Here is a 56,691-nt window from a genome sequence, read left to right on the forward strand (position 1 = left end):
AATACGCGGGCCGCCTGCGCTATGTGAAGGCCGACGTGGCGGACGCCCACCAGATGGCCCAGGCCGTCGCCGCCGCCGAGGCCTTTGGCAACTTCCGCGCGCTGGTGCATTGCGCCGGCATCGGCGGGCCGGTGCGCCTGATCGAAAAGGACGGCAGCCCCGGGTCGCTGGAGAAGTACGTCAACATCATCCGCGTCAACCAGATCGGCAGCTTCAACACGCTGCGCCTGGCGGCCGTGAGCATGGCCAAAAACGAGCCCATCGACGGCGAGCGCGGCGTGTGCGTGCTCACCGCTTCGGTGGCGGGCTACGAGGGGCAGATCGGCCAGATCCCCTACGCATCCTCCAAGGCGGGCGTGATCGGCATGACCATCGTGGCCGCGCGCGACCTGGCGTCCAAGTTCATCCGCGTGTGCACTATCGCCCCCGGCCTGTTCGACACGCCCATCCTGGCCAAGCTGCCCGAGAACGTGCGCCAGTCGCTCGGCGCCTCCGTGCCCCACCCGGCGCGCCTAGGCCACCCCAACGAGTACGCGCTGACCGCGCTGCACATCCTGGAGAACCCCATGCTCAACGGCGAGACCATCCGCCTGGACGGCGCCATCCGCATGGCGCCGAGATGACAACCCCCTGAGGCGCTACGCGCCTTCCCCCTTCTCTCTGCGCGCTTCGCGCTCCGGGAAGGGGGACGCAGCCAGCGCGGCGGGGCGGCCCTTGCGCGGCTGCCTTGGTCTGGGCAACGCCAGTTTCAGAGGTCGGGGCTACGCAATGCGGTGAACAACGCCGAGAAGAACTGAAAGGAATTTTTTAATGACATCCACGGTACTGGTCGAAGTGCGCGGCAACGTGCAGATCATGACGCTGAGCAACCCCGAGGCGCGCAATGCCGCCACGCTGGAGATGGCCGAGGCTATGGCCGCCGCGCTGGATGCGCTGGACAACAACCCGGCGCTGCAGGTGGGCATCGTCACCGGCGCGGGGAGCACCTTCTGTGCAGGCATGGACTTGAAGGGTTTTTTGCAGGGCAAGCGCCCGAGCATCGCCGGGCGAGGGTTTTGTGGCCTCACACAAAAGCCGCCGCGCAAACCACTGATCGCCGCCGTCGAGGGCTATGCGCTGGCCGGTGGCTTCGAGCTGGTGCTGGCCTGCGACCTGATCGTGGCCGCGCGCACGGCCAAGTTCGGCCTGCCCGAGGTCAAGCGGGGTTTGGCGGCTACCGCGGGTGGCCTGTTGCGCCTGCCCAAGCGCCTGCCCTACCACGTCGCCATGGAATGCATCCTCACCGGCGACATGTTCGGCGCCGAGCGTGCGCAGGCCCATGGCCTGGTCAACCGCCTGGTCGAGCCCGGCCAGGCGCTGGACGCCGCCCTGGAACTGGCCCAGACCGTAGCGGCCAATGGCCCGCTGGCGCTGATCGCCAGCAAGCGCGTGGCGCAGGAGTCGGCCGACTGGCCGCAGGCCGAGATGTTTGACCGCCAAGCCGTCATCACCACGCCGGTGTTCGCCTCGCAAGACGCACGCGAAGGGGCCACGGCTTTTGCCGAGAAGCGCCTGCCGGTCTGGCAGGGTGTTTGAGGGAAGCTTTGTTGGAAGGCTTGATGGAAAAAGAGGCACTAACGCCCGTCCATCCATCGCTTAACGCTACCAAGTCAGTAGCAAAAAAACGGCCGTCGTGCCGCCATAACCCAAGGAGGCAAACCATGCCATTTCCCCATCGCCGCCATGCGCTGCGCCTGGCGGGCGCCAGCGCCCTGCTGGGCCTGGCCACCCTGGCGACATCACTGCCCGCGCGGGCAGACGCCGCCTGGCCCACGCGCCCCATCACCTTCGTCGTGCCGGGTGCGGCCGGAGGCACCACCGACACGCCCGCGCGCTTCATGGCGCTAAAGCTCAGCGAGCGGCTGGGCCAGCCCATCGTGGTGGACAACAAGCCAGGCGCCGGTGGTTCACTGGGCAGCAGCTTCGTGGCGCGCGCCCAACCCGACGGCTACACCGTGCTGGTCGGCAACACCGGCTCCAACGCCATCAACTACACCGCCTACCAGAAGCTCCCGTACAAGGCCGACGATTTCATCGCGCTGACCGACATGATCTCGTTCGCCAACGTGCTGGTCGTGCCGGTGAAGTCGCCCATCAAGGGCCTGAAAGACCTCGTCGCCGCTGCCAAGCGCGAGCCGGGCAAGCTGGCGTTTTCGTCGGCGGGCGTGGGCCAGACCACGCACCTGATGGGTGAGCTGCTGCGCCAGAGCGCGGGCGTCGATGTGGTCCATGTGCCCTACAAGGGCTCTGCCCCGGCCACCATGGCCATCGTGGGCGGCGAAACGCAATTCATGTTCGACAACCTCACGGGATCGCTGGGCCACGTCAAGGACGGCAAGCTGCGCGCGCTGGCCGTGACCGGCGCCACGCGCGAGCCGGAGCTGCCCGACGTGCCCACCATGACCGAACTGGGCATGAAGGACTTCGACAAGGTGGGGTGGATGGGCTTCTTCCTGCCCGCCAAGACGCCACCGGCGGTGGTGAAGAAGCTCACCGACAACCTCATCGCCGTGCTGCAGGACCCGGCCGTGGTGCAGCGCTACCGCGAGCTCGGTGGCCGCCCTGGTGGCATGGCACCCGAGCAGTTCTCGAAGATCGTGGAGCGCGACCGCCAGGACTGGGGCGACCTGATTCGCAGCCAGAAGTTGCAACTGGATTGAGGACACACCATGCACGACCCCCAAGCCTTCGCAGGCCGCCATGTGTTCGTGGCGGGCGGCAGCAGTGGCATCAATCTCGGTATAGCCCAGGCGTTTGCCCGCGCGGGCGCCCATGTCACCGTGATGAGCCGATCGCCCGACAAGGTGCAGCAGGCGGCCGACGGGCTGCGCGCGCTGGGTGCGCAGGCGCTGGGCATCAGCGCTGATGTGCGCGACGCCGCGGCGGTGGAGGCCGCGCTGCACCAGTCGCATGAAAAGTTCGGCGACATCGACGTGCTGGTGTCGGGCGCTGCGGGCAACTTCCTGGCCCCGGCCAAGGACTTGTCGCCCAACGGCTTCAAGACCGTGATCGACATCGACCTGAACGGCACCTTCCACGTGCTGCGCCTGGCTTACCCGATGCTCCGGAAGCCAGGGGCGAGCGTCATCAACATCTCGGCACCACAGGGCGTCAACCCCACGATGTACCAGGTGCACGCCTGCGCGGCCAAGGCCGGCATCGACATGATGACGCGCGTGCTGGCCATGGAATGGGGCGAGGCGGGTGTGCGCGTAAACGCCATCGCGCCCGGCCCCATTGCCGATACCGAAGGCATCCGCCGGCTGGCACCCACCCCCGAGGCGATGGCCGCCGCGACCGCCGTGGTGCCGCTGCAGCGCATGGGCACGCTCGACGACATCGCCAACATGGCGCTGTTCCTGTCGTCACCTCTGGCCAGCTTTGTGACGGGCGCCGTCATCCCCGTGGATGGGGGCTCGTCGTTGCCCGGTGGGCGCGACATGCGCGCGTCCTATGTACCCCGGAGCGCGGCATGAAACCGGCCTTTGAGCGCATCGTTTTCGACGTGCAGGACGGCGTGGCCACGCTGACCCTGAGCAACCCCGACAAGCGCAACGCCTTCGACCCCGCCATGCGCGGGGAGATGGCCGCAGTGGTGCGCCAGGTGCAGGCCGACCCGGCCATCCGCGCGCTGGTGCTGACGGGTGCGGGCGCACATTTCTGCTCGGGCGGCGACCTCTCCAACATAGCGGCCAGCGGCCTGGACAACGGTGGCTGGCGCCGCCGCCTGACCAGCCTGCACGACTGGCTCAAGGACCTGGTGCTGCTGGACAAGCCGGTGATCGCCGCCGTCGATGGCGCGGCCTACGGCGCGGGCTTCAGCCTGGCTCTGGCGGCCGACTTCATCGTGGCCAGCACACGCGCGCGTTTTGCCATGTCCTTCGTCCGCATGGGCGTCGTGCCGGACTGCGCGGCGTTCTACACGCTGCCGCGCGTCGTCGGCGTGCAGCGTGCGCGCGAACTGATGCTGTCAGGGCGCGAGGTGTCTGCACAGGAAGCACTGCGGCTGGGCATTGCCTTTGAGCTGGTCGAACCCGAGGCGCTGCAAGCACGCGCCCAGGCGATTGCGCGCAGCTTCGTGGATGCTTCCCCGGTGGCGCTGAGCCTCATCAAGCGCTCACTGACCCTGGCCGCCAGCGACCTGCCCTCGCTGCTGGAACAGGAAGCCAACGCGCAGGCGCTGGCCATGGGAACACCCGAACACCGCGAGGCCGTGCGTTGCTTTCTAGAAAAAAAGCCGCTGCCCTTTCAGTGGCCGCAGGTGTGAGAGCGCCTGTTGGCGATGAATCAAGCGAGAATCAGCGATTTTTCGAGGTCCATGTGAACGTGAACGCAGATCCAGACGGCAAATTGGTCAGCGCCCTGGTGCGCGGCGTTTCCATATTGCAGTGCTTTTCGAACAAGTGCCAGGAGCTCAGCGCCAAGGAACTGATGGACCTGACCGGGCTGCCCAAGCCCACGCTGTTCCGCCTCACAGACACCCTGTGTGAGCTGGGCTTGCTGCGCTACTCGGAGCGGCTGTCCAAGTACGTGCCAGGCCTGGGCCTGCTCGGCCTGTCCTCGCCAGTGCTCACGCGCCTGGCCCTGCGGCAATTCGCCCGGCCGCAGATGCAGGCGCTGGCTGACCTGACGGAGGGGCAAGTGCAGTTGGCCGTGGGCTTTCGGCGCGAGCTGTGCCTTGTGGAGCAGGCCAACAGCCTGGGCAACCCCGTCTTCCGGCCCGAGGTCGGCGTGCGCACCTCGTTGTCGCGCACCGCGTCGGGGCGTGCCTATCTATTGGGCCTGCCGGAGGTGGAGCGCGAGGCCTACCTGCGCGACTTGCGCGCCACGGACCCGCAGCGCGCCGACTGGCTCGATCAGCGGTTGGGCGACGCACGCCACGACCTGGCCACCAACGGCTTTTGCCGCAGCCATGGCGACCTGCACCGCGAGCTGGAGTCGATTGCGGTGGCTATGTCCAAGCCGCAGGACGGCGAGCTGTGGGTGTTTGCCGTGACGCTGCCCGTCTACAGCCCCCTGTGCGGCAAGCTGGAGACCGAAGTGGGCCCGCGCCTGCGCACGCTGGTGCGGTCGGTAGAGAGCGTGCTGGGGACCTCGGGCCTGTCGTGACAGCATTCACGCAAGCCCAAACAAACACAACCCAAGGAGACATCGTGAAGGTTCTGGACAGCGTGCGCGTGCTGGAGATTGGTGGCCTGGGCCCGGGGCCGTTCTGTGCCATGCACCTGGCTGACCTGGGTGCGGACGTGATCTCCGTGGTGCGCGAGGCCAAGGGCAAGACGCCCACGGGCCCGCTGCTCAACCGAGGCAAGCGCTCGGTGTTTGCCGACCTCAAGACCGAGGAGGGCCGCCAGCTGGTGCTGGCGCTGGTGGCCGAGGCCGACGCGCTCATTGAGGGCATGCGCCCCGGCGTGATGGAGCGCCTGGGCCTGGGCCCCGACGAATGCCTGCGTGTCAACCCGCGCCTGGTCTACGGGCGCATGACCGGCTGGGGCCAGAGCGGGCCGCTGGCGCCACGCGCGGGGCACGACACGAACTACGCCGCCGTCAGTGGCGCGCTGTGGGGCTGCGGCCCGGTTGACGCGCGGCCCGTGTCGCCCTTTGCCGTGCTGGGCGACATCGGCGGCGGCGCCCTGTACCTGATGACGGGACTGCTGTCTGGCATCGTGCAGACGCGCGCCACGGGCCGTGGCACAGTGGTGGACGCGGCCATCGTGGACGGCTCGGCCCACATGCTGAACTTGATGCTCAGCGCGCGCCAGAACGGCGTGGTGGCAGACACGCGCGGGCAGAGCGTTCATGACAGCGCACCGTTCTATGACACCTATGTTTGCGCGGACGGTGAGCACATCACCATCGGCGCCCTGGAGCCGCAGTTCTACAGCCTGTTGCTGGACACGCTGGGGCTCGTGGCGCATCCTGATTTTGGCGGAGCGCAATGGGACAAAGCCGCCTGGCCCGTGCGCCGCGCGCGCTTGGCCGCGCTTTTTCTGACGCAGCCACGCGCACATTGGCAGGCCCTGCTCGAGCCCACGGATGCCTGCTTTGGCGCCGTGCTCAGCCCCCTGGAGGCCGCACAGCACCCCCACATGCGTGCGCGCGGCGTGTACAGCGAACACCAGGGCGTGCTGCAGGCCGCGCCGGCGCCACGTTTTGACGGCGCAGCCTATGCGCCCGCAGACGCCTGCCTGCCCGGCGCACACACACAGGCGATCATGCAAGGGCTGGAACAGGCCGGCGCGCAGGCGGTGTGGCGGCAGCGCCGAGCGCCCTAGGCGGCGCGCGGATTCAGCGTTTTTTTAGCAGCGGCGACGCTGGCAGCAGCCGGAACGCCATCGATGCCAGCGCCAGCCACGCGGCAATGGCCAGCAGCACCACCCGGTAAGGCTCCATGCCCCGGGCCCCGGCCCAGGCGCCCACGGCACCGGTCAGCGACTGCATCAGCGCCACGCCCAGAAACATGGCCATGGTGTACAGGGACAGGGCGCGCCCTGTCAGCTCGGACGGATAGGACGACCGCACATCGCTGTATTGCAGGATGCTGTAGCCAGACAACAGCCCCATCAAAATCATCAGCGCCACGGTGGCGCCACCGTGGTGCAAGAAGGCCATGACCCCAAACAGGCCTGCCATCAACAGCGACGCGTTGCCCACCCAGGCCCGGCGCCGATGCATGCCCGGGTCCATCCGCCCGAACGCGGCCGGCGTGAACAGGGCGATCAAGGACAGCGCCAGCGCCACGTTGCCGCTGTCGAGCAGCGAGAAGCCGAAGCGGTCCATCAGCAGCGGCCCCAGCCACAGGCCGCGCAGCGACAGGAAGGCCGCGTAACACGACATGCCCAGCACAACGATGCCCCAGGTGTGGGGCATGGCAAGAAGGGCGCCAACACCCGCCAGGGCCTGGCCCCAGGTTTGTGCGAGGCGCGGCGGCGCGTCGGGGTGCGCAGGCTCACGCACCAGCGCGAAGATCAGCAGCCACGACAGCGCGCTCAGCGCGCAGAGCACGCCAAAACCCGCGCGCCACCCCCAGTGCAGCACCACCCAGGCCAGCGGCGTGCCGGTGAACAGCAGGCCCAGGCCGCCCACTCCCATGGACATGCCCGAGAAGAAAGCAAAACGCTCGGCCGCAAAATGCCGGGCAATGAACAGCGTACAGGCCACAAAGGCCGGCGAATAGCCCACGCCGATGAGCACCTGCCCCGCCATGAGCCAGCCATAGCTGGGCGCCAGGGCCGACAAGGCGGCGCCAGCGATGCCCAGGGGCGCCGCCGCGAGCACCGTGCGGCGCAGGCCGTAGCGGTCCAGGCCAATCCCCATGAGCAGTTGCGCCACGCCAAAGGACAGGCCGAACAGCCCCGCAAATGCACCCAGTGATGAGGCCTGCAGCCCGAAATCCACTTGCAGGCCCTGGGCCACGATGGCGGTGGTGGTGCGGTACGCCTGGCTCAGTGCGAAGCCCGACAGCAATGCCAGCAACATGACCCACAGGGGTTGCGTGCGCGATGGGTCGGCCGTGGGGGCGAGAGAGGGTGATGCCATGGCGGTGATTGTGCGGGTCGCAGCGTGGACGGGCAGGCGGTATTGCCTGGCACCGTCCGACCGGCCTCAGCGGGCCGCCATGCGCTGCTGTGCCAGCGCGTGGCGCTGCAAGGTGTGCTGCGCCTGCGCCAGCACTGGCGCATCCACCATGCGGCCGTCGAGCACGCAGACGCCGCCACCGGCGTCCTGTAGAGCCTGCCGCACGCGATACGCCTGGGCCACCGCGGCATCATCAGGGTCGAATACGGCGTGCAGCACCGGCACCTGTGCCGGGTGGATGCACAGCTTGCCGCCAAAGCCCATGCGCCGGGCGCGCTCGGCGTCATGGGCCATGCGCTCGGGGTTGCGTGTGTCCACTGTCACGCCATCCACAGGCGCAGCCAGCCCCGCGCGGCGCGCGGCGAACACCATGGCCATGCGCACAGGCAGCAGCTCGGCCTCATCCTCGGCGCAGTCCATCCCGGCATCGACCTGGAAGTCCAGGTGCCCGAAGGCCAGACGCACCACCTGCGGCGCGGCCGCCAGCGCGTCGGCGGCGGTAAGACCCGCCACGCTTTCCACCAGTGGCACCAGGGCGACGTTCGGCCCGCCAGCCTGGACCACGGCCTGCAGCGTCTGCACGCGCTCGGCCTTGGGCACCACGGCACCACCCAGACCCAGGGCCATGAGTTGGGCCAGAGCCTGCAGGTCGGCCGCAAACCAGGGCGAGCCGTCGGCGTTGATGCGCACCAGCAGACGCGCCCGCTGCGCGGCATCGAGCGCGGCCATGGCGACCAACAGGGCGGTCCGCGCCGCCTGCTTGTCGACAGGTGCAACAGCATCCTCCCAGTCAGCGATCACCACGTCGGCGCCGCTGGCCAGGGCCTTGGGTAACCGCTCTGGCTGGGTGGCGGGCACGAACAGAAAGGAACAGGCCCGGGCCATCGAATCAAACATGGAGGCTTTCTTTTTTCGAGAACGGGGTCACGTCAGCAGTGTTTGCACGCGCGGCCATTCCTGCACCCGCCACAGGTGCTGCACGGCGGCCTCGGCTTGCGCGGCGGGCACCGCACCGCCATAGGCCGCCAGGCGCAGGGCCTTGGCGGTGATTTCGGCGCGCGACAGGGTGTTGCCGGGGTCGCCCTTGGGCTCGTCCACGCGGCCGTGCAGCGTGCGGCCGTCGGTCGTCTGCACGGTGACCTTGCCGATCCAGCGCTGCGGGTAGGCGCCGTCCACTTCGGGGTCCAGCTCCATGCGCACCTTCTCGCGCAGGGCCACGGTGTCGGGGGCCAGGAACTGCGCGTCGAACTCGGTCAAACCCGCATGGCCAAAACGCGCCGCCAATGCCAGCACCGTGCCCATGGAGAACTTGCTCTGGTGCACCGTGGCGGGCGAGACCACCGGCCCCAACACGTCGATGGCGCCCTGGTGCACATGGCAGGTCACCTGCGCGATGTCGGTGGTCGCCAGGCCATGGTCGCGCATCACCTGCTGCAGCGCGTCGGCTGCGGGGTGCGTGTGGCGGCACGAGGCATGCCATTTGAACGATGTTTCGGCCGTGGCCCAACGTGTGCCGAGGCCGTCCGTGAGCCTGGCCGGGTTGGCGTCGGTAGACATGCCGGCCGCCAGGCCCTGCGGGCCGGTGAAGATGTCCTGCGCGCCCGTAAAACCGTCCTTGGCCAGGTAGGCCGCCATCAGCCCGGCCGCAGCGGCATGCGCCGTGTGCAGTTGCTTGCTGTCGGCCGCAGTGCGCAAAAACTCCCACAAACCCGCCGACTGCGTGCCGGCCGAGCCAAACGCGTGCTGCATCTGCGCAGGTGTCAGCTCCAGCAGGCGTCCTACGGCGGCAGCGGCGGCCAGCGTGCCAGCCGTGGCCGTGGTGTGGAACACCTTGTAGTGGCTGCGGCCCAAAAACTCACCCACGCGGATACCGACCTCGTAGCCCGCCACGCAGGCCGCCATGAGCTGCGCGCCGCTCGCGCCCAAGGCCTGCGCCACGGCCAGCGCGGGCGGGAAGACCACGGCCGCCGGGTGGAACACCGAGCCGTTGTGCACATCGTCCTGCTCGGCCACATGCGCCGCGGCAGCGTTGGCCAGCGCAGCCATCATGGGGCTGGTGGTGACGCCGCCGTGGCCGATCACTTCGGCGGGGCCGCTGGCGGGCCCCTGCGACAGCGCAAAGCGCGTGATGCTGGCCACCGGCCGCGCATGACAACCGGCCAGCACCGATCCGAACCAATCCACCCACAGGTCTTCGGCGCGGCGCTGCACGGGCGCGGGCACGTCGCTCCACTGCAGCGTGGCGGCAAACTGCGCCAGGGGATGGATGGCGGCTTGGGGTTCTTGCTTCATTTTGGGCTCCAGTGCAGGTGTATCAAGCGCGGGTAGCTATGGTTTTTGATTCAAACAGGTTGCGTGGCCTGCAGTGCGTCGATCTGCTCGGCGTTCCAGCCCAGCGCGGCAAGGATGGCGGCGTTGTGCTGGCCCACGGCGGGGACGGCGTCCATGCGGTAATCAAACGCGCTGTTCACGCCCGGCGGCAGCAGCGCGGGCACATCGCCTGCCGGCGTGCCCACGGTGCGCCAGCGCTGGCGCGCCTGCAGCTGCGGGTGGGCCCGCAGGTCGGCCATGTCGTTCACGCGGGCGTTGGCAATGCCCGCCGCGTCCAGGCGCTCGACCACCTGGGCCGCCGTCAACGCGGAGAATTCCTGCAGGATCAGCGCCTGCAGCGCGTCACGCTGGGCATTGCGCTGCGCGTTGGAACAAAAGCGCGCGTCGGTCGCCACCTCGGGGCGCAGCAGCACGGCGTCGCAAAAAATCTTCCACTCGCGCTCGTTCTGCAGGCCCAGCATCACCGTGCCACCGTCGCCGGCGGTGAACGGCCCGTAGGGGTAGATGCTGGCATGCGATGCGCCGGTGCGCGGCGGCGGCGGCGCGCCTTCGTAGGCGTAGTACATCGGGTAGCCCATCCACTCACCCATGGCTTCGAGCATGGAGACGTCGATGTGGCTGCCCTCGCCCGTCTTGCCGCGCAGCAGCAGGGCCGACAGGATGTTGGTGTAGGCATACATGCCTGCGGCAATGTCGGCCACCGAGATGCCGGATTTGGAGGGTGTCTCGGGCGTGCCCGTCACGGACAGGAAGCCCGCCTCGCTCTGGATCAACAGGTCGTAGGCCTTCTTGTCGCGGTAGGGGCCGTCGGCGCCATAGCCGCTGATGTCACACACGATCAGGCGCGGGTTGTGGCTTTTCAGCGCCGCATGCGACAGCCCCATGCGCGCGGCCGCGCCGGGCGCCAGGTTTTGCACCAGCACATCGGCGGTCTGGAGCAGTTGCAGCAGCGCGGCCTTGGCCTGGGGCTGCTTCACATCGAGCGCCAGGCTTTCCTTGTTGCGGTTGAGCCAGGTGAAGTGCGACGACTGGCCGTTGACCCGCTGGTCGTAGCCGCGCGCGAAGTCGCCGCTACCGGGGCGTTCCACCTTGATGACGCGCGCGCCCAGATCGGCCAGCTGGCGCGTGCAAAACGGTGCGGCCACCGCGTGTTCGAGCGAGACGACGGTGATGCCGTCGAGGGGGCGGGTCATGAGAAGCCTTAATCAGTTGAGGACAGAGCTTGCCGCTGCGCGGCTGCGGTCTGTCCCGCAAGGTTTCAGAACGAACGCGGCAAACCGAGGATGTGCTCGGCCACGTAGCTGTAGATCATGTTGGTCGAGATGGGCGCCACCTGGTACAGGCGGGTTTCGCGGAATTTGCGCTCAATGTCGTACTCGCAGGCAAAGCCGAAGCCGCCGTGCGTCTGCAGGCAGACGTTGGCCGCTTCCCAGCTGGCCTTGGCGGCCAGGTACTTGGCCATGTTGGCCTCGGCACCTGCGTTCTGGTGGGCGTCAATCTTCTCGCAGGCCTTCCAGCGCATCAGGTTGGCGGCTTCCAGCTCGATGAAGGCATCGGCAATCGGGAACTGCACGCCCTGGTTCTGACCGATGGGGCGGTTGAACACCACGCGCTCGTTCGCGTATTTGGTGGCGCGGTCGATGAACCAGTAGCCATCGCCAATGCACTCAGCGGCAATCAGGGTGCGCTCGGCGTTCAGGCCGTCCAGCAGGGTCTTGAAGCCCTTGCCTTCCTCGCCCAGCAGCGCGTCCTCGGGGATTTCGAGGTTGTCGAAGAACAGCTCGTTGGTCTCGTGGTTGACCATGTTCAGGATGGGGCGCACCGTCAGGCCGTTGCCAATCGCCTGGTGCAGGTCGATGAGGAAACACGACAGACCATCGGAGCGCTTTTTCACCTGATCGGCGGGCGTGGTGCGGGCCAGCAAAATCATCAAGTCGCTGTGCTGAATGCGCGAGATCCAGACCTTTTGCCCGTTGATGACCCAGCGGCCATCCTTCTTGACCGCCGTGGTCTTGAGCTTGGTGGTGTCGCTGCCGGTGGTGGGCTCGGTCACGCCCATGGACTGGATTCGCAGCTCGCCCGCGGCGATCTTGGGCAGGTATTTTTGTTTTTGTGCTTCGCTACCGCTGCGCACGATGGCGTTCATCACGTACATCTGGCCGTGGCAGGCGCCCGAGTTGCCGCCGCTGCGGTTGATTTCTTCCATGATGACCGAGGCCTCGGCCATGGTCAGGCCCGAGCCGCCGTACTCCTGCGGAATCAACGCGGCCATCCAGCCGGCCTGGGTCAGGGCATCGACAAACGCCTCGGGGTAGCCACGGGCCTCATCGATTTTTCGGAAATATTCGTCGGGGAACTGGGCACAGAGGGCGCGCACGGCGTCGCGGATTTCCTGGTACTGGTCGGGCTGGTGGGTCATGGTGATTTTTTAAGTGTTTTTGGCCTCTAGCGCTTATGCAGCAATCGCTAGCAGCTATTGATTTGATAGTCTTTAGGCCAGTGTGGCCGTGCCCTGCATGGTCAACCAGCCCTCATGGTCCTGGGCCCACAGCTCCACGGTCTTGCCGTCGGCGGATGGCTTGCCGTGCACGCTGAAGGAATGCAGGTCGAAGGTGGGGCGCACAGCGCGGAAGTCGAAGGTGGCCACCTGTGCGCCCGGCAGGCTGCGGCGCAGCAGGTCCAGCAGCAGCGTGGCGATCAGCGGGCCATGCACGATCAGGCCGGGGTAGCCCTCGACCTCGGTCACGTACTTGCGGTCGTAGTGGATGCGGTGGCCGTTGAAGGTGAGCGCCGAGTAGCGAAACAGCAGCACGTCGTCGGGCACGATGGTGCGCGACCAGGCGGCCTGGCCGTCCAGGGGCGGCTTTTGCGGCGCGGGCGCCGGGTCGCCGGGCTGGGCCGCACTGCGGTAGACGATGTCGTGCTCTTCGGTCAGCGCGAGACCGCTGCCGTTTGAAAACTGGTGCTGCACCAGCACAAACAGCAGCTCGCCCGAGCGCCCTGCCTTGTGTTTGACCGACGCGATGGTGGACGTGCGCTGCACCTCCTGGCCCACGCGCAGCGGGTTGGCGCCATCACTCTGTATTTCCCAGCGCAGGCGCCCGCCCGCCCACATGCGGCGCGGCAGTGGCACCGGCGGCAAAAAGCCGCCGCGTTGGGGATGGCCGTCGGGACCAATCTCGCTTTGCCGGGCGTGCGGCAAAAAATACAGCCAGTGCCACAGCGGCGGCAGCGCGGTGCCGGCGGCGGGTGCCGGGTCGTCACGGTCGAGCGTGGCCGACAGTGCCGCCACGGGCACGGCCGTGAGGGTGTCGCCCAGGGTTTCACTTTGGCCTTGCCAGGTCTGCAGGTGCGCGAGCAGGGCGTTGTCAATGGTGGGTTCTGTCATGGTCGCCATCGTGCGGGCTGGCGGTCGACGGTGCAATCCGCGTTTGTGAAAGCGTGTCTTCGGCGCCCATGAAGCCCTGGCCGCTGCGCAGCTGCTTTCATGCGGCCAAAGCCTGCCCTTGCCATTGCCGAATAGCGCAGCGGGGCCTTTGCGTTCATGCTCACAGCCATTGATTTCCATATCGCTAACGAAGGACGACGAACATGACGCAAAAGATGGTGCAGGACAAGGTAGTGGTGGTCACGGGGGCTGGCGGCGGCATCGGGCGCGACATGGCGCTGGCCCTGGCAGCGGCCGGCGCCAAGGTGGTGGTGAATGACATCGGCACCTCCACCACCGGCGAGGGCACCGACGCCGGCCCCGCGCAGAAAGTGGTCGACGAAATCAAGGCCGCCGGCGGCCAGGCCGTGGCCAACATGGACAGCGTGGCCGAGTCTGCTGCCGCCGGCCACATCGTGCAGTGCGCGCTGGACCACTTCGGCCGCATCGACGGCGTGGTCAACAACGCCGGCATCCTCCGCGACCGCTTCTTTCACAAGATGAGCCTGGACGAGTGGGACGCGGTGATCAAGGTGCACCTCTACGGCAGCTACTTCATGGCCCGCGCCGCTGCCAACCATTTCAAGGAGCAGGAAAGCGGCGCCTTCGTGCACATGACCTCCACGTCGGGCTTGATCGGCAACCTGGGCCAGGCCAACTACAGCGCCGCCAAGCTGGGGCTGACGGCCCTGTCCAAGAGCATTGCGCTGGACATGCAAAAGTTCAACGTGCGCTCCAACTGCATCGCACCGTTTGCCTGGAGCCGCATGATCGGCTCCATCCCCACCGACACGCCCGAGCAGCAGGCGCGCGTGGCCAAAATCCAGCAGATGACGCCCAACAAGATCGCGCCGCTGGCCGTGTACCTGCTGTCCGACCAGGCGCAGGACGTGAACGCCCAGGTGTTTGCCGTGCGCAACAACGAAATCTTCTTGATGAGCCAGCCGCGCCCGCTGCGCTCGGTGCACCGCAGCGAAGGCTGGACGCCCGAGTTCATCGCCGAGCACGGCATGCCCGCGCTCAAGGCCTCTTTCGTGCCGATGGACCGCTCGGCCGACGTGTTCAGCTGGGACCCCGTCTGACCCCGGGAGCGGCTCCATGCCCATCGACTACCACCACCTGAAGGCGCACGACTTTGGCGTGATCCGCCAGTCGTACACCGAACGCGACACCATGCTCTATGCGCTCAGCCTCGGGCTGGGCAACGACCCGCTGGACGCCGCCGCCCTGCCCTTCGTCTATGAGGGCCTGGAGGCCGGGCTGCGCGCCCTGCCCACGCAGGCCGTGGTGCTGGGCTACCCCGGCTTTTGGGCGCGCGAGCCCGACACAGGCATCGACTGGGTGAAGCTCTTGCACGGCGAGCAGCGTGTGCGCTGGCACCAAACGCTGCCTGCCAGCGGCGACGTGGTGGGCCACAACCGCATCACGCACCTGACCGACAAGGGCGAAGGCAAGGGCGCCATCATGATCACGGAGCGGCGCCTCGAATCCGCCGCCGGCGAGCTGCTGGCCACCGTGCAACAAGTGACCTTCTTGCGCGGCGACGGCGGCTACAGCCAGCGGGGCGGCGGCCAGCCCAGCGATGCACCACTGCCCGCGCTGCAACCCACGCCCGAGGACCGCGCGCCCGACTTCACCGACACGCAATCGGTCCGCCCCGAGGCGGCGCTGCTGTACCGCCTGATGGGCGACACCAACCCATTGCACGCCGACCCGGCCGTGGCCACCAAGGCGGGGTTCGAGCGCCCCATCCTGCACGGCCTGGCGAGTTACGGCCTGGTGGCCCACGCGGTGCTGCGCCAGTGCGGCGGGGGCGATCCCGCGCGCCTGAAGGCGCTGGACATCCGCTTTGCCGCACCGGTGTACCCGGGCGAAACCCTGGTGACCGAGATCTGGCGCGTACCGGGCCAGGCGGGGCAATTCCAGCTGCGCGCACGCGTCGCCGAGCGCGACAAGGTCGTCATGAGCCACGGGTTTGCCGAGCTGGCCTGAACTATCAAAAAGTGAGCTTTCGGTGCTTTCCACACAAGCGCCATAGCCATTTTTAATCAAAAACCATCCCAGGAGAACGCCATGAGCGCATCCCCCGTGTTGACCTCGGTGCTGGACGGCATCGGCACCATCACCCTGAACCGCCCCGAGGCGCGCAACGCGCTCAGCATGGACATGCGCCCGGCGCTGGCCGACGCGATAGCGCAGATGCGAGACGACGCGCAGGTGCATGCCGTCATCCTCACCGGCGCGGGCGGTGCCTTTTGCTCGGGCGGCGATATCTCGGCCATGCTCGACACCAGCCGCACGGGCCTGGCTTTTCGCAAGGGAATGCGCGAGCTGCACCAGTGGTTCCCCGAGCTGGTGAACCTGGAAAAGCCCGTGATCGCCGCGGTGGACGGCCCCGCCTTTGGTGCCGGCCTGAGCCTGGCGCTGGCGGCCGACTTTGTGCTGGCCACGCGCCGCGCCAAGTTCTGCGCGGTGTTCGGCCGCATGGGCCTGGTGCCCGACCTGGGCGCCCTGCACTTGCTGCCGCGCATCGTGGGCCAGCAAAAGGCCAAGGAGCTGGTCTTTACCGCGCGCACCGTCGATGCCGATGAGGCCCAGCAGCTCGGCATGGTCTACGACATCGTCGAAGACGGGGCCGCGCTGACCGAGGCCGCGCTGGCGCTGGCGCGGCGCTTTGGCCAGGCGTCCACGGCCGCCATCGGGATGGCCAAGACCATCATGAACCAGTCCTTCGAGAGCGATGCGCGCACCATCGCCGAGCTGGAGTCCTACGCCCAGGCCATGTGCCGCAGCTCGCCCTACCACCAGGACGCAGTGCAGCGCTTCAAGGCCAAGGAGCCGCTGCGCTTTGACTGGAATAAAAAGTGACCCCCCTGAGTCGCCTTCGGCGCCATCCCCCCAAGGGGGGACGACGCCAGTGGCCTGGCAAAGCCAGTTCCACGGCGTCCGCTGGCGCGGCTTGCTCCGCGGTCACCGGACGGGTGAGGGCGCGCCCGTTTCAGCGGTTGCAGGCGGCGCGAAGCGCTGGGGAATACTGACATGAGTCTCTTGGCCGATCGGTTGCAAGATTTGATCCGCCCCGGTGACACGCTGTGGTGGGGCCAGGCCACGGCCGAGCCGCTGACGCTCACGCGCGCGCTGGTGGCGCATCGCCATGCGCTGGCGCAGGGTGGGCGGCTGCGGGTGTTTGTGGGCATTGGCGCGTCGGACACGCTGCAGCCCGAGCAAGCCGATGCCATCGATTTTTTTGGCTACGCGGCGGGCGGACCGCACCGCAAGCTGGCAGAAGCGGGTGTGCTCGACATCCTGCCCAGCCACTACTCCCACCTGCCGGGCTTGATCGGCGCGGGCGTGCTGCCGGTTGACGTGGTGCTGCTGCAGGTCTCGCCGCCCGATAGCGAGGGCCGCTATAGCCTGGGGCTGGCGCAGGAATACCTGCCCGCCGCGATCGAGCGCGCGCGCGTGGTGATCGGTGAGGTCAACCCCGCCATCCCGTGGACCCACGGCAGCCTGCACCTGCAGGCCAGCGACTTCGCGCTGCTCATCGACGCCGAGCACCCGCCGCTGGACCAGAGCCGCAGCGCGCCCGGACCGGTGGAGCAGGCCATCGCGCGGCATGTGGCGGCTCTGGTGCAAGACGGCGCCACACTGCAATTGGGCATCGGCAACCTGCCCGAGGCCGTGCTGGCCGCGCTGCACAGCCACCGCGACCTGGGCCTGCACAGCGGCGCGGTGGGCGACGGCATTGCCGCCCTGGCCGAGGCCGGTGTGCTGACCAATGCGAAAAAGAGCCTGGACAATGGCGTAGGCATTGGCGGCATCCTGATGGGCAGCGACAGATTGCGCCGCTGGGCGCACCGCAATCCGCAGTTCGCCTTGCGCGGCACCGACTACACACACGACCCCGAGGTGCTTGCCGCCAGCCATCAGCTGGCCGCCATCAACGCGGCCATCGAGGTGGACCTGACGGGCCAGATCAATGCCGAAGTGGCCGCTGGCGTGTATGTGGGCGCCGTGGGCGGCGCGGTGGATTTTTTGCGCGGCGCAGCGCGCAGCCACGGCGGCCTGCCCATCGTGGCGCTGCCCGCCACCACCAAGGGCAAGACGCGCATTGTGGCGCAGCTGTCCGGCCCGGTGAGTACGCCACGCAGCGACGCGGGCCTGATCGTCACCGAGCATGGCGTGGCCGACCTGCGCGGCCAGCCGCTGTCGCGCCGCGTGCGCCGCCTGATCGACATTGCCGCCCCCGAACACCGCGAGGACCTGGAACGCCAGGCCCACGAAACACTGCGCCGCTGTGGCGCGGCGTTTCATCAAAATTGATAGCTAGTGGCGCTTGCTCAATAAGCGCCAGCAGCCTTTTTATTCATATTTCAAGGAGCAACACCATGCGCAGAGCCGCCATCGTCACCCCCGTTCGCACCCCCGTCGGCACCTTCGGCGGAAGCCTGCGGCCCGTACCCGTCGAGGAGCTGGCAGCCACCACCGTGCGCGCCGTGGTCCAGCGCAGCGGCATTGACCCGGCGCGCATCGACGACGTGGTCATGGCGCAGTCGTATGCCAACAGCGAAGTGCCTTGTGTGGGCCGCTGGGCCGCGCTGCAGGCAGGGCTGCCGGTGTCGGTGCCGGGCATGCAGCTCGACCGCCGCTGCGGCGGTGGCCTGCAGGCCATCGTCACGGCCGCGATGATGGTGCAAAGCGGCGCCGCCGACGTGGTGATTGCTGGCGGCGTGGAAAGCATGAGCAACATCGAGTACTACAGCACCGACATGCGCTGGGGCGCACGCTCAGGCAACGTGCGCTTTTTCGACCGGCTGGATCGGGGCCGCGAGCGCTCGCAGCCGGTGGAGCGCTTCGGCAAGATCTCGGGAATGATCGAGACGGCCGAGAACCTGGCGCGCGACTACGGCATCACGCGCGACGAGGCCGACGCCTATGCCCTGCGCAGCCACCAGCGTGCGGCGGCCGCCTGGGAGGCGGGGCGCTTTGCCGACGAGGTCGTTGCCGTGCCCGTGCCCCAGCGCAAGGGCGACCCGATTCTGTTCAGCCAGGACGAGGGCTTCCGCCCCGAAACCACACCCGCCAGCCTGGCCAAGCTGCGCGCGCTGATGCCAAACGGCACCGTGACGGCCGGCAACGCCAGCCAGCAAAACGATGCCAGCGCCGCCTGCCTGATCGTGGCCGAGGACAAGCTGGCCGAGTTGGGCCTCACGCCCATGGCCACGCTGGTGGGCTGGGCGGCGGCGGGCTGCGAACCCTCGCACATGGGCATCGGCCCGGTGCCTGCCGTCAAAAAGCTGCTGGCGCGGTTGAACCTCCAGATCGACGACATGGACCTGGTCGAGCTGAACGAGGCCTTTGCCTGCCAGGTGTTGGCCGTGCTCAAGGGCTGGGAGTGGCAGGACCAGGACGCGATTGCGCACAAGCTCAACGTCAACGGCTCGGGCATCTCGCTGGGCCACCCCATCGGCGCCACCGGCGTGCGCGTTCTGGCCACGCTGTTGCATGAGCTGCAGCGCCGCAAGGGCCGCTACGGGCTGGAAACCATGTGCATTGGCGGTGGCCAGGGCATCGCGGCGGTGTTCGAGAGAGTCTGAATACGCCCCCTCTGGGGCGCCCCGCGCTGTCGGGCGGCCCCTGCCCGTCAGTCCTGATTCCAGTTCTCAACTCGCTCGTATTTCACGCGTCTGGGGCTACGCGCATCGCAGTGCACGGCATCACAGACGCAACGTCCTAAGAAGACCTGAACCCCGGCTTTGGCAAAAGCAGATTCCCACGGCACGGGTTGACGTTCACCATCGCAGTTCACAAGATCTATAGGAGACAAACCATGCGTTCTTCCCGCCGCCGCCTTGCCCTTGCCGCCCTGGCCCTGGCGCCCCTTGCCTTGGCCCTGTCCCCCGCCGCCGCGCAGGACACGCAGCCCGTGCGCCTCATCGTCGGCTACGCCGCGGGCGGCCCCGTCGACCAGGGTGCGCGCCTGTTTGGCCAGGCCTTGTCCAAGGAGCTGGGCTTGCCGGTCACGGTGGAGAACAAGACCGGTGCCAACGCCACCATCGCCGGCAGCGAGGTGGTGCGCGCCAAGCCCGACGGCCTCACGCTGTGGTTTGCCGCCAGCCCCACCATCACCATCAGCCCCAACGTGATGACCAAGATGCCGTTCGATCCGGCCAAAGACCTGGCGCCCGTAGCACCCATCCTGAGCTACTACAACGTGCTGGTTGTCAACAATAACGAGCCCTACAAGAACACACGCGAACTCGTGGCCCATGCCAAGGCCAACCCCGGCAAGCTGGCCTATGGCTCGGCGGGCGTGGGCGGCTCCAACCACCTGGGTGCGCTGCTGTTTGCCAAACGCAGCGGTATCGAGATGAACCATGTCCCCTACCGGGGCAACGCGCCGGCCATGACCGACGTCATTGGTGGTCAGCTCAACATGATGCTGGACATCATCAGCACCGCCAGCACCTATATCCAAAGCGGCAAGGTGCGCGCACTCGCCGTCACCTCACCGCAGCGCAATGCCTCGCTGCCCGACGTGCCCACCTTCGCCGAATCTGGCATCGAGGGCCTGCAGGGCTTTGACGTGGGCGGCTGGTACGGCGTCTATGGCCCCAAAGGCATGGCGCCCGAACTGGTGACCAAGCTCAACAAGGCCGTCAACGCGGCCTTGGCCCAGCCGGATCTGAAAAAGCGCTACAAGGAACTGGGCTATGACGAGTGGACCGGCAGCCCCCAGAAGCTGGCCGAACGCGCCGCCAAGGAGCGCGCCATGTGGGCCACCGTGACCCAGGGCATCGTGGTGGATTGAGGGGCTATGAGCGAACGCATTCACCAGTTGCTCGATCGCTGGCTGATCGAAGCGCCCCAGCGCCCTTTCATTCACCTGCCGGACGGCACCAGCCTGAGCTTTGCCGATCTCGGTGCGCTCACTGACACAGCGGAGGCCGAGCTGCGCGCGCTGGCTGTGCGCCCTGGCGACCGGGTGCTGGTGGTGGCCGAAAACTGCCCCGAGCATGCCGCGCTGATCCTGGCCTGCAGCCGCGTGGGCGCCTGGTCCTGTGGCGTCAACGCGCGCATGGCCACTGGCGAGATCGATGCCTTCGCCGCCAAGGCCGATGCCCGCGTGGTGTATTTCACTGCCAGCGCGTCGCGCAGCGCTGCCACGCACGCGTTGCGTTACAGCGCCGTAGCCTCTTCCCTGCTGGGCATGCAGCACAGCGCCGTGCGCGCCGACGCGCAGCCTGAGTCCGGGACCCTGCGCGATGAGGTGGCCGCGCTGATCTTTACCTCGGGCACCACCGGCGCGCCGAAGGGCGTGATGGTGACGCACGAAGGTCTGGCCCTGTTCGCGCGCGTGTCGGCGGGATCGCGCCAGCTGGGACCGCAAGACCGCAGCTACGCCTTCGTGCCCATGACGCACATCTTCGGCTTGGGCACCGTGCTGATGGCATCGCTGCACGCGGGCGCACAGCTGGTGATGCGGCCCCAGTTCGATCCCGCCGACCTGCTGGATGCGCTGGCGCACCACGGCGTCTCACAGCTGCAGGGCCCGCCCGCGCTGTACGCGCGCCTGCTGGCGTGGCTGCAGGAGCAAGGCATCGCCCGCCCCGTGGCGCCCGCACTGCGGTATGTGTACACCGGCGCGGGCCCACTGGACCTGACGCTGAAACAGCGCATCGAGGCGGCCTTCGGGCAAACGCTGCACCATGGCTACGGGCTGTCGGAATATGCGGGCTCGGTACACCTCACGCGCCTGTCAGAGCAGCGGCCAGACACCAGTGCAGGCTACGTGGTGGAGGGCGCCGAGGTGCAGGTCACCGACCCTCTTACCGGCCAACCTTTGCCCGTCGGTGAGCGCGGCGAGCTATGGATACGTGGGCGCGGCCTGATGGCCGGCTACTTCCGCGACCCGCAAGGCACTGCCGCCGTGATGCGCGATGGCGGCTGGTACGCCAGCGGCGACCTGGGCGAGCGGCATGCCGACGGCGCGCTGTCCGTCGTCGGGCGCCTCAAGGAAATGATCATTCGCTCGGGCTTCAACGTCTATCCGGCCGAGGTCGAGCTGGTACTGAACCAGCTGCCCGGCGTGCAGCGCAGCGCTGTCGTCGGCCGCCCGGAGCAAGACGGCAACGAGGAGGTCATCGCCTTTGTCGAGCTGGCGTCTGGCGCCCGCTGGGACGAAGCCGCTGCACGCACTCTTCTGCGCGAGCATCTCGCGCCCTACAAACAGCCGAGCCACATCATCACGGTGACCGAGCTGCCCACAAGCCACAACGGCAAGGTGCTCAAGCGCCAGCTGCAAGAGCGCGCCGCCACCCTTTAAGGAGACACACCATGACCACCCCCTCGATCCCCTCCATCACGCGCCGCCATCTGGTTGCGGGCGGCCTGCTGGGCGCAGCCACACACGCGCTGCCGTCTTTGGCAGCCGATGCCTGGCCGAGCAAGCCTGTGCGCTTGATCGTGCCCTTCCCGCCCGGCGGGCCCGTGGACACCACGGCCCGCGTCGCGAGTCAAAGGTTGTCCGATATCTGGAAGATCCCGATGGTGATCGACAACCGCGCGGGCGCGGGCGGCGTGGTGGGGGCCCAGGCCGCAGCCCGCGAAGCACCCGACGGCTACAGCCTGTTCATGGGGGCCATCCACCATTCGGTCAACCCCGCGCTGATGGGCAACCTGCCCTACGACATCGAGCGCGATTTCGCGCCCATCAGCTTCGCCGCCATGTTCCCCGTGTTCATCGTGGCCCATCCGTCGGTGCCTGCCAACACCATCCAGGAGCTGATCGCGCTGGCCAAGAAGGGCACGCCGCTGGCCTATGGCTCTTCGGGCAACGGCGGTGGCACGCACCTGGCAGGCGAGCTGTTCAACATGGAGGCAGGCACCAAGCTGCAGCACATTCCCTACAAGGGCAGCGCACCGGCGATGAACGACCTGCTGGGCGGGCAGGTGCAGCTGATGTTCAGCGACGCGCCCACGGCGCTGCAGCACATCAAGTCCGGCCGGGTGAAGGTGTTGGGCGTGGCCAGCCGCCAGCGCTCTGCCATGCTGCCCAATGTGCCCACGGGCGTGGAGTCGGGCCTGCCGGGCTACGAGGCGTATTCCTGGGCGGCCCTGTTCGCCCCCGTCAAGACACTGCAGGCCGTGCTGGACAAGATCAACGCCGACTTCAACACCGCCTTCAACGACCCCGCCGTGCGCCAGCGCCTGCTGGAGGCCGGCGCCGAGGCCGATCCCGGCACGCAGGAGCAGATGCGCAAGCGCCTGCGCAGCGAGCTGGAGAAATGGGCCAAGGTCATCAAGACGGCAGGGATCACCGCTGGCTGACACCCCGCCAAAGACGCCCTTTCAGATTGCCGAATTGAAGCCACCCGGTGACAGGGGCATGCTGTGCCCTACACCGCAGCCCTGCCCAAACTCCTTATGCACCTGAGCGCACATTCACACTACCAGGCCGAGCTCGATGCCGGCCGCTTCTGCATACAGCACTGCCCGCAGTGCCAACGCCATGTCTTCACCCCCCGCGAGCTGTGCCCGCACTGCGGCGCGAGCGGCCTGCGCTGGGTGCGCGCCGGCGGCCTGGGCACCGTCTATTCCACGAGCACGATCGCGCGCAAAGTGGATGCTGGCGGCAACTACAACGTGGCACTGATCGACCTCGATGAAGGCGTGCGCATGATGAGCCGCGTGGAGGGCGTGGCGCCCGAGGCCGTGGCGATGGGCCAGCGCGTGCAGGCCCATGTGGCCCACAAGGACGGGCGCGGTCTGGTGCTGTTCACGCCAGTGCGCGAAGGGGGTGCCCCATGAGCCGCGTGCCCTCATCCCACCTGGACGCCGCTGCCGTGAACCGCCCGCTGCGCGGCCGCGTGGCCATCGCTGGCGCCGCTACCTATGGCTGCGGCGAGTCGCCCGGCATGGACGATATGACGCTGCTGGTGCGCGCCGCGCAGGCGGCCGTGGCCGATGCGGGCCTGACGATGCAGGACATTGACGGCCTGGCCACCTGCAGCGTCAACGCCAGCATGTGGACCATGCCGGTCATCGAGCACCTGGGCATCAATCCGACCTATGTGGACGGCACCATGATCGGCGGCAGCAGCTTCATCGCCCACCTGCTGCCCGCGATGCGCGCGCTGGAGGCCGGTCAGTGCAAGGCCGTGCTGGTGTGCTACGGCAGCGCACAGCGCTCAGCCAGCTTCGGGCGCAAGGAAAGCGTGGCGGCACGCCGCTTCATGGACCCGCAGCCTTACGAAACCCCGTACGAGCCGGTGCTGCCTGTCACGGCCTACGCGCTGGCCGCCGCGCGCCACATGCATGAATTTGGCACCACACGCACGCAGCTGGCCGAGGTGGCCGTGGCCGCGCGCGCCTGGGCGCAGATGAACCCCGAGGCCTTCATGCGCGACCCGCTCACCATCGAGGACGTGCTCTCGGCCCGGCCCATTGCCAGCCCGCTCACCGTTCGCGACTGCTGCCTGGTGACGGACGGCGGCGGTGCCATCGTGCTCACGCGTGCCGACCGTGCACGCGACCTGCCCAAGCCTCCGGTCTATGTGCTGGGCAATGCCACGGCGATCTGGAACCGCCAGATCTCTTGCATGCCGGACCTGACCACAACGGCGGCCGCGCAATCGGGCGCCCAAGCCTTCGCGATGGCGGGCCTGCGTGCCGCCGATATGGACATGGCCCAGGTGTACGACGCCTTCACCATCAACACCCTCCTGTTTCTGGAGGACCTGGGCTTTTGCGCCAAGGGCGAGGGGGGCGCCTTCGTGCAGGGCGGTGGCATCGCGCCCGGTGGGCGACTGGCCGTCAACACCAACGGGGGCGGCCTGTCGTGTGTACACCCGGGCATGTACGGCATCTTTGCGCTGATTGAGGCCGTGCGCCAGTTGCGCGGCGAAGCGGGCACACGCCAGCTCGGCCACCACCGCACGGCCGTGGTGCATGGCAACGGCGGCACGCTGTCGAGCCAGTCCACCGCCGTGCTCGGCACGGCCGAAGCTCTATGACACCCCCTGAGTCGCTTCGCGCCTTCCCCCTCTCTCACGCTGCGCGTGGGAGGGGGACGCAGCCAGCGCGGCGGGGCGGCCCTTGCGCGGCTGCCCGCGCAGGGGGCGCGTCGGCTCAACAGGTTGCGGGTGGCGCACAGCGCTTGGAACAAACTGAAATAAAGAAAGTGAAGTACATATGATCCGCGACCCTGAAATTTTGGAAGCCCTGCTCGACAGCGTGCGCCGCTTTGTGCGCGAGCGCCTGGTGCCCGCCGAAAACGAAGTGGCCGAGACCGACGAGATTCCCGAAGCCATCGTGCAGGAGATGCGCAACCTGGGCCTGTTCGGCATGACCATTCCCGAGCAGTTCGGCGGCCTGGAGCTGACGATGGAAGAGGAATGCCGCGTGCTGCTGGAGCTGTGCCAGACGGCACCGGCCTTCCGCTCGATCATCGGCACCACGGTGGGCATTGGCTCGCAGGGCATCCTGATGGACGGCACGCCCGAGCAGCAGGCCGAGTGGCTTCCCAGGCTGGCCACGGGCGAGGTCATTGCCTCGTTCGCGCTGACCGAGCCCGAGGCCGGATCGGACGCGGCCTCGCTGCGCACCACGGCCATCCGTGACGGCGACCACTACATTGTCAACGGCACCAAGCGCTACATCACGAATGCGCCGCACGCCGGCATGTTCACGCTGATGGCGCGCACCAACCCCGAGGACAAGGGCGCGGGCGGCGTGTCCTCATTCATCGTGGATGCCAAGACGCCCGGCATCAGCTTTGGCAAATACGACAAGAAGATGGGGCAGCGCGGCGCCCATACCTGCGACGTGATCTTCGATAACGTGAAGGTGCCGGCAGGCAACCTGATCGGCCTGCAGGAGGGCCGAGGGTTCAAGACCGCGATGAAGGTGCTGGAAAAAGGCCGCATCCACATCGCCGCAGTGGCCGTGGGCGTGTCCAAGCGCATCCTGCGCGATGCGCTGCAGTACGCACTGGAGCGCAAGCAGTTCGATCAACCGATCTGCGACTTCCAGCTGGTGCAGGCCATGCTGGCCGACAGCCAGGCCGAGCTGTACGCGGCCGAGTGCATGACCCTGGACGCCGCGCGCCGCCGCGACGACGGCCACAACGTCTCCACCGAGGCCTCGTGCGCCAAGATGTTTGCCACCGAGATGTGTGGCCGCGTGGCCGACCGCGCGGTGCAGATCCTGGGCGGCGCGGGCTACATGGCCGAGTACGGCATCGAGCGCTTTTACCGCGACGTGCGCCTGTTCCGCCTGTACGAGGGCACGACGCAGATCCAGCAGATCATCATCGCGCGCAACATGGTGCGCGAGGCACGCAACGCATGAGCCGCCCGGCCGTTCCAGCGGCTCAGCGCACCGCAGCCGGTCAGGGCCAAGTCACTCCAGTGAGCGCTGATGGGGCAGCACCGGTGGACCGCAGCGCCTTCATGCGGCTCATCGGTGCCGCACAGGTGCCCGCGCCACAAGGGAAAGTGCATGTGCGCCTGCCCCACCTGCGCGTGGAGCTGCTCAACCAGCTGCCGGCCGCGCACGGCGGCGTGGTCATGGCACTGCTGGATTCGGTGATGTCGCGCGCCGCGGGCGAGCTGCCGGATGCGCCCTCGCAGACTGCTGTGACGGTGGAGATGAGCAGCCGCTTTCACCGCCCGGCACGCGGCGCGCTGCTGGCGGAGGGCTGGGTGGTGCACGCCAGCCGCAGCCTGTGCAGCTGCGCTGCCCAGCTGATCGACGAACAGGGCCAGGTGGTGGCCACGGCCAGCGGCACCTTCAAGTACTGGCTGGCGCCGGTGACCTGGAGCTCCATCGAGTGAATATCAGGTAAAAAGTGGCTCCAGCGCTTGTATTGAAAGCGCCAATAGCTATCATTAAAGGATCATCACTCCAGCTGCAGCCGCCCTTGCGCATCGGCCACCAGCAGCCCCACCAGCTCCTGCGCAAAGCTGGGCAGGGCCTCCAGGCTGCGCACGCAGATCTGCATCTCGCGCACCGACCACGCATCTGACAACGGCACGATCGCGATGTCCATGGTCTGGGCGTGGCGGCTCGCGGCGGACTCGGGCAGCACGCCCACGCCCACGCCCGATTCGATCATGCGGCAAGCGGTCTCGAAGTTGCCGACCTGGATGCGCAGCTTGATCGGGCGGTGCAGCTGGTCGCTGGCCTGGCGCAGAAAGGCATGGATGGCGCTGGACTCGTGCAAGCCCACATAGTCGAGTTCGAGCGTGTCGGAAAAATCGATCTGCATCTGGCCGTCGAGCGGGTGGCCGCGCGGCACGACCAGCACCAGGCGATCCCGGTGGTAGGGCAGGGTCTCCAGGTTTTCGGTGCGCACCAGGCCGGCGACGATGCCGATGTCGGTCTGGCCCTCGGTCACCGCCCGCACGATATCGTGGGACAGGCGCTCGCGCAGGTCGATGTTCACATCGGGATGGCGGCGCAGAAAATGCCGCAGCACGGGCGGCAAAAACTCCCCCAGCGAGGTGGTGTTGGCGAACACGCGCACATGGCCCTTGATGCCACGCACATACTCCTGCATGTCGCCGCGCAGGTGCTCGATCTGGCCCACCACCATGCGCGCATGGGTGACAAAGGCCTGGCCCGGCGGTGTCAGCGTCACGCCCTGGCTGGTGCGGTACAGCAGCTTGGTGCCAATGCTCTCTTCCAGGTTCTTGATGCGCGTGCTCGCGGCAGGCAAGGAAATAAAAGACAACTCTGCTCCGCGCGTCATGCTGTTTGCTTCAGCAATGCGCACCATCAAACGCAGATCCACAAGATCGAAATGCATGGCCATGCGCGCATTGTAGGAAAGCCAGCCCCCTTCCCCTCGCACCAGCCATGGCGCGCACAAACGCCGTCTTCAAAAATGGCAAAGCCGCCCCCAGCCCAGCCGCCCTAGGATGGCAACCTTGCCTGCACGGTGCAGGCCACCCGACAGGCACCACCGAAAGAACGCCATGACCGCCAGCGAGCAAGCCACCGCCCCTGCCACCCCTGCCCCGCACGGTGCAGCCCCCCAACGCCCCGGCGCCCTGGGCCACCTGCGCGTGCTCGATCTCTCGCGCGTGCTGGCGGGCCCCTGGTGCACCCAGAACCTGGCCGACATGGGCGCCGATGTGATCAAGATCGAAAAGCCCGGCGAGGGCGATGACACGCGCCACTGGGGCCCGCCCTTTTTTGCCGACGCGGCCGGCACACCCACCGACAACGCCTGCTACTTCGCTGCCTGCAACCGCAACAAGCGCTCCGTCACAGTGGACATGGCCACCCCCGAGGGGCAGGCACTCATCCGCGAACTGGCCTGCCAAAGCGACGTGCTGGTAGAGAACTTCAAGACCGGCGGCCTGGCGCGCTACGGCCTGGACTACGCGAGCCTGAGCCGCTTCAACCCACGCCTGATCTACTGCTCGGTCACGGGCTTTGGCCAGACCGGGCCGTATGCACCGCGCGCTGGCTACGACCTGCTCGTGCAGGCCATGAGCGGGCTCATGAGCATCACGGGGCGCGCCGACTCCGAGCCCGGCGGCGGGCCTTTGCGGGTGGGCGTGGCAGTCATCGACCTGTTCACCGGCATGTACGCCACCAGCGCCATCCTCAGCGCCGTGGAGGCGCGCCACCATACGGGCCGTGGCCAACACATCGACATGGCCCTGCTGGACGTGGCCATGGCCGTGCTGGCCAACCAGGGCGCGGGTTACCTCAACACGGGCAACGTGCCCCAGCGCCAGGGCAACACCCACCCCAGCGTCGTGCCCTACCAGGACTTTCCCACGCAGGACGGCAACATGCTGCTGGCCATCGGCAACGACGGGCAATTTGCGCGTTTTTGCGAGGCTGCTGACGTGGACTGGGCGCGGGATGCACGCTTTGCCACCAATGCCGGCCGGGTCACGCACCGCGCAACGCTGATTCCGCTGATGGAGCAGCTCACGCGCACGCGGCCCACGGCCGACTGGATTCGCCTGCTCGAAGACAAGGCCGTGCCCTGCGGCCCCATCAACCACATCGGCCAGGCCTTTGACGACCCCCAGGTGCAGCACCGGGGCCTGCGCGTGGAGCAAGAGCGCTACCCGGGCGCCCAGCCCCCAGCGGGCGATCACATCAACCGCGTGGTGACAACAGCCAGCCCCATGCGCCTGTCAGACACGCCGCCCACGCTGCGCCATGCGCCGCCCGCCCTGGGCCAGCACACCGAGCAAGTGCTGCTCGAGCGCCTGGGCGTCGACCCCCAGCGCCTGGCTGCGCTGCGCGCCAAAGGCGTGGTGTAGTAGCGCAACGACGTAACCGCTCAGCGCCGCACCCGCCCACCAGGTGCCAGCGCGCGCGCTCCATGGCAGCGCCGTGGCCGCATGGGGGCAGGCCCGCCTGGGTCCGTTGACAAGCGCCCAGCCCCGAACTGCCCGCACCGACACTGCCCACGACCAACGGCAGGGCTGCGCCCTGCGGGGCATTGGCGTTGCACGCAGCAACCGCCAGCGCACAATATGCGCCTTCGGCTGCCCGGGTTCACCGCAAGCTGGGGCCGCCTCAAATATTGGTCAAATCGGCCTCCAGCGCTTGTCTATCAATCGCTGTAAGCTATCAAACGAAGAGCATCCATTTGTCCCCCGCGCATTCTGTCCTGCAGGACGTCTTTGGCTACGAACAATTCCGCGGCCCGCAAGAGGCCATCGTTGAGCATGTGATTGGCGGCAGCGATGCGCTGGTGCTCATGCCCACGGGCGGTGGCAAAAGCCTGTGTTACCAGGTGCCGGCCATCGTGCGCCAGCAGCAGGGGCACGGGGTGACCATCGTGATCTCGCCGCTGATTGCGCTGATGCACGACCAGGTGGGTGCGCTGCACGAGGCGGGGGTGAGCGCCGCGTTTCTCAACTCCACCCTGAGTTTTGACGAAGCGCAGGACGTGGAGCTGCGCCTGCAGACGGGCGATATCACGCTTTTGTATGCCGCACCCGAGCGGCTGAACACACCGCGTTTTCTGGGCCTGCTGGACAGCCTGTACCAGGGCGGTCACCTTGCGCTGTTTGCCATCGACGAGGCGCACTGCGTCAGCCAGTGGGGCCACGACTTTCGACCCGAGTACCGCGCGCTCACGGTGCTGCACGAGCGGTATGCCGGCGTGCCGCGCATCGCGCTCACGGCCACGGCCGACGACCTCACGCGCGCCGACATCATCGAGCGGCTGCAGCTGGAAGACGCGCGGCTGTTCATCAGCAGCTTTGACCGGCCCAACATCCGCTACCGCATTGAAGAGAAAAAGGACGTCACCACGCAACTGCTGCGCTTCATCGAGCGCGAGCATGCGGGCGAGGCGGGCGTGGTGTATTGCCAATCGCGCAAGCGCGTGGAAGAGCTGGCGGCCACGCTGAGCGACGCGGGCGTCAACGCCCTGCCCTACCACGCGGGCCTGGACACCAAGGTGCGCCAGAAGAACCAGGACCGCTTTCTGCGCGAAGAAGGCATCGTGATGGTGGCCACCATCGCATTCGGCATGGGCATCGACAAGCCCGACGTGCGCTTTGTCGCCCACGTGGACATGCCCAAGAACATCGAGGGCTACTACCAGGAGACCGGCCGCGCGGGCCGCGACGGCCTGAACGCCGACGCCTGGATGGCCTATGGCCTGAACGACGTGGTCAACCAGCGCCGCATGATCGACGAAAGCCCGGCGGGCGAGGAGTTCAAGGCGGCGCTGCGCGGCAAGCTCGATGCGCTGCTGGCGCTGGCCGAGGCCACCGACTGCCGCCGCGTGCGGCTGCTGGCGTATTTTGGCGAGGCCTCCACCCCCTGCGGCAATTGCGACAACTGCCTGACGCCCCCGGCCATCTGGGATGCCACCGATGCGGCGCGCAAGCTGCTGTCCACCATTTACCGCGTGAACCAGGCCAGCGGCATCAGCTTTGGCACCGGGCACATCATGGACATTTTGCGTGGCAAGAACACCGAGAAGGTGGTGCAGTTCGGGCACGAAAAAATCTCGACCTTCGGCATTGGCGCCGACCTGTCCGAACCGCAACTGCGGGGGGTGCTGCGCCAGTTGATTGCCACCGGCGCCCTGGGCCTGCAAAAGGTGATGCTGGAGAGCGGCCACAGCTTTGACACCCTGTGCCTCACCGAGGGCTCGCGCGCGGTGCTCAAAGGCGAAGTGCCGGTGCAGTTGCGCGAATCTGTGTCGTCAGCCCCCGCCAAACGCACCCGCAAGAGCAGCGCCCCACCCGCTGCGGCCGCCAACCTGGGGCCCGACGCCCAGGTGCGCTTCATCAACCTCAAGGCCTGGCGCGCCGAGGTGGCGCGCGAGCACAACCTGCCGGCGTACGTGATCTTCCACGACGCCACGCTGGCGGCCATTGCCGAGCGCAACCCCGGCACGCTCGATGACCTGCAGGGCATCAGCGGCATGGGGGCGAAGAAGCTGGAGGCGTACGGGGCGGACGTGTTGAGGGTGTGCACAAGCGCATAGCCCCGGCGGGGAATGGGCCCGGTGCGTTGTGTGCCCCGCCGTGGACGGCAGACAAAAACTGCAGCGCAATGCCCGCCCGCAGTGCTTGATATGCATCAATCATTGGGCGCAATATCGTCACCAATGGCGCACCAGTGTGTCCCGCATTGCCTGATTTATCCACAGATTCACGACCAATACACTGACCTCACCTTCTGTATGAACGGGGTTGCCAGGCAAAGGCCCAAAAGGTTTTCGCCGCCTCGCACGTGGAAGGGGCACCGTTGTCGAGGTCCTCATGTCATCGCTCCCACTCACGTCTTCTTCGATTGCCTCCCGCGAGGCGAACGATCCCCTGATGCGCATCCTGCGCATGCTCGTGGGCTTTTTCTACCTGCCGCATGTGCTGTCCAAGATCGTCGGCTTTGCAGGCACCGCCGTGTTCTTTGGCAAAGCCGGTTTCCAGCCGCCGGAGGTGTTCGTCGTGTTGTCCGGCGCCATGGAGCTGGCAGTAGGGGTGGCATTGCTGCTGGGCGTGTTCACCAAGTACGCAGCGCTGCTGTCCGTCGGCCTGATGGTGGTGGCTGCGGGCGCGATCATGATCGTCAACGGTGTAGGCTGGTACTGGAACAAGTCCGGCGTGGAGTACCTCGTGTTCTGGGCGGTGGCCTCCCTGGTGGTGTTTGCCAATGAATGGCGCAAAGAACCGGGCCTGCTCGGCTGGGTGCCCGGCCGCAGCTAAAACCAGCGCTTATCCCCAACGCAACCCAAGCGACCAGGGCGGCCTACGACACCACGTGGCCGCCCTGGTCGCTTTATTTTTGTCGTGCATCCGTGGGCTGACCCGGAACGTTGCAGGGCTGCACCTTCCACTGCGCCGCACCGGCGTTGGCCAGCGCATGGCCCAGCACCTGCAGTTCGTCGGTTGGGAACAGGCCTGCATGCCAAGTGGTGCATAAAGAACAAGCGCTCGCACCATTTGCGGGTGCAACACAGTGCTGCCGATGTACTTGAACTGGCCATGCTCCTCGCGCATCAGTGCCTCGAAAAAACAGTGAAGCCTCAGGGGCAAGACGCTCCAACCAAACCGCCGGCCCACGCTGCGAAAGAATTCGTTACAACTCTCCGAAACCGGGATACATTCGGCCCGGCACTTCAACAGTCAACTCACGCAATCAGGAGAGGGTAAGTCGATGTTTTTCAAGCAATTGGTGGCTATAGCACTGCTCACAGGAACAAGCCTGGCACAGGCCTTCGCGCCGCAAGCAGGGACCTGGGTTGTGAGCTCAGAACTAGATGGCAAACCGGGCCGAGGATTGGCTCTTGACGTTCAGAACGACACATTCGTCATGCAGATGTATGCGTACGAGAGCAGTGGCCAACCCACTTTTTATCTGGCAACCGGCAAAATTTCCAATGATCAGGTCTCGGCCCCTTTGATCCGCTACACCGGAGGCCGCTACCTGGGCAGTGGTCCACTCTCTGGCAAGGAAGCTGGCAATGCAGGCACGGTGAGTTTTCGCTTCACCAGTGGGGCAACAGGCTATATCACTCTCCCAGGCGAATCAGAAAAGGCCATCTCCCGATTTAACTTCGGCTACCCATTTGCAGCGTCGAGCCTGGTGGGCATATGGAGTCTGACTTCTCTCGGGTCTGAAGGACTTGTCGCGGATGCCGTGCAACTGAAAAGCAACCTGGGACCGACCTCGAATGGCAATGGCCTTGTCGTGTCATCCGACGGGTTGTTTGGCTGTGAGCATCAGACGTCGGGCGGGCTATCTGGCACGGTGCTTTGCATCAAAATCAACGCCCAAGGACAGCTTCTGAGGTCTTATGTTTTCGCTTACAGCGTGAATGAAGGTGAAGGGTATTCCCAGCGTTCAGGCACCGGCACCCAACAGCTCTTGTCCATTCGCAGACTCACCAACCCACAGGGCGTAGGCACAGGGTTGGTATACAAATCAGAAGAGCAGCAGCCCGTGGTCGAGCACCCTGCGTTGCGTTTTCATATGGGTGAAATCGCTACAAGCAGCTCTTTAAACTGAGCTCCGGGGGCACATGGTTGCCCCCCATTGGCAGCTACTGCCTGCGCAGTGCAAAAGTGGCAAATTGTGCGGCCCATCGAATCGCTTGCTGTGATGTCACGGTCCAGTGCGCTCCAGAGGGCCCCCGGCATTCCTGAAGTGCCCAGCAGACCACGCCCTGATCGGACAGTGCAGTGACCAATTCACACAAGGTCTCTGCACTAAATAGCCCCGAATGCCACGTAGTCCGGCATTCATGCGGCACGCCGCTGGCCACTAACAGACCGAGCGACTCCCACGCACGCACGCCGCTGCCCGGCACACCCGTGATGGCGTCGTAGTGATGTTTGGGCCCCTTGATGTCCAGGCCCACCCAATCGAGCAAGGGCAACACCGCCGCAAGGCGTTCGGGGTACATGCCGCCGGTGTGCAGGCCGGTGGCAAAGCCCATCGCGCGGACCTGGGCCAGCGCGGCGGGCAGCGCGGCCTGCAGCGTGGGCTCGCCGCCCGAGAACACGACGCCATCCAGCAGGCCCCGGCGGCTTTCGAGAAATGCCAGCACCTGCGACCAAGACGTGGCGGTGGGGGCCGCAGCATCGAGCAATTCGGGGTTGTGGCAATAGCTACAGCGCCAGGGGCATCCCTGGCAGTAGACCACCGCCGCCAGGCGGCCGGGGAAGTCGATGGTGGTGAGCGGCGTGAGGCCGCCCACGCGCAGCGACTGCCCGCTGCTGACAGCGATCGGCACGGTGGTGCCGGACGCACTGCCTTGCAGGCTGCGTGTTTCCAGGTCAGCGGCCACAGGCCGATTCAGCAAAGAACTGGCGCTCCTGGTGTTCGCCCTGCTTGCCCACGTTGAAGCTGGACACAGGACGGTGGTAGCCCATGACGCGGGTCCAGACCTCGCAGGGCTGGCGCTCTGCGTCGGTGAGCGGGACGTCGGCGATGGCGGCGTGTTCAGTGGTGGAAAAGTGGCTCATGGATGTGTGCTCCTGGGGGTTGAAAAAGCGGGCTGCAGCGGGCGCTGCGCCGCCCTGGGGCAACAGGGCGTGGAGTGAACGAGGGTCCATCCTGCCCTGTTGAATTACTATGAAATCAATAGCATTTGGCGCTTTATGAATATGCGCTGCAGGCCCATTTGATTCATATTCTTGGAAAACAACCTGGCTCAGGCAGCCAGCGCCGCACGCTTGGCCGCCAGCCGCTCTTCGTCGCAGCGCGGGCAGAACGGGTGTTCGCCCGCCAGGTAGCCGTGCGTGGGGCAGATCGAGAACGTGGGCGTGATGGTGATGTAGGGCAGGCGGAAGTTCGTTAACGCCCGTTTCACCAGCTCGCGGCAGGCCGCGCCGCTGGACAAGCGCTCGCCCATGTACAGGTGCAGCACGGTGCCGCCGGTGTACTTCGATTGCAGGGCCTCCTGGCGCATCAGCGCCTCGAACGGGTCGTCGGTGAAGCCCACGGGCAACTGCGAGGAGTTGGTGTAGTACGGCTGGCTCGCGGTGCCTGCCTGCAGGATGGCAGGCCAGCGCTTCTTGTCTTCCTTGGCGAAGCGGTAGGTGGTGCCCTCGGCGGGCGTGGCCTCCAGGTTGTAGAGGTGGCCGGTTTCTTCCTGGAACTGCGTCATGCGCTCGCGCACGTGGTCGAGCAGGCGCAGGGCGAAGGCGTGGCCCCAGTCGCTGGTGATGTCGTGCAGGTCGGCCGTGAAGTTGCGCACCATCTCGTTGATGCCGTTCACGCCCAGTGTGCTGAAGTGGTTGCGCAGCGTGCCCAGGTAGCGCTTGGTGTAGGGGAACAAACCCTGGTCCATGAGACGCTGGATGAGCTTGCGCTTGGTCTCCAGGCTCTGCTTGCCCAGCTCCATGAGGCGGTCGAGCGCGGCCAGCAGCCCTGCTTCATCGCCCGCGTGCAGGTAGCCCAGCCGCGCGCAGTTGATGGTCACCACGCCCAGGCTGCCCGTCTGCTCGGCGCTGCCGAACAGGCCGTTGCCGCGCTTCAAGAGTTCGCGCAAATCGAGCTGCAGGCGGCAGCACATGGAGCGCACCATGTTCGGCTCCAGCTCGGAGTTGATGAAGTTCTGGAAGTACGGCAGGCCGTACTTGGCCGTCATCTCGAACAGCAATTGCGCGTTCTCGCTCTCCCAGGGGAAATCCTTGGTGATGTTGTAGGTGGGGATCGGGAAGGTGAACACACGGCCCTTGGCGTCGCCCGTGGTCATCACGTCGATGTAGGCGCGGTTGATGAGGTCCATTTCGGCCTGCAGATCCCCATAGCAAAACGGCATCTCTTGGCCCGCGATCACGGGCACCTGCTCGCGCAAATCCTCGGGGCACACCCAATCAAAGGTGAGGTTGGTGAACGGCGTTTGGGTGCCCCAGCGCGAGGGCACGTTGAGGTTGTAGACCAGCTCCTGAATGCACTGGCGCACGGCTGGGTAGTCCATTGCATCGACGCGCACATACGGCGCCATGTACGTGTCGAACGACGAGAACGCTTGCGCGCCCGCCCACTCGTTTTGCAGCGTGCCCAGGAAGTTGACGATCTGCCCCACGGCGGAACTCATGTGTTTGGGCGGCCCCGCCTCCACCTTGCCCGGCACACCGTTCAGGCCTTCGTGCAGCAGCGTGCGCAGCGACCAGCCCGCGCAGTAGCCGCTGAGCATGTCGAGGTCATGGATGTGAATGTCGCCATTGCGGTGCGCCTCGCCGATCTCGGGCGTGTACACATGCGACAGCCAGTAGTTGGCCGTGACCTTGCCCGACACGTTGAGGATGAGCCCGCCCAGCGAGTAGCCCTGGTTGGCGTTGGCGTTCACACGCCAGTCGGCGCGCGTGAGGTATTCGTTGATGGAGCTTTCCACGTCGACCAGGGTCTGCTTGTCGGCACGCAGCGTGGCGTGCTGCTCGCGGTAGACGATGTAAGCGCGCGCCGTGGCCAGGTGGTTGGCGGCGATGAGCGTCTGCTCGGCCACGTCCTGGATCTGCTCGACGGAGGGCGCCTCGCCGTGGAAGCGGTGGATCAGCACCTTGGTGACCTGCGCGGTGAGCAGCACCGCTTCTTCGGCGTCGTATTCGCCCGATGCCTGGCCCGCACTGGCCAGCGCAGCGCGGATGCGTTCGGCATCAAAAGGAACGCGCTGGCCGCTGCGCAAAACAACGTCGCGGGGCAAGGTGACAAGGGTGGACGCCATGGAATCGACCAATCAATGAATCGGATTAAAAACACTACCTATGGTGTCCACGATACCTATCAAACACTATAGGTAGTTTGATCAAACACAAGCAGGGCGGTAAGCGGAGGTAAAAAAAAGCCGGCACAAGGCCGGCAAAAGGAAGGTGCCGTCAGGCCCTACCGATGGATGGGGGTGCGTGCCGTAGCACGCTGGAGCACAACGGGGTGCGCGTTGAAAAGGTGCGTTGTTCTTCTGAGCGTGGTGGACCTGGGGGACTGCGCCGCGACCGCCTGGTTGCGCGGCCGCTCAATGGCAGGCGGCGGTTTCTTCCTCCTCGATGCGGGGATAGAAATCATGGTCCTCACGCTGCATGCGCTCGAACACGCGGCGCAGCACCACGTTGGCCTCGTCGCGAAAGCCCTGCGCATCGCGGCGCACGTTCTCGGCCGTGTTCCAGCGGCGAGCAAACGCATCGTAGGCGCTGGCGATCGATGCCATCTCGCTCTGGTATTGGCGACCCAAACGCGCCAGATCGGCGTTGTCGCCGCGCTGCAGCGCCGGGTACAGCACCTGGTCTTCCACGGCCAGGTGCAGCTTGATGGTGCCGCTCATCGCGACGATGCCTTGCGCGATGGCGGTGGCATGGCCCTCCACGCCCGCCTGGGCCAGCGCGCGCAGCGTGGCGATGCTGCGCAGGATGTCGGTGTGCTGGTGCTTGAATTTGTCGAGGTTCATGGCATGTCCTTGTGGGATGTGAAGAAGAAGCATGAGGGGTTGCTGTGTTGCAGCCGCTTGTGGCGGCGGCAACATGGGCGGTCTGTGCGGGACTCTCGGGTCTGTCTTGTCAGCGGCGGGACTCTGCCAGGTACGCCCCGGCCATTGCCGCAGGAGCGCGCGAGCCAAACACGCCGCTCACCACCTGCCAGGCCATGGCCAGCGCGCCCACGATGAAGACCACGTCGCCGAAGGTGCGCACCCAGCGCAATGTCTGGATAAAGGGCTGCTGCATGAACTCCTCGCCCCGGGCGTACCACAGGCCTTCGCTCACGCTGGCGTGGAACTGGAACAGGGCGATGGGAAACAGGCTGGTGGCAATCATCAGCACCAGGCCGGCGTTGAGCCACCAGAAGCCCGTCTTCATCAGGCGCTCGCTGAACACCAGCTGCGGCCGGATGTAGCGCAGCACCAGCAGCGTGAAGCCGAGCGCCAGGAATCCATACACCCCGAACAGCGCGGCATGGGCATGCACCGGCGTGGTGTTCAGGCCCTGCACGTAGTACAGCGCAATGGGCGGGTTGATCATGAAGCCGAAGACACCCGCGCCCAGCATGTTCCAGAAGGCCACGGCCACGAAGCACATCAGCGGCCAGCGCAGGCGGGCCATCCAGGGCGTGCGGTGCTGCAGGCGCCAGTGTTCCCAGGCCTCGTGGCCCAGCACGACCAGCGGCACCACTTCGAGTGCGCTGAAGGCCGCGCCCACCGCCATCACCGGGGTGGTGGTGCCCGCAAAGTACAGGTGGTGGAAGGTGCCGGGTACGCCACCCAGCATGAACAGCGAGGCCGAGGCCAGGCTGGCCGTGGTGGCCATGCGCACCGACACGAGCCCCAGCGTCGAGAAGATGAAGGCCAGCGCCGTGGTGGCAAACACCTCGAAGAAGCCTTCGACCCACAGGTGCACCACCCACCAGCGCCAGTACTCCATCACCGACAGGTGGGTGCGTTCGCCATAGAAGAAGCCTGCACCATAGAACAGGCCGATGGCCACCACCGACGCCGTCAGCAGCGCCAGCAGGTTCTTGTCGCCGCCGGGTGTGCGCAGCGCCGGCACAATGCCGCGCAGCATGAGCACCAGCCAGAAGACGATGCCGGTGAACTTGCCGATTTGCCACAGACGGCCCAGGTCCACGTATTCATAGCCCTGGTGGCCCAGCCAGAAGTTCCACTCGGGCGGCATGATCTGCGCGATCGCCAGGTAGTTGCCCGTGAACGAGCCGACCACCACCACCACGAGTGCCCAGAACAGGATGTCCACGCCCAGCTTCTGGTAGGCCGGGTCCTTGCCGCCATTGATGAGCGGCGCGAGGAACAGGCCGGCAGCCAGGAAGCCCGTGGCGATCCAGAACAGCGCGCTCTGGATGTGCCAGGTGCGCACCAGCGAGTAAGGCAACCACTGCGACACGTTGATGCCGTAGAACTGCTGCCCCTCCACCGTGTAATGCGCGGTGAACCCGCCCACCAGCACCTGGAAGCTGAACAGCGCGACGATGAGGAACAAATACTTGCCCAGCCCGCGCTGCGACGGCGTGAGCGGCACGCGCGACAGCGGGTCGTGCTGGGGTGGCACGGGTTCCACCTCGTCGTGCTTGCGCAGGAAGGACCAGCCCCACACGAGGAAGCCCACGCCCGCCATCATCACGACCACGCTCATCACCGACCACACCATGTTCTCGGCGGTCGGCTTATTGCCGATCAGCGGTTCGTGCGGCCAGTTGTTGGTGTATGTGGCGGTGGTTCCTGGCCGCTCGGTGGCGGCGGCCCAGGCCGTCCAGAAGAAGAAACCCGTCATCTGCGCACGCCGCTCGGGGCTGGGCAGGGTGTTTTCCTTCATGGCGAAGTGTTCGCGGGTGGTGTGCAGCGCGGGCGCGTCGCTGAAGAGCTGGTCGTAGTACAGCGCTGTCATCGCAATGGCATCGGCCCGCGTGGTGGACACCGTCGCCACGCCCGTCTCAGGGTGGTAGGTGTTGGTGCGGTACTCGGTCTTCATGCGGTCGCGCAGCACAGCCTGGGCGGCGGCGTCCAAGTCGGCAAAGGGCTTGCCATGCGCACGCTCGGCAGCTACTTCCAGCCAGTTGAGCAGCTCGCGGTGCAGCCAGTCGGCCGTCCAGTCGGGCGCCTGGTAGGCGCCGTGGCCCCAGATGGAGCCCAGCTGCATGCCACCCACCGACTGCCAGGCGGTCTGGCCATCAAGGATGCTGTCGTGCGTGAAGAGGACTTCGCCGCCCGCCGTGGCGATCTTGGCGGGGATGGGCGGCGCGGTGCGGTAGACCTCGGCGCCGTAGTAGCCCAGCAGGCTGAAGGTGACGATGAGCACGCCGATCAGCGTGAACCAGAGCTTGCGGTAGTTACCCATGGCGGGCCTCCTGCTTCAATAGGACAAGGACGGGGCGGCGCCAGCGTGCGCTGGCCGCACATGGGGCCGGTTGGTGTCGGGGTCTTGGTGTCATGGTTTTTCTGAATGAGTGAATCGGTGTCACTGCCTACATCGCAAGCGCCGGGCCAGGGCTGTAGGTCTTTCAAATCAACCACTTACAAATGTCATGGTTTTTTTGACCGTCTCCCGATAGGGTTTAATTCACCCAACAAAGGTAAATATCACCATGGACCACCGCACTCTGCTGGCCGACCTGGCCACCGATCTCCCCCAGGTCGTGCGCCTGCAGCGGTTGGTGGACCACCTGCGCATGCGTTTTCACTGCGGCGCTGTGGCGCTGCTGCAGCTCGAAGAGGACCACCTGCGCCCGGTGGCCGTGGACGGCCTGGTGCGCGAGGCGCTGGGCCGGCGTTTTGCCGTGGGCCAGCACCCCCGGCTCGCGGCCATCCTGGCGCGGCGCGAGGTGACCTGTTTTGACCACGACAGCACCCTGCCCGACCCGTACGACGGCCTGCTCGACACCCTGGTGGGCGAGCCCCTGCCGGTGCACGACTGCATGGGCATCAGCCTGCAGGTGGACGGCCAGCCCTGGGGCGTGCTGACGCTGGACGCACTGCAGACAGGCACCTTTGGCGAGGCCGCACGCGCGGCCCTGGCCGACTGCAAGGTGCTGGTAGAGGCGGCCGTGCGCATCTCGCGGCTGGAGCGCGAGGTGCAGGCGCTGCGCAGCGCCCCCCACGCGCGCAGCGTGGACGACGAGCGCGCCACCCGCGCGGGCGATGGCGACATGGAGATCGTCGGCCAGAGCGAGCCCCTGCTGCGGCTGGTGCACGAGCTCACGGTGGTGGCGGGCTCGGACTTGCCCGTGCTGCTGCTGGGCGAGACCGGTGTGGGCAAGGAGCTGTTTGCGCGCCTGCTGCACCGCCAGTCCCCCCGCTCTGCCCGCCCGCTCGTGCATGTGAACTGCGCTGCCCTGCCCGAGTCGCTGGCCGAGAGCGAGCTGTTTGGTCACGTGCGCGGCGCATTCTCGGGCGCGGTGGCCGACCGGCCGGGCCGCTTCGAAGCGGCCGAGGGCGGCACGCTGTTCCTCGACGAGGTGGGCGAGCTGCCGCTGGCCGTGCAGGCCAAACTGCTGCGCACCCTGCAGAACGGCGAGATCCAGCGCTTGGGCGCCGACCGGCCCCGGCGTGTGGACGTGCGTGTGATCGCCGCCACCAACCGCAACCTGCGCGAGCAGGTGCGCGATGGCGCCTTCCGCGCCGACCTGTACCACCGGCTGTCGGTGTACCCCGTACCCATTCCGCCGCTGCGCGAACGGGGCAACGATGCGTTGCTGCTGGCAGGGCGTTTTCTGGAGCTGAACCGCGCCCGGCTGGGCCTGCGCAGCCTGCGCCTGTCGCCAGGGGCGCAGGACGCGCTGCGCCGCTACCCCTGGCCCGGCAACATCCGCGAACTGGAGCATGTAGTGAGCCGCGCCGCCCTCAAGGCCCTGAGCCGCGGTGCCGCCCGCAACGACATCGTGACACTGGAGGCCGCCCTGCTCGACCTGGATGGCCTGCAAGCCCCCGGCACTTCCACCGCGCCGCACGCCAGCGCCACGCCGCCGCTGCCCCCTGCGGCCGCAGCGACCGGGCCCGGGTCCTTGGCGCCGTGCACGCTGCGCGACGCCGTCGATGACTGCCAGCGCCAGCGCATCCAGGCTGCACTGGCCCGCCACACCGGCAACTGGGCGCGTGCAGCCCGCGAGCTGGACATCGACGCCAGCAACCTGCACAAGCTGGCGCGCCGTCTGGCGCTGAAAGATTAGCTACTAAATATATAGCTATCAGCGCTTACCAGATAAGCGTTAGGTGTCATTCTTATCAGTAAATTGCAAGGCCCTAAGATGGGTTCACCATGATCGACCAACTCCACCTGCAGAACGTCAAGGCCTGGCGCGACAGCGGCCCGGTGCGGCTGGCGCCCGTGACCATGCTGCTGGGCGCCAATTCGTCGGGCAAATCCACGCTGCTGCAAAGCCTGCTGCTGCTCAAGCAGACCGTGGCCTCGCCCGACCGCACCATCCACCTGAACCTGGGCGGCGACGAGGCCAACGACTACTTTCACTTTGGCGGCTTTGACGCGGTGCTTTCGCGCGGTGTGGCGGCGCCGCGCCAGTTCTCCATCGCGCTGTCGTTTCAGCGGCCCGAGGGCGAGCGCGTGCGCGACGGGCGCTTTGCCTGCAGCTACGGGCAGACGGCCAGCGGGGCCGTGGCCATCCAGGCGCTGGAGCTGTCCACCGTGGCGCGGCGCTTTCGCGCCGTGCGGCGTGAGCGCGGCGCCTACGCCATCCATGTGGACGACGAGCCCCGGCCACGCGGCAAGGGCCCGCAACTGGCGCCCGAGCGTTCCATCGCCCTGAGCGCCGAGGCCCTGGCCCTGCTGGGCAGCGACGGCGCCCATCTGCAGGACCTGAGCCTGGCCCTGCGCCGCGAGCTGGAGGGCATTGTTTACCTCGGCCCGCTGCGCCGCCGCCCCGAGCGCGATTACGTGTGGAACAAGACGGCGCCCGGCGAGGTGGGCAGCGATGGCCACCAGGCCATCGACGCGCTGCTGGCCAACGCCCTGCTGCCGTCCGAGCACCAGGGCAGCGTGCTGCGCAGCGTCTTGCACTGGCTGCAGCGCATGGGCATGGCCGAGCAGCTCAGCGTGCGCGCGGTGGGCCGCTCGGGCCGCTACGAGCTGCTGGTGCACCACGACGGCGTGGTGGCCAACCTGCGCGACGTGGGCGTGGGCGTCTCGCAGGTGCTGCCGGTGCTGGCCGTGGCCTACTGCGCGCCGCCGGGCAGCACCGTGATGCTGGAAGAGCCCGAAATCCACCTGCACCCGCTGGCCCAGGCCGTGCTGGCCGAAATGTTTGCCGAGGTGAGCCAGCAGCGCCAGGTGCAGTTTCTCGTCGAAACGCATTCCGAGCACCTGTTTCGCCGCATGCAGACCCTGATTGCCCGGCGCCAGGCCAGCACCGCGCAGTGCCGCATGCTGTTCGTGGAACGGCGCGGCGCCGACGCCGTGCTGGTGCCGCTGGACGTGGACGAATTCGGTGCCGTGCGCAACTGGCCGCCGCGCTTTTTTGGCGACGCGATGGGCGAGGCGCGCGAGCAGGCCCGCGCCCGCGCACAGCGACTTCGGGAAGCATCCAGTGGCTGAAGCGAACGCTCTGCAGGCCCGCCTGGTGGACACCAATGTGCTCATCGTCGCCAGCGCGGTGGATGCGGGCTCGCCCTTTGGTGCCGAATCCACGCCGGTGGAGGACGCCACGCTGCGCCAGCAGGTGTTCGACTGGCTCGAAGCCTTTGAAGCCGACCCCACGCGCCATGCCGTGCTCGACGTGGACTGGCATGTGTGCGGCGAATACCGCCACAAGCTCACCGAGCAGGACTACGGCTGGCTGGCCATGATGCACAAGATGGACCGCGGCGAGGTGGTGTGGGTCGATGTGCTGCCCGACAAGGACGGCAACGCCGTGCTGCCGCCCGAACTGGCCGAGGCCGTGACCGATCTGGCCGACCGCAAGATGGTGGCCGCCGCCCTCGCCGCGCTGGACGCCGGCCACGCCACCCGGATCACCAACGCCGCCGACACCGACTGGATCGACTGCCAGCAGGCCCTGAACGCCGTGGGGCTGGAGGTGGAGAACCTGCTGCCCGACTGGCTGCAGGCGCGCTGGCGCCAGAAACACCCACCCGCGCGGCGCGCAAAATAGGGGTACTCAGAACCCGTTCATATGTCCGAAGATTTCTTCCGTTTCCCCCACACCCCCCACATCGCCTGGCTGGCCACGGGCGAGCCGCGCGACGACAAAGTGCTCTCGCCCGCCGAGGCCGACGACCTCCTCAGCGGCCCCGTGGTGCTGGAGGAAAAGCTCGACGGCGCCAACCTGGGCTTCTCGGTCTCGCCCGACGGCGTGCTGCGCGCCCAGAACCGGGGCCAGTACCTGCCCCAGCCCTTCCACGGCCAGTTCGCCCGCCTGGGCCCCTGGCTGGCCGCACACGAAGACAAGCTATTCGACGCCCTGGGCACGCACCTGGTGGCCTTTGGCGAATGGTGCGCCGCGCGCCACTCGCTCGACTACGCCACCCTGCCCGACTGGTGGATGCTGTTTGACGTGTACGACCGCCAGGAACAGCGCTTCTGGAGCACCCAGCGCCGCAACGCCTGGGCCGCGCAAATGGGCTTCAACACCGTGCCCTGCCTGTACGCGGGCGAGGTCTCGCTGGACCAGCTGCGCGACTGGGTGCACGCCCACGACAGCCAGTTCCGCCAGGGCCACCTCGAAGGCATCGTGGTGCGCCGCGAGAACGCCGACTGGCTGGAAAACCGCGCCAAGCTGGTGCGCGCGGACTTCACGCAGACGATCGAAGCGCACTGGAAGAGCCGGGCGCTGGAGTGGAATCGGGTGGTGTAAAGAAGGGGTTGGCGAACTGAAGACCTGACGCGCGACGTTTGGTATCTTTGTCAAGCCAAGCACCGGACGGGAGCTTGAAGCCTGCGGCCAACACCGCCCCTCCGGGAGGCTAGTTGCGCACCGGACTGGAGGTCTCTCGACTCAGTACGGCCTGCCATCTCATGCCATTGAATTCACGGGTGTTGCGATGCCTGAACCGGTGTGGCACCCACCCAGGCTCCCTGCCCACGCGCAGCGTAGCGGTGGCGCATACGATAGGGCCCTCACGCGCAGAGGTCTGCACCATGCCCACCCCCAAAAACAGCGCCCCTGCCGTTGCCAAGGCAAAGCCCAAGAAACCTGCCGCACCGGCGGCCAAGCCTTTCCTGCGCTTTTACCATTCGGCGCCGTTGCGGGCCAAGACGCTTCAAGTGCTGGATGCCGTGGAAAGCGCCGACAAACCGACCGAGCATTCCGGGCGCCTCTCGGATTTGATTCTGGAACTGACGGATGCCGGCATGGATCGGTTTTTTCTGCAATCGCTCAAGGCTACCAAGGCGAATTTCGTGGTCCAGCAGTCGGCGTCGCTGGGCCTGGCGGGGGTACAAAAGGTGATGGGCACGGTGATCCGCAACATCGTGGGCCGCATGGACGACAAGCAACTGCTCTCGGTCTGCGGTTCGATTCGCCAGTTCATGGTTTAAGCGAAATTCGCCCCGCGCGCTTATCCATCAAGCGCTGACAGCTATCATTTTCGATGCTTTCTTGGCCGCCATAGGGCGCTGAGGGGTTGCAGCTGCTGCGTGCAACGCGTCGCGCGCCGTTCAAGCGGCCTGGGCAGAGCCGGGCGCGAACTGGATCCGGTTGCGGCCCTCTTCCTTGGCCTGGTACATCGCCACGTCTGCCCGGTCGATCACCGCGTTCTGGCTCTCATCGCGCCCACGGAAGACCGCCACGCCGATGCTGGCGGTGCATTCGTGCCGGATGGCCGGGGCGGAGGGCGCGGACCGCAGCACGTAGGGTTCGGCCAGGCGGGTGCGAATTTTCTCCGCAATGGCGGCAGCCTGTTCGGTGGCTTCGCCGTGTTGCATACCCAGTTCGCACAGCAGCACGACGAACTCGTCGCCGCCAAAGCGGGCCACGGTGTCGGCTTCGCGCACGCAGGCTTTCAGGCGCTCAGCCACTTCGATCAGCAACAGGTCGCCCACGCCGTGGCCGTGGGTGTCGTTGAGGGGCTTGAAGTTGTCAAGGTCGAGGAACAGCAGCGCGCCATGGCGCTGGCTGCGCTTGCTGGCCGACATGGCCTGGTCCAGGTGCTCCAGCATCAGGCGGCGGTTGGCCAGGCGGGTGAGGGGGTCGTGGAAGGCGAGCTCGCGCACCTGCTCTTCCAGCCGCTTGCGCTCGGTGATCTCGCGCGTGATGCCGTGGTAGCCGATGATTTCGCCTTGCTCGTTGCGGTCGGGTTTGGACAGCACCTCGCCCCAGATCAGACGGCCGTCTTTGCAGCGGTGCTCCACCTGGAAGCGCAGGAATCCCCCGGCACTGCCTGCCGAGTCCTCGATCGCCCGGCGCCGGATCATGCCCTTGACCAGTTCGACGCCTTCGTCGGTGAACATCTCGAAGGCGGGGTGTCCCACCACCTCGTCAGCCGGGAAGCCCCGCAGGCTTTCGTCGGACGGGCTGATGTAGCTGACGATGAGCCGACTGTCCGTGCGCCAGAGCACATCCGGCGTGTCTTCCGCCAGCAAGCGGTACAGGGTCTGGCTTTCATGCAGCGCCTGGGTACGCTCGGTTACCAGGGCCTGCAGGGCGCTGTTTTGCTCCTCCAGGCTTTTGAGGGGGTACACCTCGCCGTCCTGCGCGCTTTGGCAGGGAATGGAAATGCCGCTGTGCACGATCATCCACTCTGACCCTTCCAGACGGAAGATCAGCACCAGTCGCGCCGTCTCCCTCGACAACTGCTGCCCACCAGGGGGCAGGTAGATATGGAGGAAGGCGGTCGCCACAACGACGTCGTCGCAAAGGTCCTGCAGCGCAAGGTCCAGCATTTCAATGCGAATGCGGCCCGGTACTTGGGCAAAGTCCTGCCGGGTGATACGGACCCACTCCTCGCGGTCGTGGATCAGCCGGGTCCCGCTGCCGTGGTAGCCGCTGAAGTTCTGGCTGAAGCGTGCCGTGAGGCGGTCATCCCGTGCGGCGTACATCTCGATGTACTCGTCGAACAGTGCGCGGATCTTGCTCTGGCGATCTGGGGGCATGGTGATGAAATCCTGGTGGTCGGGAACATCCCGGACAACGCCCATGGCCACTGCGAGGCACACACCACGATACGTTTTGTTACTTTACACCGCCGCCTGCCGGAACAGGAGAATGCATCCCTCCTTGCGGCATTTGTTGCCACAATGCCGGGCATGATTACCCTTCAAGACATCCGTGATGCCGCCATCCGCCTACAAGGCCAGGTGCTGGACACGCCGTGCGTTGAATCCAAAACGCTTTCGCAAATCGTGGGCGCGCAGGTGTTCCTCAAGTTTGAGAACCTGCAGTTCACCGCCTCGTTCAAGGAGCGCGGTGCCTGCAACCGGCTGACGCTGTTGACCGACGCAGAGCGCGCACGGGGGGTGGTCGCCATGAGTGCAGGCAACCACGCACAAGGCGTGGCATACCACTCTCAGCGGCTGGGCCTGCGGGCGGTGATCGTGATGCCAAGGTTTACCCCCGGCGTGAAAGTGGAGCGCACCCGTGGCTTTGGCGCCGAGGTGGTGCTGCATGGCGACACGCTGGAAGAAGCACGCGCCCATGCCTACGCCCTGGCCGAAGCGCAGGGTCTGACCTTTGTGCACCCGTATGACGATGAAGGCGTGGCCGCAGGCCAGGGCACCCTGGGCCTGGAGATGCTGCAGGCGGTCCCTGACCTGGACACCCTGGTCATCGCGGTGGGCGGCGGCGGGCTGATTTCGGGCGTGGCCACGGCAGCCAAGGCGCTCAAGCCCGGCATCGAGATCATTGGCGTGCAGACCACGCGTTTCCCGGCCATGGTGAATGCGGTCAAGGGCACCCACTACCCGCAAGGCACTTCGACCATTGCAGAGGGCATCGCCGTGGGCACGCCGGGCAAGATCACGCAAGAGATCGTCAAGCGCCTGGTGGACGATCTGGTGCTGGTCGATGAAGGCGACATCGAGCAGGCGGTGCTGATGCTCCTGGAGATTGAAAAAACCCTGGTGGAAGGCGCAGGCGCCGCAGGCCTGGCGGCGCTGGTGCGCTACCCCGAGCGATTCAAGGGCAAGCGGGTGGGCCTGGTCCTGTGCGGCGGCAACATCGACCCGCTGCTGCTGGCGGCCATCATCGAGCGCGGTATGGTGCGCTCGGGGCGGCTTGCGCGCATCAAGGTCAGCGCGCGCGACGTGCCGGGCGTGCTGGCGCGCATCACGGCCACCGTGGCCGACGCCGGGGCCAACATCGAAGAAGTGCACCACCAGCGCGCCTTCACCATGCTGGCAGCGCAGAACGTGGAGATCGAACTGGTGCTGCAAACCCGGGGCAAGGCGCATGTCGATGAAGTGCTGGGGCAACTGCGCTCGGCGGGCATGCAGGCCGACCTGATTTGACGAATCACAAGGTTTTGCGCCCCGCGCAGGCGGTCGCGGCTAGAATTGCGCAAGTTTTAAGCATCTGGAGTCCCCCCATGTCTGACCACAACACCTCGCACGCTCCCGCAACACCATCGAACGACCCTGTGGAAGACGTCGTTTCCGTGGTCCCCGTGGTACTGCCTGTGGTGGGCGGCATCATGATGTTCTTGCTGGCGTTCATCGCCGTGATGATGGCCTGATGGCTCCGGCGGCCACCGCCGCCTGCCACCCACAGCCCCGCAGCGCGGGGCTTTTTTTCGTCCCGCGCACCCGTTTGATCCGCGAAGGAGATTCCCTATGAGACCCGGACACGCACTCGTCCTTTTTTCCGGAGGCCAGGACTCCACCACCTGCCTGGCCTGGGCGCTGGAAAACTTTGCCCATGTCGAAACCATCGGGTTTGACTACGGCCAGCGCCACCATATCGAGCTGGAGGCGCGCCAGACGGTGCTGTCCGCCCTGCGCGCGCAGTTCCCCCAGTGGCATGAGCGTCTGGGTGACGACCACATGCTGGACCTGGCGGTTCTTGGACATATCAGTGACACAGCGCTGACCAGCAACACCGAGATCCAGATGACTGCCGCTGGCCTGCCCAACACCTTTGTGCCAGGGCGCAACCTGCTGTTCTTCCAGCTGGCCGCCGCCGTGGGCTACCGGCGTGGTCTGCACACGCTGGTAGGCGGCATGTGCGAAACCGATTTTTCGGGCTACCCCGACTGCCGCGACGACACCCTCAAGGCCCTGCAGGTGGCCGTGTCACTGGGCATGGGACAACGCTTTACCTTCGATACGCCGCTGATGTGGCTGGACAAGGCCGAAACCTGGGAGATGGCCCGGTCGCTCGGCGGTCAGGCGCTGGTGGACGTGATCGTGAACGACTCTCACACCTGCTACCACGGGGTGCGCGACACCTTGCACCCCTGGGGCTACGGCTGCGGCACCTGCCCGGCCTGCGCGCTGCGCAAGAGCGGTTACGAACGGTGGGAGAGCGGTTCGGCCAGCCGTCAAAGCGACGGGCCCGGTCAAATTCACGCATAACCCTATGTTTTTTTTGCATGATTTTACCCCCCGTCTGACAGACAAACGGGCGGCAGATTCATAAAATCGACATCCCAGCCGACCCGCGGAATCCGTGGAACTAGCCTCCACCCGTGGGGCAGACACACGCACCCGCCCGCCGACTGAGCACGAAAGCCGTTTTTTCAAAGGCAGCGCTCAGCATCCGCACCTGCGCCAGGCCTTGCCGCGATCCACCGGGTCCGCTTCCTTTGAAAAAACTGTTTTTCAACTTAGGAAGCTCCCCGATGAACGCACCGACCATGCAGGGCCTGAATCTCAACGCCCCCTCTTTCGTCAAGAACGCCCGGCTGCTTGCCTGGGTGGCCGACATGGCCGCCCTGTGCAAGCCCGACACCATCTACTGGTGCGATGGCTCCAAGGAAGAGTACGACCGCCTGTGCCAGCAACTCGTGGACGCCGGCACCTTCAAGAAGCTCAACCCCGCCAAGCGCCCCGGTAGCTTCCTGGCCTGCTCCGACCCATCGGACGTGGCCCGCGTGGAAGACCGCACCTACATCTGCTCGGCCGCCAAGGAAGACGCCGGCCCCACCAACAACTGGATGGCTCCCGCTGAAATGCGCGCCACGCTGCAGCCTTTGTTTGACGGCTGCATGAAGGGTCGCACCATGTTCGTGGTGCCGTTCAGCATGGGCCCACTGGGCAGCCACATCGCACACATCGGCGTGGAACTGACCGACAGCGCCTACGTGGCCGTGAACCAGCGCCTGATGACCCGCATGGGCAAGGCCGTGTACGACGTGCTGGGCGTGGAAGGCGAGTTCGTGCCCTGCATGCACACCGTGGGCGCGCCCCTGGCCGCTGGCGAAAAGGACACGACCAGCTGGCCTTGCAACCCCCAGGTCAAGTACATCGTCCACTACCCCGAAACGCGCGAGATCTGGTCGTACGGTTCGGGTTACGGCGGTAACGCACTGCTGGGCAAGAAGTGCCTGGCCCTGCGCATCGCCTCCACCATGGGCCGTGACCAAGGCTGGCTGGCCGAGCACATGCTCATCCTGGGCGTGACCAACCCCCAAGGCAAGAAGTACCACGTGGCGGCGGCCTTCCCCAGCGCCTGCGGCAAGACCAACTTCTCGATGCTGGTGCCACCTGAAGCCGGTTTCGCGGGCTGGAAGGTCACCACCATTGGTGACGACATCGCCTGGATCAAACCCCATGCCGACGGCAAGATGTACGCCATCAACCCTGAAGCGGGCTATTTCGGCGTGGCCCCCGGCACCAACATGCACACCAACCCCAACTGCATGTTGTCGCTGAACAAGGACGTGATCTTCACCAACGTGGCGCTGACGGATGACGGCGACGTGTGGTGGGAAGGCATGGAAAAGGACCACGGCGGCAAGCTGCCCGACCATTTGATCGACTGGCAAGGCAAGGACTGGACGCCCCAGATCGCCAAGGAAACCGGCGCCAAGGCCGCCCATCCCAACTCGCGCTTTACCGTGGCCGCCACCAACAATCCCGCACTGGACGCCCAGTGGGACGACGCCAATGGCGTGGCGATTGATGCCTTCATCTTCGGCGGCCGCCGCTCCACCACCGTGCCGCTGGTGACGGAAGCCCGCACCTGGACCGAAGGCGTGTACATGGCTGCCACCATGGGTTCGGAAACCACCGCCGCCGCCTTTGGCGCACAGGGCGTGGTGCGCCGTGACCCCTTCGCCATGCTGCCGTTCTGCGGCTACAACATGAGCGACTACTTCCAGCATTGGCTGAACATGGAAGGCAAGATCGCTGCGACTGGCAACGCCGTACCCAAGGTCTTCTGCGTGAACTGGTTCCGCAAGGACGACGCCGGTAAGTTTGTCTGGCCCGGCTATGGCGACAACATGCGCGTGCTCAAGTGGATGATCGACCGCCTCGAAGGCCAGGCCCAGGGCCAGGAAACGATGTTTGGCGTGTCCCCGGAGTACGCCGAGATCAACTGGACAGGCCTGGATTTCAACGCCCAGAAGTTTGACGCTGTGACCAGCATCGACAAGGCGGCATGGACAGAAGAGTTCAAGCTGCACACGGCACACTTTGAGCAGCTGGCCTACCACCTGCCCCAGGCCCTGCTGGATACCAAGGCGCAGCTGGAAAAGCGCCTGGCGGCTTGATGTCGTAGCCTTAGGAGCCAGGAAGCGTCCCACTCCAAGCCGTCCCGTCGTCAGGCGGGGCGGCTTTTTTTGTGCCGCAAGACCATGGCTCCGCTGCAGATCTACCGGCACAGGGCATAAAAAAAGCCGCGGCATTTGCCACGGCTTTGAATCTTTTGAAGCAGCGCAGCGGGAACTGCGCGGATGGCTCAGTAGTACTTGCGAATGTTGTCCACCGTGGGGATGCCCATCGCGTGGTTCAATTCAGCCATGATGCGGGGGTCCTTCATAGCCACTTGCCACGTGCGTTGGTCTTCTGCGGCGCGGCGGCGGCTTTCAGCCCAGGCCAACACTGCACCACGCAGGGCGATCCCGGCACGGCGCGCGGGGGAGGTCAGCAAAGCCAGTGCCGCAAAAGCAATGAGCCACATCACCATCCAGGCAGCCAGCAGGTGGCCTTCGGTCCAGGTGTCGATCACCTGGTTGGCGACCACGAACATGGCCGACACCACAGCGGCCAGCAAGAGGGTGGCAGCGCCTCGGGCGCCGTCAAAGTTGGCTGCAGCGCTCTTCAGAGCGGTGGCAGCATTTTCGGCGCGCACAACGCCGGGGTGTTCGGTGGGGTATTCAACGTTGGCAAAGCTGGTCATTTCGGTTTCCCTTGTCTAACGCTTGTGGCGAGATTGCCGGGCGATGGGGTGATATTAGGGTTTACCCTTTGCACATTCAAGTTTATATTTTGAATCATTGATATTCATGTCAGTGATGATTGCGCTATGGGCTCCTTGAACTTCCGCTCCCTGGATCTGAACCTGCTGCGCGTCTTCGACGAGGTGATGGCGGAGCGCAGCCTGACACGCGCCGCCCACAAGCTGTCCATCACCCAACCCGCCGTGAGCAATGCCATGCGGCGCCTGCGTGAGGTACTGGGGGACGAACTGGTGGTGCGCAGCGGCCAGGGGGTGGAGCCCACGCCACGGGCCCTGGCGCTGTGGCCCCCGGTGCGCGAGGCACTGGCCCATTTGCAGGAATCCCTGGCACCCGGGCACTTTGACCCCACGACGGCCGAGTCCACCTTTGTGCTGGCCATGGCCGACGCTACCGCGGCCACCCTGGTGCCTGCGCTTGTAGAAATCCTCGAATGCGAGGCCCCTGGCATCTCCATCCGCGTGCTGCCGCTGACCACCCGCGACCCCCGACGCCTGCTGGAAGAGGAGGCCGCCGATATGGCCGTGGGTTACTTTCCTGCCGCACTGGCAGACCTCACGGCGCGCGCCCAATCGGGTGGCGTGGTGGCGTTCGAAAGCCGACGTCTGTACGACGGTGAATATGTGTGTGTGATGCGACGGGGCCATCCCCTGGCTAGCAGCCCACTGACCCTGGACGCCTACTGCGAGGCCCGGCACATGCTGGTCAGCTTCTCGGGTCGGCCCTTTGGTTTCATCGACGAGGCACTGGCCTCGCTCGGCCGCGAGCGCAAGGTGGTGATCACGGTCAACCAGTTTTTCACGGCCGGGCGGGTGGTGTCGGGCTCTGACCTGTTGACCGTGTTGCCCCGCCACTTTGTACCCGTCACCGGCATCGCCGATGTCCTGGTGCAAAGGGCCTTGCCGCTGGACGTGCCGGCCGTGCATGTGGACGCCCTGTGGCGCCGGCGCGGCCCGCAGCAGGCGGCCATGACCTGGTTGTTGCAAGCGCTCTCGCGCTCTGCGAAGCGGACCTTCCCCGGGCAGGACACCCAAGAGACCCCGTAGACTGCACCGTTGATGAACATCCAGCTTCTGTCCGACCTCCACCTGGAGGCGCACCCTCACTTTGTTCCAGAGCCCGCACCTGGCGCCGATGTATTGATTCTCGCGGGCGATGTCGGCTCCTACCAGCCAGGCTCGCAACTGGATGATGACGACTTTGGTCTGGCCCGGTTTTCACCCCTGCCCCAGCATGCGGGCTGGCCCACGCCGGTGCTTTTTGTGCCGGGCAATCACGAATACGACGCCCAGGACTTCGATGCGGCACATCTGCGACTGAGGCAGACCTGCGACCGCCTCGGAATCACATGGCTGGAGCGTGAAACACTGACTTTGCAGGGCGTCCGTTTCGTCGGCACTACGCTCTGGAGCGACTTCGACGCCCTGGCCGACCATGAGGGCACCACCGACCTGGGCCGGCGCTTGAAATTGCGCGACAAGGCTTTCCGCGCCGCCAACTTCTATCTGCGCAAGACTGGTGGCACGCGCCAGGGAGAGCCGTTTCTGGCGGAGCCCATGCGTGAACAAGCGCTGGCATGCAAGGAATGGCTGGCGTCCGCGCTGCAACAGCCGTTTGATGGCCCCACGGTGGCCGTGACCCACTTTGCGCCCAGTCTGCGCAGCGCTGATCCACGCTATGGATTGGTGCCTGGCACTGCCGGTTTCTGCAATGCCCTGGACACTCTGCTGGCGCACGCACAACTGTGGCTACACGGCCACCTGCATGCGCCCAGCGACTACACGGCCGGGGGCCAGCGCAGTGACGGTTCGGTGTGGCAGTGTCGCGTGGTGGCCAACCCGCTGGGGTATGCCCGCAAAGGGGAACAGGCGACCTTCCAGCCACGCTGGACGGTCCCCGTATGATCGGCGTGCGGATCCTTAGACACCGCCGCGCGCAGGGAGAACAATATGACGCAAGTCAAGACAACAGACGCCCGCGCAGAGTAGTCTGCCTTATCCCCTCTCGGAGAACACCATGAACATCCTGCTTGCTGTCGACGGCAGCGCTTACACCAAAAAAATGCTGGCCTACCTGGCCACCCATGAAGAACTGCTGGGTGGCACCCACACCTACACCGTGCTCACCGTACAGGCCCCGCTGCCCGCCCGCGCACGTGCCGCCTTGGGCAAGGAAGTCGTGGACAACTACCATGCCGAAGAAGCCGAGAAAATTCTCGCGCCCGTGTGCAAATTTCTGGGCCGCCATGGCGTGGATGCCAAGCGCACCGTCAAGGTGGGCACAGTGGGTGAAACCATTGCCAAGGTAGCCGATACCGGCAAGTTCGACCTGCTGGTCATGGGTTCACACGGCCACGGCGCTATCGCCACGCTGGTGATGGGCTCCGTCACCACCCAGGTACTGGCCCACAGCAAGGTGCCTTTGCTGATCGTGCGCTGAGTCCCGGTTCTCCCCACGGCACGCGAGTGCTGTACCAGCCCTGCCTGTGCGGGGCTTTTTTTTGTCCCGATAAAACCAATTGGTTTTGAAATAACCAATTGGTTTACTTTGATACCAAATAGTTATACATTCGCGCCACGCCCATCCTGGCGTGTCATTTCCATCGAAACCAAGAGGAACGACCCATGAAGAAGACCCTGATTGCGCTCGCCCTGACCGCTGGCGCTACCTTCAGCGCCATGGCGCAAGACATCGTTGACACCGCCGTGAAGGCGGGCAACTTCAAGACCCTGGTGGCCGCCGTCCAGGCCGCCGGTCTGGTGGACACCCTCAAGGGCCCCGGCCCTTTCACGGTGTTTGCGCCCACCGACGAAGCCTTTGCCAAGATCCCCAAAGCCACCCTGGACGGCCTGCTGGCCGACAAGGCCGCACTGACCAAGGTGCTGACGTACCACGTGGTGCCTGGCAAGGTCATGGCCAAGGACGTGAAGGCTGGCAAGGTCAAGACCGTGCAGGGCCAGGAACTCACCGTGGGCACCAGCATGGGCGTGATGGTGGACCAGTCCAAGGTCATCGCGACCGACGTGGCCGCGAGCAACGGCGTGATCCATGCGATCGACACGGTGCTGATGCCCAAGTAAGCGCCCCGCACAACCGCTCTTTTCCACCACCATCCATTCACGAGGAGAAGCCGCCATGAACACCGTATTCAATCGCCGCACCGTCCTGATGGCAGCCGCCCTGGGCGCCAGCACCACGCTGCTGCAAGCCTGCGGGGGGAGCGATGACGAGCCCCAGCGCAACATCGTCGAGCTGGCGCAGAACACCCCCGAGCTGAGCATCCTGGTCGAAGCCGTGGTCGCTGCCGGTCTGGCCCCGACGCTGAGCACGGGCACACTCACTGTGTTCGCCCCCACCAACGCAGCGTTTGCAGCGCTGCTGGCCGAGCTGGGCGTGACCAAGGAGGCGCTGCTGGCAAACAAGCCGTTGCTGACCGCCGTGCTGACTTACCATGTGCTCGGAAGCAAGGTGATGCGGGCCGACGTGCCGCTGGGCAAGGCGATCACCCCGGTGTCGGGCGGCTTCTTCAAGATCGAATCGAACAACGGCCTCAAGATCACCGACGGCCGCAACCGCGTGAGCACCATCACCAGCACGGACATCCAGGCCAGCAACGGCGTGGTGCACCTGGTAGACCGCGTGTTGCTGCCCGCCGACAAGGACATTGTCGCCACCGCCTCGGCACTGCCCGACTTCAGCATCCTGGTCGAAGCCGTGGTGGCTGCGGGCCTGGTGAGCACGCTGCAGGGCACGGGCCCGTTCACGGTGTTTGCCCCCACCAACGCTGCTTTTGTTGCTTTGCTGGCTGAGCTGGGCGTGAGCAAGGCAGACCTGCTGGCCAACACGGCTCTGCTCACCAAGGTGCTGACGTACCACGTGGTTCCCGCGCGTGTGCTGAAAGCGGAAGTGCCCCTGAACACTGCCATCGCCACCGTGCAGGGTCAGACCTTCACCATCAACGCCAGCCTGGTGATCACCGACCAGAACATGCGAACCAGCAATATCGTGGCGGCCGACGTGTTCACCAGCAATGGTGTGATTCACGTCGTGGACAAGGTGATCCTGCCCAAGTGATGGAGTGCAGCCCATCACACCCACAAAAAAGCCCGGCATGCCGGGCTTTTTTTCTGTGCCAGAAGTGTGAATCTGGTGACTGAACCTTGGGTCTTAGCGCGCGGCCAGTCCATCAAAGCAGGTACGCACCACCAAGTCGACGATCTCTGCGTCTGAGTACTGGCCACCTTCCTTGAGAAAACTCACCACCGGATCGCACGCCCGGGCGTACAGGGTGTAGAGCACCACCATGGGTGGCAAAGTGGGATTGATCACGCCCTGCGACTGCGCCTCGGTGATCCACCCACCAATCTGGTCGCTCACCACCACCAGGCCGTTGAGGTAGTCCTTGTTCGCCATGAGCACTGCGCGCAGCGTGGAGTTGCGGCTGGGCAGCAAGGGCATCTCATTGGTCAGCAAACGCTCCAGAGACCAGCGCACCAGCGCGCGAAGCTTGTCCAGCGGGGGCGTTTCAGCAGGCAGGCCTGCCAGGTAGGCTTGCACACGGCCCAGAATTTGCACCATGGCGGCACTGCACAGCTCTTCCTTGCTGCAAAAGTGCTTGTACAGACTGGCCTTTGCAATGCCCACGGCATTGGCGACATCGTCCATGGTCATGGCGTCAAACGCCTTTTCGCCCAGCAGACGACAGGCAGACTGGAGGATGGCCTCCTCGCGTGCCTGGTGCATCTGCTCCTTGAACGAGACTTTGGGTGGCTGCGTTTGCATGGCTCTCATTTTATACATCACGGTAGAAAAATAAATGACTAAGTTGCAATACAACTACGTCGTTCACGTTTTTGCGTGCACAAACCGTGCCTCCCGCTGCGCACACGGGTAATAAGTTCAGGGCACCAGCGCCTTGTCGGCAGCGCCCGTCAGCGCGGCCGACAGGACATCCAGCAATTCAGACTCCAGGTTCCAGCAATGCCAGTACAGCTGGATCGGCAGCGACCGGCCCGGCGCCAGGTCGACCATGCTGCCATCGGCAATGGGGCCACGCGCAAGCAATTCAGGCACCACGCCCACGGCCCAGCCTGCGGCCACGGCCCGCATCTGCGCCTCGGAGCCCGGCACAAACAAATGATTGAGCGCCACGCGCTTGAGACCGAACGCCCGCGCCACGAACTCGGCGGCCATGTCGTCTTTGCGGTTGAACGACAAAAACGACACATCGCGGAAGTTGTGCGGCGTGAGCCCCTGCGGCAAATGCTGCTGCGCGTAGCTGGCCGATGCCACCGCCACATAGTGCATGGCGCCCAGCGGCACCATCTTGCAACCGCGCAAGGCTTGCTTGAGCGTGGTCACGCAACCGAGCACCTGGCCTGAACGCAGCCACTCCTGCGTGAAGTCCTGGTCGTCCACGATGATTTCCAGCGGCAGGCGTTCGCGCACCAGGTCGTGCAACGCACCCATGGCCCAGGTGGCAATGCTGTCGGCATTGATGGCAATCGAGATGCGCTCGTCCTCCCGCGTGCCACCGGGTGTGCTGGGCGCCAGCTCCTGCAGGTCGCGCTCCAGATCGGCACGCAGC

53 protein-coding genes (2 of these 53 running past the window's edge) are annotated in these 56,691 nt (G+C 66.2%); 37 read left to right on the forward strand and 16 right to left on the reverse strand.

Features of this window, described 5'->3' with window-relative positions:
* The 7 genes from CLU85_RS22505 to CLU85_RS22540 all read left to right on the forward strand — a co-directional run.
* On the forward strand, positions 1-623 hold the 3' portion of the coding sequence (locus tag CLU85_RS22505) for an SDR family NAD(P)-dependent oxidoreductase (protein ID WP_100412221.1). Its footprint begins 145 nt before the window's first position; 623 of the gene's 768 nt are visible here — the last part of the coding sequence; the start codon falls outside the window, past its left edge; it ends in the stop codon at positions 621-623.
* 187 nt (positions 624-810) lie between these two features.
* Positions 811-1,575 (forward strand): crotonase/enoyl-CoA hydratase family protein, encoded by a 765-nt coding sequence (locus tag CLU85_RS22515; RefSeq protein WP_100412222.1) that lies wholly within the window; start codon positions 811-813, stop codon positions 1,573-1,575.
* Between the two features lie 125 nt (positions 1,576-1,700).
* Entirely contained in the window at positions 1,701-2,699 is a 999-nt protein-coding gene (locus CLU85_RS22520) for a tripartite tricarboxylate transporter substrate binding protein (RefSeq protein ID WP_100412223.1), read from the forward strand.
* A 9-nt stretch (positions 2,700-2,708) separates the two neighbouring features.
* The gene (locus tag CLU85_RS22525) at positions 2,709-3,515 is read left to right on the forward strand and encodes an SDR family oxidoreductase (protein WP_100412224.1); all 807 of its coding nucleotides are present in this window, start codon (positions 2,709-2,711) and stop codon (positions 3,513-3,515) included.
* On the forward strand, positions 3,512-4,306 hold the full coding sequence (locus CLU85_RS22530) for an enoyl-CoA hydratase/isomerase family protein (protein WP_100412225.1): 795 nt from the start codon (positions 3,512-3,514) through the stop codon (positions 4,304-4,306). The genes CLU85_RS22525 and CLU85_RS22530 overlap by 4 nt, the downstream gene beginning before the upstream one ends.
* Positions 4,307-4,359: 53 nt before the next feature.
* Positions 4,360-5,148: an IclR family transcriptional regulator gene (locus CLU85_RS22535; protein WP_369858296.1), complete on the forward strand. Its 789-nt coding sequence runs from the start codon at positions 4,360-4,362 to the stop codon at positions 5,146-5,148.
* A 44-nt stretch (positions 5,149-5,192) separates the two neighbouring features.
* On the forward strand, positions 5,193-6,314 hold the full coding sequence (locus tag CLU85_RS22540; protein WP_100412226.1) for a CaiB/BaiF CoA-transferase family protein: 1,122 nt from the start codon (positions 5,193-5,195) through the stop codon (positions 6,312-6,314).
* A gap of 13 nt (positions 6,315-6,327) precedes the next feature.
* Here CLU85_RS22540 and CLU85_RS22545 read toward each other — a convergent pair whose 3' ends face one another.
* The 6 genes from CLU85_RS22545 to CLU85_RS22570 all read right to left on the reverse strand — a co-directional run bounded on the left by CLU85_RS22545 (position 6,328) and on the right by CLU85_RS22570 (position 13,345).
* Positions 6,328-7,578 (reverse strand): nitrate/nitrite transporter, encoded by a 1,251-nt coding sequence (locus CLU85_RS22545; protein WP_100412227.1) that lies wholly within the window; start codon positions 7,576-7,578, stop codon positions 6,328-6,330.
* Positions 7,579-7,644: 66 nt separating this feature from the next.
* The gene (locus tag CLU85_RS22550) at positions 7,645-8,514 is read right to left on the reverse strand and encodes a CoA ester lyase (RefSeq protein ID WP_100412228.1); all 870 of its coding nucleotides are present in this window, start codon (positions 8,512-8,514) and stop codon (positions 7,645-7,647) included.
* 27 nt (positions 8,515-8,541) lie between these two features.
* Positions 8,542-9,909, reverse strand: a complete 1,368-nt coding sequence (locus tag CLU85_RS22555) for an MmgE/PrpD family protein (protein WP_100412229.1) — start codon at positions 9,907-9,909, stop codon at positions 8,542-8,544.
* Positions 9,910-9,959: 50 nt separating this feature from the next.
* Positions 9,960-11,141 carry a CaiB/BaiF CoA-transferase family protein gene (locus CLU85_RS22560; RefSeq protein WP_100412230.1) on the reverse strand — a complete coding sequence of 394 codons (1,182 nt, stop codon included), beginning with the start codon at positions 11,139-11,141 and terminating at the stop codon, positions 9,960-9,962.
* A 65-nt stretch (positions 11,142-11,206) separates the two neighbouring features.
* Complete coding sequence (locus tag CLU85_RS22565) at positions 11,207-12,367, reverse strand: acyl-CoA dehydrogenase family protein (protein ID WP_100412231.1); 1,161 nt, start codon at positions 12,365-12,367, stop codon at positions 11,207-11,209.
* A gap of 72 nt (positions 12,368-12,439) precedes the next feature.
* Positions 12,440-13,345, reverse strand: coding sequence for a MaoC family dehydratase N-terminal domain-containing protein (locus CLU85_RS22570; protein WP_100412232.1), 906 nt, complete (start codon positions 13,343-13,345; stop codon positions 12,440-12,442).
* A 194-nt stretch (positions 13,346-13,539) separates the two neighbouring features.
* Between CLU85_RS22570 and CLU85_RS22575 the strand changes: the two genes are divergently transcribed.
* The 12 genes from CLU85_RS22575 (at position 13,540) to CLU85_RS22635 (ending at position 26,211) form a co-directional block, all read left to right on the forward strand.
* Complete coding sequence (locus CLU85_RS22575) at positions 13,540-14,457, forward strand: SDR family NAD(P)-dependent oxidoreductase (protein WP_100412233.1); 918 nt, start codon at positions 13,540-13,542, stop codon at positions 14,455-14,457.
* Positions 14,458-14,473: 16 nt separating this feature from the next.
* Positions 14,474-15,367 carry a MaoC/PaaZ C-terminal domain-containing protein gene (locus CLU85_RS22580; protein WP_100412234.1) on the forward strand — a complete coding sequence of 298 codons (894 nt, stop codon included), beginning with the start codon at positions 14,474-14,476 and terminating at the stop codon, positions 15,365-15,367.
* Positions 15,368-15,448: 81 nt separating this feature from the next.
* A complete protein-coding gene (locus CLU85_RS22585) occupies positions 15,449-16,243 on the forward strand; it encodes an enoyl-CoA hydratase/isomerase family protein (RefSeq protein WP_100412235.1) in 795 nt (264 codons plus the stop codon).
* 171 nt (positions 16,244-16,414) lie between these two features.
* Complete coding sequence (locus tag CLU85_RS22595) at positions 16,415-17,698, forward strand: acetyl-CoA hydrolase/transferase family protein (RefSeq protein WP_100412237.1); 1,284 nt, start codon at positions 16,415-16,417, stop codon at positions 17,696-17,698.
* 65 nt (positions 17,699-17,763) lie between these two features.
* Positions 17,764-18,972, forward strand: coding sequence for an acetyl-CoA C-acetyltransferase (locus CLU85_RS22600; RefSeq protein WP_100412238.1), 1,209 nt, complete (start codon positions 17,764-17,766; stop codon positions 18,970-18,972).
* 233 nt (positions 18,973-19,205) lie between these two features.
* Entirely contained in the window at positions 19,206-20,186 is a 981-nt protein-coding gene (locus CLU85_RS22605) for a tripartite tricarboxylate transporter substrate binding protein (protein ID WP_100412239.1), read from the forward strand.
* Between the two features lie 6 nt (positions 20,187-20,192).
* Positions 20,193-21,701, forward strand: coding sequence for a class I adenylate-forming enzyme family protein (locus CLU85_RS22610; protein ID WP_100412240.1), 1,509 nt, complete (start codon positions 20,193-20,195; stop codon positions 21,699-21,701).
* 11 nt (positions 21,702-21,712) lie between these two features.
* The gene (locus CLU85_RS22615) at positions 21,713-22,705 is read left to right on the forward strand and encodes a tripartite tricarboxylate transporter substrate binding protein (RefSeq protein ID WP_100412241.1); all 993 of its coding nucleotides are present in this window, start codon (positions 21,713-21,715) and stop codon (positions 22,703-22,705) included.
* Between the two features lie 96 nt (positions 22,706-22,801).
* A complete protein-coding gene (locus tag CLU85_RS22620; protein WP_100412712.1) occupies positions 22,802-23,185 on the forward strand; it encodes a Zn-ribbon domain-containing OB-fold protein in 384 nt (127 codons plus the stop codon).
* Positions 23,182-24,390, forward strand: a complete 1,209-nt coding sequence (locus tag CLU85_RS22625) for a thiolase (protein ID WP_100412242.1) — start codon at positions 23,182-23,184, stop codon at positions 24,388-24,390. Before CLU85_RS22620 ends, CLU85_RS22625 begins: the two co-directional genes overlap by 4 nt.
* 178 nt (positions 24,391-24,568) lie before the next feature.
* A complete protein-coding gene (locus CLU85_RS22630) occupies positions 24,569-25,726 on the forward strand; it encodes an acyl-CoA dehydrogenase family protein (RefSeq protein ID WP_100412243.1) in 1,158 nt (385 codons plus the stop codon).
* Between the two features lie 101 nt (positions 25,727-25,827).
* The gene (locus CLU85_RS22635; protein WP_100412713.1) at positions 25,828-26,211 is read left to right on the forward strand and encodes a PaaI family thioesterase; all 384 of its coding nucleotides are present in this window, start codon (positions 25,828-25,830) and stop codon (positions 26,209-26,211) included.
* 65 nt (positions 26,212-26,276) lie between these two features.
* Here the strand turns inward: CLU85_RS22635 and CLU85_RS22640 are convergent, their stop codons facing one another.
* Positions 26,277-27,191 (reverse strand): LysR substrate-binding domain-containing protein, encoded by a 915-nt coding sequence (locus CLU85_RS22640; protein ID WP_100412244.1) that lies wholly within the window; start codon positions 27,189-27,191, stop codon positions 26,277-26,279.
* Between the two features lie 163 nt (positions 27,192-27,354).
* Here CLU85_RS22640 and CLU85_RS22645 point away from each other — a divergent pair, with 163 nt between their 5' ends.
* The 4 genes from CLU85_RS22645 (at position 27,355) to CLU85_RS22660 (ending at position 32,881) form a co-directional block, all read left to right on the forward strand.
* Positions 27,355-28,665, forward strand: a complete 1,311-nt coding sequence (locus CLU85_RS22645; RefSeq protein ID WP_100412245.1) for a CaiB/BaiF CoA-transferase family protein — start codon at positions 27,355-27,357, stop codon at positions 28,663-28,665.
* Between the two features lie 332 nt (positions 28,666-28,997).
* On the forward strand, positions 28,998-30,857 hold the full coding sequence (gene recQ, locus CLU85_RS22650) for a DNA helicase RecQ (protein ID WP_100412246.1): 1,860 nt from the start codon (positions 28,998-29,000) through the stop codon (positions 30,855-30,857).
* A gap of 277 nt (positions 30,858-31,134) precedes the next feature.
* Positions 31,135-31,578: a DoxX family protein gene (locus tag CLU85_RS22655; protein WP_100412247.1), complete on the forward strand. Its 444-nt coding sequence runs from the start codon at positions 31,135-31,137 to the stop codon at positions 31,576-31,578.
* Between the two features lie 451 nt (positions 31,579-32,029).
* A complete protein-coding gene (locus tag CLU85_RS22660; protein WP_100412248.1) occupies positions 32,030-32,881 on the forward strand; it encodes a hypothetical protein in 852 nt (283 codons plus the stop codon).
* A gap of 34 nt (positions 32,882-32,915) precedes the next feature.
* Here the strand turns inward: CLU85_RS22660 and CLU85_RS22665 are convergent, their stop codons facing one another.
* From CLU85_RS22665 to CLU85_RS22685, 5 genes are all read right to left on the reverse strand, one after another.
* Positions 32,916-33,608, reverse strand: a complete 693-nt coding sequence (locus CLU85_RS22665) for an anaerobic ribonucleoside-triphosphate reductase activating protein (RefSeq protein WP_369858327.1) — start codon at positions 33,606-33,608, stop codon at positions 32,916-32,918.
* 43 nt (positions 33,609-33,651) lie between these two features.
* A complete protein-coding gene (nrdD, locus tag CLU85_RS22670; protein ID WP_100412715.1) occupies positions 33,652-33,840 on the reverse strand; it encodes an anaerobic ribonucleoside-triphosphate reductase in 189 nt (62 codons plus the stop codon).
* Positions 33,841-34,028: 188 nt separating this feature from the next.
* Entirely contained in the window at positions 34,029-36,047 is a 2,019-nt protein-coding gene (locus CLU85_RS22675) for a ribonucleoside triphosphate reductase (protein ID WP_100412249.1), read from the reverse strand.
* A gap of 288 nt (positions 36,048-36,335) precedes the next feature.
* On the reverse strand, positions 36,336-36,764 hold the full coding sequence (locus tag CLU85_RS22680; protein ID WP_100412250.1) for a hemerythrin domain-containing protein: 429 nt from the start codon (positions 36,762-36,764) through the stop codon (positions 36,336-36,338).
* 109 nt (positions 36,765-36,873) lie between these two features.
* Positions 36,874-39,159: a nitric-oxide reductase large subunit gene (locus CLU85_RS22685; RefSeq protein WP_100412251.1), complete on the reverse strand. Its 2,286-nt coding sequence runs from the start codon at positions 39,157-39,159 to the stop codon at positions 36,874-36,876.
* Between the two features lie 247 nt (positions 39,160-39,406).
* Between CLU85_RS22685 and norR the strand changes: the two genes are divergently transcribed.
* From norR to CLU85_RS22710, 5 genes are all read left to right on the forward strand, one after another.
* Entirely contained in the window at positions 39,407-40,987 is a 1,581-nt protein-coding gene (norR, locus tag CLU85_RS22690; RefSeq protein WP_100412252.1) for a nitric oxide reductase transcriptional regulator NorR, read from the forward strand.
* 89 nt (positions 40,988-41,076) lie between these two features.
* Positions 41,077-42,366, forward strand: coding sequence for a DUF3696 domain-containing protein (locus CLU85_RS22695; protein WP_100412253.1), 1,290 nt, complete (start codon positions 41,077-41,079; stop codon positions 42,364-42,366).
* Positions 42,359-42,922 (forward strand): hypothetical protein, encoded by a 564-nt coding sequence (locus tag CLU85_RS22700; protein ID WP_232727905.1) that lies wholly within the window; start codon positions 42,359-42,361, stop codon positions 42,920-42,922. The genes CLU85_RS22695 and CLU85_RS22700 overlap by 8 nt, the downstream gene beginning before the upstream one ends.
* Before the next feature lie 21 nt (positions 42,923-42,943).
* Positions 42,944-43,624, forward strand: coding sequence for an RNA ligase family protein (locus CLU85_RS22705; protein WP_100412254.1), 681 nt, complete (start codon positions 42,944-42,946; stop codon positions 43,622-43,624).
* 284 nt (positions 43,625-43,908) lie between these two features.
* Positions 43,909-44,307 carry a hypothetical protein gene (locus CLU85_RS22710; RefSeq protein ID WP_100412255.1) on the forward strand — a complete coding sequence of 133 codons (399 nt, stop codon included), beginning with the start codon at positions 43,909-43,911 and terminating at the stop codon, positions 44,305-44,307.
* Positions 44,308-44,427: 120 nt separating this feature from the next.
* Here CLU85_RS22710 and CLU85_RS22715 read toward each other — a convergent pair whose 3' ends face one another.
* Positions 44,428-45,861, reverse strand: a complete 1,434-nt coding sequence (locus CLU85_RS22715; RefSeq protein ID WP_157803996.1) for a diguanylate cyclase domain-containing protein — start codon at positions 45,859-45,861, stop codon at positions 44,428-44,430.
* Between the two features lie 153 nt (positions 45,862-46,014).
* Here CLU85_RS22715 and CLU85_RS22720 point away from each other — a divergent pair, with 153 nt between their 5' ends.
* The 4 genes from CLU85_RS22720 to CLU85_RS22730 all read left to right on the forward strand — a co-directional run bounded on the left by CLU85_RS22720 (position 46,015) and on the right by CLU85_RS22730 (position 50,417).
* On the forward strand, positions 46,015-47,214 hold the full coding sequence (locus tag CLU85_RS22720; protein ID WP_100412717.1) for a threonine ammonia-lyase: 1,200 nt from the start codon (positions 46,015-46,017) through the stop codon (positions 47,212-47,214).
* Positions 47,215-47,291: 77 nt separating this feature from the next.
* Positions 47,292-47,438, forward strand: coding sequence for a hypothetical protein (locus CLU85_RS23190; RefSeq protein ID WP_198509233.1), 147 nt, complete (start codon positions 47,292-47,294; stop codon positions 47,436-47,438).
* 97 nt (positions 47,439-47,535) lie between these two features.
* Entirely contained in the window at positions 47,536-48,276 is a 741-nt protein-coding gene (gene queC / locus CLU85_RS22725; RefSeq protein ID WP_100412257.1) for a 7-cyano-7-deazaguanine synthase QueC, read from the forward strand.
* 266 nt (positions 48,277-48,542) lie between these two features.
* Positions 48,543-50,417, forward strand: coding sequence for a phosphoenolpyruvate carboxykinase (GTP) (locus CLU85_RS22730; protein WP_100412258.1), 1,875 nt, complete (start codon positions 48,543-48,545; stop codon positions 50,415-50,417).
* 188 nt (positions 50,418-50,605) lie between these two features.
* Here CLU85_RS22730 and CLU85_RS22735 read toward each other — a convergent pair whose 3' ends face one another.
* On the reverse strand, positions 50,606-51,046 hold the full coding sequence (locus CLU85_RS22735) for a hypothetical protein (protein WP_100412259.1): 441 nt from the start codon (positions 51,044-51,046) through the stop codon (positions 50,606-50,608).
* Between the two features lie 126 nt (positions 51,047-51,172).
* Here CLU85_RS22735 and CLU85_RS22740 point away from each other — a divergent pair, with 126 nt between their 5' ends.
* The 5 genes from CLU85_RS22740 to CLU85_RS22760 all read left to right on the forward strand — a co-directional run bounded on the left by CLU85_RS22740 (position 51,173) and on the right by CLU85_RS22760 (position 55,178).
* Positions 51,173-52,150, forward strand: coding sequence for a LysR family transcriptional regulator (locus CLU85_RS22740; protein WP_100412260.1), 978 nt, complete (start codon positions 51,173-51,175; stop codon positions 52,148-52,150).
* Between the two features lie 12 nt (positions 52,151-52,162).
* The gene (locus CLU85_RS22745) at positions 52,163-53,008 is read left to right on the forward strand and encodes a metallophosphoesterase (RefSeq protein WP_100412261.1); all 846 of its coding nucleotides are present in this window, start codon (positions 52,163-52,165) and stop codon (positions 53,006-53,008) included.
* Positions 53,009-53,120: 112 nt separating this feature from the next.
* Positions 53,121-53,543, forward strand: coding sequence for a universal stress protein (locus CLU85_RS22750; protein WP_100412262.1), 423 nt, complete (start codon positions 53,121-53,123; stop codon positions 53,541-53,543).
* A gap of 185 nt (positions 53,544-53,728) precedes the next feature.
* A complete protein-coding gene (locus CLU85_RS22755) occupies positions 53,729-54,184 on the forward strand; it encodes a fasciclin domain-containing protein (protein ID WP_100412263.1) in 456 nt (151 codons plus the stop codon).
* 55 nt (positions 54,185-54,239) lie between these two features.
* The gene (locus CLU85_RS22760) at positions 54,240-55,178 is read left to right on the forward strand and encodes a fasciclin domain-containing protein (RefSeq protein WP_100412264.1); all 939 of its coding nucleotides are present in this window, start codon (positions 54,240-54,242) and stop codon (positions 55,176-55,178) included.
* Between the two features lie 93 nt (positions 55,179-55,271).
* Here CLU85_RS22760 and CLU85_RS22765 read toward each other — a convergent pair whose 3' ends face one another.
* On the reverse strand, positions 55,272-55,895 hold the full coding sequence (locus CLU85_RS22765) for a TetR/AcrR family transcriptional regulator (protein ID WP_100412265.1): 624 nt from the start codon (positions 55,893-55,895) through the stop codon (positions 55,272-55,274).
* Positions 55,896-56,003: 108 nt separating this feature from the next.
* Positions 56,004-56,691, reverse strand: the 3' portion of a protein-coding gene (locus CLU85_RS22770) for a LysR family transcriptional regulator ArgP (RefSeq protein WP_100412718.1). 224 nt of this gene lie beyond the right edge of the window; only the last 688 of its 912 coding nucleotides appear in the window; the start codon falls outside the window, past its right edge; it ends in the stop codon at positions 56,004-56,006.

Origin of the sequence: Acidovorax sp. 69 (genome assembly GCF_002797445.1) — a bacterium.
Lineage (GTDB): Bacteria > Pseudomonadota > Gammaproteobacteria > Burkholderiales > Burkholderiaceae_C > Acidovorax.

Excerpts from the sequence above, each read along its gene's own strand:
- CLU85_RS22515 (WP_100412222.1), top strand. The coding sequence starts at position 811 with ATGACATCCACGGTACTGGTCGAAGTGCGCGGCAACGTGCAGATCATG.
- CLU85_RS22520 (WP_100412223.1), top strand. The coding sequence starts at position 1,701 with ATGCCATTTCCCCATCGCCGCCATGCGCTGCGCCTGGCGGGCGCCAGC.
- CLU85_RS22525 (WP_100412224.1), top strand. The coding sequence starts at position 2,709 with ATGCACGACCCCCAAGCCTTCGCAGGCCGCCATGTGTTCGTGGCGGGC.
- CLU85_RS22530 (WP_100412225.1), top strand. The coding sequence starts at position 3,512 with ATGAAACCGGCCTTTGAGCGCATCGTTTTCGACGTGCAGGACGGCGTG.
- CLU85_RS22545 (WP_100412227.1), bottom strand. The coding sequence starts at position 7,578 with ATGGCATCACCCTCTCTCGCCCCCACGGCCGACCCATCGCGCACGCAA.
- CLU85_RS22550 (WP_100412228.1), bottom strand. The coding sequence starts at position 8,514 with ATGTTTGATTCGATGGCCCGGGCCTGTTCCTTTCTGTTCGTGCCCGCC.
- CLU85_RS22555 (WP_100412229.1), bottom strand. The coding sequence starts at position 9,909 with ATGAAGCAAGAACCCCAAGCCGCCATCCATCCCCTGGCGCAGTTTGCC.
- CLU85_RS22560 (WP_100412230.1), bottom strand. The coding sequence starts at position 11,141 with ATGACCCGCCCCCTCGACGGCATCACCGTCGTCTCGCTCGAACACGCG.
- CLU85_RS22565 (WP_100412231.1), bottom strand. The coding sequence starts at position 12,367 with ATGACCCACCAGCCCGACCAGTACCAGGAAATCCGCGACGCCGTGCGC.
- CLU85_RS22570 (WP_100412232.1), bottom strand. The coding sequence starts at position 13,345 with ATGGCGACCATGACAGAACCCACCATTGACAACGCCCTGCTCGCGCAC.
- CLU85_RS22575 (WP_100412233.1), top strand. The coding sequence starts at position 13,540 with ATGACGCAAAAGATGGTGCAGGACAAGGTAGTGGTGGTCACGGGGGCT.
- CLU85_RS22580 (WP_100412234.1), top strand. The coding sequence starts at position 14,474 with ATGCCCATCGACTACCACCACCTGAAGGCGCACGACTTTGGCGTGATC.
- CLU85_RS22585 (WP_100412235.1), top strand. The coding sequence starts at position 15,449 with ATGAGCGCATCCCCCGTGTTGACCTCGGTGCTGGACGGCATCGGCACC.
- CLU85_RS22595 (WP_100412237.1), top strand. The coding sequence starts at position 16,415 with ATGAGTCTCTTGGCCGATCGGTTGCAAGATTTGATCCGCCCCGGTGAC.
- CLU85_RS22600 (WP_100412238.1), top strand. The coding sequence starts at position 17,764 with ATGCGCAGAGCCGCCATCGTCACCCCCGTTCGCACCCCCGTCGGCACC.
- CLU85_RS22605 (WP_100412239.1), top strand. The coding sequence starts at position 19,206 with ATGCGTTCTTCCCGCCGCCGCCTTGCCCTTGCCGCCCTGGCCCTGGCG.
- CLU85_RS22610 (WP_100412240.1), top strand. The coding sequence starts at position 20,193 with ATGAGCGAACGCATTCACCAGTTGCTCGATCGCTGGCTGATCGAAGCG.
- CLU85_RS22615 (WP_100412241.1), top strand. The coding sequence starts at position 21,713 with ATGACCACCCCCTCGATCCCCTCCATCACGCGCCGCCATCTGGTTGCG.
- CLU85_RS22620 (WP_100412712.1), top strand. The coding sequence starts at position 22,802 with ATGCACCTGAGCGCACATTCACACTACCAGGCCGAGCTCGATGCCGGC.
- CLU85_RS22625 (WP_100412242.1), top strand. The coding sequence starts at position 23,182 with ATGAGCCGCGTGCCCTCATCCCACCTGGACGCCGCTGCCGTGAACCGC.
- CLU85_RS22630 (WP_100412243.1), top strand. The coding sequence starts at position 24,569 with ATGATCCGCGACCCTGAAATTTTGGAAGCCCTGCTCGACAGCGTGCGC.
- CLU85_RS22635 (WP_100412713.1), top strand. The coding sequence starts at position 25,828 with ATGCGGCTCATCGGTGCCGCACAGGTGCCCGCGCCACAAGGGAAAGTG.
- CLU85_RS22640 (WP_100412244.1), bottom strand. The coding sequence starts at position 27,191 with ATGGCCATGCATTTCGATCTTGTGGATCTGCGTTTGATGGTGCGCATT.
- CLU85_RS22645 (WP_100412245.1), top strand. The coding sequence starts at position 27,355 with ATGACCGCCAGCGAGCAAGCCACCGCCCCTGCCACCCCTGCCCCGCAC.
- CLU85_RS22655 (WP_100412247.1), top strand. The coding sequence starts at position 31,135 with ATGTCATCGCTCCCACTCACGTCTTCTTCGATTGCCTCCCGCGAGGCG.
- CLU85_RS22660 (WP_100412248.1), top strand. The coding sequence starts at position 32,030 with ATGTTTTTCAAGCAATTGGTGGCTATAGCACTGCTCACAGGAACAAGC.
- nrdD (WP_100412715.1), bottom strand. The coding sequence starts at position 33,840 with ATGAGCCACTTTTCCACCACTGAACACGCCGCCATCGCCGACGTCCCG.
- CLU85_RS22675 (WP_100412249.1), bottom strand. The coding sequence starts at position 36,047 with ATGGCGTCCACCCTTGTCACCTTGCCCCGCGACGTTGTTTTGCGCAGC.
- CLU85_RS22680 (WP_100412250.1), bottom strand. The coding sequence starts at position 36,764 with ATGAACCTCGACAAATTCAAGCACCAGCACACCGACATCCTGCGCAGC.
- CLU85_RS22685 (WP_100412251.1), bottom strand. The coding sequence starts at position 39,159 with ATGGGTAACTACCGCAAGCTCTGGTTCACGCTGATCGGCGTGCTCATC.
- norR (WP_100412252.1), top strand. The coding sequence starts at position 39,407 with ATGGACCACCGCACTCTGCTGGCCGACCTGGCCACCGATCTCCCCCAG.
- CLU85_RS22695 (WP_100412253.1), top strand. The coding sequence starts at position 41,077 with ATGATCGACCAACTCCACCTGCAGAACGTCAAGGCCTGGCGCGACAGC.
- CLU85_RS22705 (WP_100412254.1), top strand. The coding sequence starts at position 42,944 with ATGTCCGAAGATTTCTTCCGTTTCCCCCACACCCCCCACATCGCCTGG.
- CLU85_RS22710 (WP_100412255.1), top strand. The coding sequence starts at position 43,909 with ATGCCCACCCCCAAAAACAGCGCCCCTGCCGTTGCCAAGGCAAAGCCC.
- CLU85_RS22715 (WP_157803996.1), bottom strand. The coding sequence starts at position 45,861 with ATGCCCCCAGATCGCCAGAGCAAGATCCGCGCACTGTTCGACGAGTAC.
- CLU85_RS22720 (WP_100412717.1), top strand. The coding sequence starts at position 46,015 with ATGATTACCCTTCAAGACATCCGTGATGCCGCCATCCGCCTACAAGGC.
- CLU85_RS23190 (WP_198509233.1), top strand. The coding sequence starts at position 47,292 with ATGTCTGACCACAACACCTCGCACGCTCCCGCAACACCATCGAACGAC.
- queC (WP_100412257.1), top strand. The coding sequence starts at position 47,536 with ATGAGACCCGGACACGCACTCGTCCTTTTTTCCGGAGGCCAGGACTCC.
- CLU85_RS22730 (WP_100412258.1), top strand. The coding sequence starts at position 48,543 with ATGAACGCACCGACCATGCAGGGCCTGAATCTCAACGCCCCCTCTTTC.
- CLU85_RS22735 (WP_100412259.1), bottom strand. The coding sequence starts at position 51,046 with ATGACCAGCTTTGCCAACGTTGAATACCCCACCGAACACCCCGGCGTT.
- CLU85_RS22740 (WP_100412260.1), top strand. The coding sequence starts at position 51,173 with ATGGGCTCCTTGAACTTCCGCTCCCTGGATCTGAACCTGCTGCGCGTC.
- CLU85_RS22745 (WP_100412261.1), top strand. The coding sequence starts at position 52,163 with ATGAACATCCAGCTTCTGTCCGACCTCCACCTGGAGGCGCACCCTCAC.
- CLU85_RS22750 (WP_100412262.1), top strand. The coding sequence starts at position 53,121 with ATGAACATCCTGCTTGCTGTCGACGGCAGCGCTTACACCAAAAAAATG.
- CLU85_RS22755 (WP_100412263.1), top strand. The coding sequence starts at position 53,729 with ATGAAGAAGACCCTGATTGCGCTCGCCCTGACCGCTGGCGCTACCTTC.
- CLU85_RS22760 (WP_100412264.1), top strand. The coding sequence starts at position 54,240 with ATGAACACCGTATTCAATCGCCGCACCGTCCTGATGGCAGCCGCCCTG.
- CLU85_RS22765 (WP_100412265.1), bottom strand. The coding sequence starts at position 55,895 with ATGAGAGCCATGCAAACGCAGCCACCCAAAGTCTCGTTCAAGGAGCAG.